Genomic DNA, 56,540 nt, shown 5'->3' on the forward strand with positions numbered 1-56,540 from the left:
CTGGCTGCACGCAGAAAAGCCGGACAGCTTCGCCGCACTGTGTCGTCGTTTTCTTGCCGACTAGGCCTTATGGCCTTGCCTGCGGCGCGGTTGCCAGTTTAGCCGGTGGCGGGGGTCTGGTAAGGTGACGAAATTGCATCTGACAGGAACAGGCATCATCTATGAAGTGGCTTCTGGGAGCGTTGCTGATCGGTTTTCTGGTGTTGGGCAGTTTTCTGTTGTCGCCTTCGCCCATAAACAGCCAGTCCTGGAAAGCTCCGTCCCCACAGCCACTGACCGGTGAGCTGGCCCCGAACGAACGCCTGCGGTTGGCAGATCTTCTGGCCAGGGGAGAAGTCTATGGCCCGGAAGATACTACCGTGGATGAAGAGGGCGTGCTCTACACCGGCACTCAGGACGGATGGATTGTCAGGGTCTGGCCGGACGGACGGGTCGAGAAATGGCTGGAAACCGGGGGACGGCCGCTGGGAATGGTATTTGACCGCCAGGGCAATCTCATTGTGGCGGATTCCTGGAAGGGGCTGTTATCCATCGCCCCGGACAAGTCCGTCACCCTGCTGACGCGGGAAGCGGAGGGCCTACCCTTCCGCTTTACCGACGATGTGGATATTGCCCCGGACGGCAGGATCTATTTCACCGACGCCAGCTCCCGTTTCCGTCAGCCGGATTACGTGCTGGACCTGCTGGAAATGCGTCCTCACGGGCGTCTTCTGCGCTATGACCCGCGCACGCAAAAAACCGAGGTGCTGCTGAGCAACCTGCATTTTGCCAACGGGGTGGCGGTGTCGCCGGATGGTGAGTACGTGCTGGTCAACGAAACCTGGAAGTACCGCATCCTCAAGTACTGGATAGGCGGCCGGGCCCCCGGCCAGGCCGAGGTGTTCGCCGATAATCTGCCGGGTTTTCCCGACAACCTGGCGGTCGACAGTGAAGGCCGCTACTGGGTAGCCTTTCCCACCCTGAGAAACCCGCAGGTTGACGCCATGCACCGGCAGCCCTGGCTCAAGGACCTGTTGGCCAAGCTGCCCGACTATTTTCTGCCAGAGCCCCAGGAGTACGGGCTGGTTGTGGCAATGGACGAACAGGGCGGGGTGATTACCAGCCTTCACGACACCCGCGGTACCCATTTGCAGGAGATAACCTCGGTTAATCCCCACGATGGTTACCTCTACTTTGGTTCACTTCACAATGACCGCATTGGCCGGTTAGCGTTATCGGCCATTCCGGGCCTGGGAGACAGCAACGATGAGTGATGGCAATCCGGTGAGCTGGGATCTTCCCGAACCCTTCACCATGACCATTGACGTGCGTGATGAGGATACCGACAGGTTGGGCCATGCCAATAACGTGGTGTATGTGCGCTGGCTGGAGGAGATCAGCTGGCAGCATATCGAGAGCCTGGGAATGACCTGGGAATTGCATGAAAAAACCGGCAAGGCCATGGCCATCACCCGCACAGAAATTGATTACCTGGCGGCCGCCAACGCCGGCGATCGTCTAGTGTTGGGTACCTGGCTGACCGGGTTTGACGGTCGCTTTCGCTCAGCGCGCCAGTTCCAGCTGGTACGGGAATCTGACGGCAAGACCCTGGTACGGGCGGTATCCACCCACGCCTGCGTCAGTCTGAAAAGCCAGCGGCCCTCGCGCATGCCTGCTGAATACGCTGACATTCTCGGCGGCGCCATGGTGCCGGGTGGTCGCGGCTTTGATGCCAGCTTTAATTCCACACCGTGAAGTTTCTGCTAGTCTGAACAAATGATTCTGTCCTGTCCCTGAAGCTGTCTGGAGAACATCATGGAAAACACCGTTGATCCCAATGCTGGCAACGCCATGCGCCGAGTCGTCTATGACCGCTTTGGCGATGCCGACGTCCTCCGGGTTGAATCCTCCGCAATCCCGGAGCCGGGTGCCGAGGAAGTGCTGTTCAGGCTGGCCGGTGCCGGCCTGAATCCCATCGACTGGAAAACCCGCAAAGGGCTGGGATTCGTCGCCCGGCAGATTGAAGACCGCCTGCCCTGGACCCCGGGCTTTGACGCCGCCGGCGAAGTGGTTGCCGTAGGCCAGGATGTCACCACCCTGGCGCCCGGTGACCGGGTAATGGGCATGGTAGGGTTTCCTGCCGGCGGCGGGGGCTACTCTGAGTATGCCGTTGCCCGTGCCGACGAGCTGGCCGTTGTGCCGGAAGAGCTGGACCTGGTAACCGCTGGCGCCTTGCCCCTGGCCGCGCTGACCGCCTGGCAGGCGCTGTTCGAAGTGGCGGAACTGGAAGCGGGCCAGAAAGTACTGATTCACGCCGGCGCCGGCGGAGTGGGGCATTTTGCGGTCCAGTTTGCACTGGAACGGGGTGCCCATGTCATCGCGACTGCATCAGCAAGCAACCGCGATTTCCTGGCCGCCTTCGGTGTGCATGAGGTGATTGATTACCACACCACCGATGTGGTGGACGAATGCTACGGTCTGGACGTGGTGCTGGACCTGGTGGGTGGCGAGGCTGGCAAGCGTTCCCTGCATACCCTTAGCGAGCATGGCGTGCTGGTGACCATTCCCACGGTAACGGCCGACGAGATCATTACGGCAGCGGAAGCGCTGGGGCTAAGGGCCCACGGCATGACCGTCCGCCCTGATGTCTTTCACCTTGATGAGATCGCCGAACTGATCGAGGACGGCGACGTGCGGGTTCACATTGACGAGACCTTCACGCTGGATCAGGTGGCCGATGCGCACCGCATGCTGGAGGGCGGACACGTCAGGGGCAAACTGGTGCTCGACTGCCGTAGTCGCTGACTCCCTCACGCCAACCCAGGCCAACCCCCTCAGGCCGGAGCCGGTTCCGGGGTTTCTCCGGTATCCCGCTCCTTGCGCTCCTTTCTTGCCTGGGGCGGTACCAGGCTGACCAGGGTCCAGTCTTTCTCGGGCTTGATGGCATCCATGCTTTTCACAGGCGTGATGTGCCCACGAGTGTCCAGCACAAACAGCACCATGGCCTGGCGGTCGTATTTCTCCAGAAAGTCGTCAAAGGTGAACTCGTCACTGAGCTGGGTGGTTTTCACCGAATACCCCTGGCTGGCCAGGCTGGCGAGCTTGGCGTAACTCACTCCGCCAAACAGGCCCCGGGTCATCTGGATTTTCTCGGCGGTCTGGTGCCTGGCTTTCTGGTCCTGGTCGCCCTCGGCCAGTGTCAACACCGAGCCCTTTCCGAACCAGTCCAGGAAGTGATAGGTGGCCAGTGAATTCATATGCTTGTACGGGGATATCACCAGCAGGTTGCCAATGCCGGTCAGGTCAAGATGGGTAGACGCATGCTCGGATACCGGGTTGCCGAAGTACACCTGCAGGTCTTCCATTCGAGCCTGCTTGACGTTTTCCCAGTTGGTATCGGCCAGAATGACCGGCACCTCCAGTTTTTTCAGTGCCAGGCCGATTTTCCGAGCCACCGGGTTGGCGCCCAGGATCAGGAAGCCGTAGGCGGCTGGTTCGGCCACCCCCAGCAGCTTGGCCAGCGGCCGCGCGGTGAGGCTCTGCAGGGTGACGGTGGCAATGATCAGCATGAAGATTAGGGGTACCAGGGCACCGGCACTCTCGTAGCCCAGCTCCTGTAACTGGAACGCGAACAGGGCGGATACCGCCGCGGCCACGATGCCCCTGGGGGCAATCCAGCTCAGAAACAGCTTGTCGCGCCAGTTGAGACTGGTGCCGATAGCCGACAGAAAAATGCTCACCGGGCGCGCCACCAGCATCAGCAGCGCAAGCACGACCACCAGGCCCCAGCCCAATTGGGCAATGGCGGCAAACTCGACCCGTGCGGCGAGGATGATGAACAGGGCCGAGATCAGCAGCACACTCAGGGATTCCTTGAATTCCAGAATGGCGTCGATGGGAACCTGCTTCATGTTGGCCATCCAGATGCCCATCACGGTCACCGTCAGCAGGCCCGATTCGTGGGCCATTTCATTGGACAGGGCATAGACGCCGAGCATGAAGGTCAGGGTGCCGGCGTTATGCAGGTACTGGGGTAACAGGTGCTTGCGCAGGGCAATGCCATTGAGCCAGCCTGCCGCGGCGCCAAGCAGGAAGCCCACCGCCAGGGTTTTGCCGAAGATGTACATGGAATGGCCGAAGACATTGCCCTGGCCCCAGGACACGATGCCCTCGAATACCAGAACCGCCAGCAGGGCGCCCACCGGGTCGATGATAATGCCTTCCCAGCGCAGGATGTTGGCGAGCTTGGCGTCCGGCCGCACGGATCGCAGCAGAGGAGCGATAACCGTTGGTCCGGTGACGATGGAAATGGCACCGAACAGCAGCGCCACCTCCCAGGACACATCCAGGATCCAGCGTGCGGCCAGGGTGCCGATAAAACAGGTGACAACAGAGCCGACGGGAATCAGATTGCGAACCATCTTGCCGTGGCCACGGATTTCTTCGTACCGGAGCGTCAGGCTGCCCTCGAACAGGATGATGGCCACTGCCAGGGAAATGACCGGGAACAGCAGGTCTCCGAACACCTGCTCCGGATTCAGAAAGCCGAGCAGCGGGCCTACCGCGATACCGCCGGCCAGCAGGAACAGGATGGCCGGCATGCGAACCCGCCAGGCGAGCCACTGGCAGAACAGGGAAAGCACACCAATGCAGGCAAGTAGAAAAACGGTGCTGACGGTCATAATGGCTTCAGTTCCATTGAGTCATGGGTTAGTTCTGTTGGTCGGCAGGGGAGGTTACTGAGGTGTCGGATTCCGCCTTGCGTGCGAGCCTGGCAAGTAGCCGGGCTGCTGCAAAAAAACCGAAACTGGCGGTCACCGGGCTGGCGGCGCCAAATCCTGAGGCGCAATCCAGCCTCACCGGGCCTTCGGTGGCCGGTTTCTGGAGGCAAACCTCACCGTCCCCAGCAGGATACGTGAGCTGTTCAAGCGAGTACACGGCTTCGATTCCAAAGCGGCGTTTGGGATTGCGTGAGAAACCATACTCCCGTCGCAGCAGATTACGAACCTTGGCCAGGAGTGGATCCTGCGTGGTCTTGCTGAGGTCGCTGACGCGGATCTGGGTCGGGTCCATCTGGCCGCCGGCACCGCCAGCACAAATCAGCGGAATCTTCCGCCGCTGGCAGTGAGCAATCAGCGCAGCCTTGGCTTTGACACTGTCGATGGCGTCAACCACCCCTGACATCTCCGGGGTGATCAGTTCACTGACGTTTTTGGTGTTCAGGAACCCGAAGTGGACCCGGATATCGGCTTCCGGGTTGATCCCCCGCAGGCGTTCCGCCATGGCGTCGGTTTTGGTACGGCCATACTGGCCTGTCAGAGCGTGGAGCTGACGGTTGGTATTGGAAACGCAGATGTCGTCCATGTCGATCAGCGTCAGCGCGCCGATACCGGAGCGGGCCAGGGCCTCGGCGGCCCAGGAACCGACACCGCCGAGGCCGACAATGGCAATGTGGGCGTGACGGAAACGCTCCAGGGCCCTGCGGCCATACAGCCGCTCAATGCCGCCGAAGCGGAAGTGGAAATCGTCACCCGTCATACTGCATCTCCGCCCAAAAGCCACGATTGTAACCCAGCCCTGCCGGCTGTCTCTAATCGGGGTAAGTCAGGGTGTCGGGAAACGGCGATTGCCAGGCATAAAAAAGGCCACGCAAGAGCGTGGCCTGTAAGCAAGTGCCCAACCCGACGGGGGGTGGGCCGGACTAGTTCAGAGACACTAATCAACGTATTCAGTATCGTTTATAAGCGTGCTGTCCGGAAGGTCAGTGTTTGACAAATGTCAGTCATTTCCGGCCATAGTTTCGGGGTTGGCCTGAAAAGCCGCTCACGCTGCCCAGTGATCGTCCTCGAAGGCCATGAGCGACTCCTTTCCGCTCTCGATGTCCTGCTGTAGCCACTGGATCTCCGGCAGTAGCTTCTCGAAGTAAAAGCGGGCCGAGACCAGTTTGCCTTCCAGGAGCGGTTTGTTGCCTTCGCCGGCAGCCAGTTGCGCCCGCGCCACGCCTGCCATGCGGGACCACAGGTAGGCGATGACGGTCAGTGCCATCAGGCGCAGGTAAGGCGTTGCGGCCGCTCCGGCCTGCTCCGGGTCCCTGGGAGCATGGCTAGCGATCCACATCGTGGCCGACTCCAGCGACTTGATGGCACCCTTCAGCTCCTCCCGGTGAGGCGCTTCCGGGTTTTCCTTGAGGTAGCCGGTCAGTTCCGCAAAAAGGGTACGTACCAGCTGGCCGCCCTTGAGGCTGAGCTTGCGGCCCACCAGGTCCATTGCCTGGATGCCATTGGTGCCTTCGTAGATGCGGGCGATACGACCATCCCGTACCAGTTGCTCCAGTGGCCAGTCCGTGGTGAAGCCGGAACCGCCCAGCACCTGCAGGCCGGTGTTGGCGTTGTTGAAGCCTTCGTCCGTGAGGAAAGCCTTCACCACCGGAGTGAGCAGCTGAACCAGGTCATCCGCCGATTCTCGAATCGATTCATCGCCATGGGCCACCGACAGGTCCAGCTTGTGGCCGGTAAACAGGGCCAGGGCACGCATGCCTTCATTAAGCACCTTCTGGCGCATCAGCATGCGGCGCACATCCGGGTGCACGATGATCGGGTCCGCCGGGCCGTCCGGGTTCCTGGGGCCACTCAGGGAACGGCTCTGCAGACGCTCGCGGGCAAAGCCCAGGCTTTCCTGGTAGGCCATCTCGGCCAGACCCAGGCCCTGCATACCCACCATCAGGCGGGCTTCGTTCATCATGGTGAACATGGCGCGCATGCCGTCGTTGGGCTCGCCCACCAGCCAGCCCTTGGCACCCTCAAAGTTCATCACGCAGGTGGCAGAACCCTTGATGCCCATCTTGTGTTCCAGGCCACCGCAGAAGGCGGGGTTGCGCTCGCCGGAATCCGGCAGCACCTTGGGCACCACGAACAGGGAGATACCTTTGGTGGTGTCCGGCGCGCCGGGGAGCTTGGCCAGTACCAGATGCACAATATTGTCCACCAGATCATGTTCGCCACCGGTGATCCAGATCTTGGTGCCTTCGATCGCGTAGGAGCCATCATCATTGGGTGTGGCACGGGTACGGATCAGCCCCAGGTCAGTACCGCACTGGGGCTCGGTCAGGCACATGGTACCGGTCCACTGGCCGGAAATCAGTTTCTCCAGGTAGGTGTCTTTCAGTTCGTCGGAACCGTGGGCATAGAGGGCGCTGATGGCACCGTGGGTCAGGCCAGGGTACATGCCGAGGGACAGGTTGGTGGAACACACCATCTCATCCACCACGAACTTCAGGGTATGGGGCAGGCCCTGACCGCCGTATTGCAGCGGTGCGTCCAGTGCCGTCCAGCCGCCCTCGACGAATTTGGTGTAGGCCTCACGGAAGCCATCCGGAGTAGTAACGTCATGGGTTTCCGGGTTGTACTGGCAACCCTGGCGGTCACCGACCTGATTGGTGGGCTGGATCACTTCCGCTGCCAGTTTTCCGGCCTCGTCGATGACTGCCGAAATCAGGTCAGGGGTGGCGTCTGCGTACTTTTCCAGTTCATGGAGCTTGTCAGCGCCAAGGACATCAAACAGCAAAAAGCGAAGGTCATTCGCCGGGGCCTGGTATTGCATGGAAGTCTCTCCTCAATGCAGCAAGTGGTGTCAACGCTTGTATTCATACGCCCGTTTTAATCTTCGGTTCACTGCAGCGACCGGTCTGAAGGCGGAAATATTCGTATTTATCCGATGGTTTCACTTGATAGCCGGAATGCTGGCGAGGAGTTGCTATGAAGCAGGTGTTGATTGCCGGAATATCCGGCGCTATTGGCCACGCCCTGGCCGAACGACTGTTGGAACGGGATTCCCGGGTTTCGGTTGTGGGGCTGTGCCGCAATCCATCATCGGTTGCTTTCAGCGACGAGCAGTCAGACCGGATCTCACTGATTCCGTGGGACGCAGCTGAAAAAGACAGTGCCCGGACAGCAGCAGAAAAACTCAAGGAGGTTGTGCCGGAAGAGGCGGGACTGGACACCTTGATCTATGCCGCGGGAATACTGCATGGCCCGGGGGTGACTCCGGAAAAGCGACTGGAGGATCTGGATGCAGAGGCTTTCGCCCATGCTTTTTCGGTGAACGCCACCGGTTTTGCCATGCTGGTTCAGGCCATCTCTCCCTGGCTACGTCATCGGCGCTTCAAACGTATAGTGGCGGTTTCTGCCAGGGTCGGTTCCATAACCGATAATGGGTTTGGTGGCTGGTATGCCTACCGAAGCTCCAAGGCGGCGCTCAATATGTTGGTGCGCAATCTGTCCATTGAATTGCCCAGGAAATACCGCCCGCTGGCCTGTGTAGCAGTGCATCCGGGAACCACATTGTCGCCACTGAGCAGGCCTTTTGCCCGTTCACTGGCGCAGCTACAGGTCCACGAGCCGGGAGAAACGGCGGAAAACATCCTGAATGTGGCAGAGGGTTTAACAGAGAACGATAACGGAACCTTCCTGAGTTGGGATGGTTCCGCTATTCCATGGTGACGGGGAAAGCGTTGAGACGGCGAACCGTCTCAACGTATAAAAGGGTTCAACAACCGGGTGAAAGTGCCGGTGAGTTTGACCGGCGCACTCAATACCGACAGCGTAATGCAATCTTCACAGCCAACGGCGACAGGCTTGTGTTCATCTTCCTGGTTGAGAACGACAAAGTCCCACTGGTTGAACACACCTTTCTGGTCTGCAAAGGCTCCCTGGAGGACGATGGTGGTTTCGTTGCCGCGGTGGGTGTGAACCGGGGCCTTGCCGCCAGCGGCCAGCTTCTGCAGTACAACCTGCTCGCTCTGGCCCGGGAACCGTTCGCTGATGTCCAGTACGCTGACATCGCCCAGTTGACGCTTCCAGGGCAGGTCGTTCAGGTTATCGCCCAACAGTTTCTGGAGCGGGCTCATGCGTTTGGCCTGCGTCTGGATGTACTTTTCGGTCATGTCCGGCTCACTGTCGATACGCGACAGGATGGAGTCAAACATGTCCGATGACACACCCACCTGGGGCTGACTTTCCATCATCACCGCGCCCAGGCTGTCGAGCGTATCAGCGCGGCTGCGGCAGTGAGGGCACTGATCCAGATGAAGGCGAATGCACAACGCGTGGGGCTCGCTGAGGTTGCCCGCGCTGTATTCCATCAGAGTTAACGTGTCTGGGTGATGCCGTGTCATACGTTCTGGTCCTGCAATATCACTTTCAGTTTGTTCAATGCCAGGCGAACCCGGCTTTTTACGGTACCCAACGGTATATTAAGCTCGTCGGCCACCATCTGGTGTGACTTGCTTTCCATGTAAACCTTGGCAATAACGGTGATCTGTTCTTCCGGGAGTTGGCTGAGAGATTCTCTCACCCGGCGCTCGGACATCAGGCGATGCAGCGATGTAACCGGCTCATCATCGTTTTCGCCGGGAATCTGCCACAGATCTTCGGTCTCGACCGGCATCTCTGCGCTGGTGCGCTTCATCTTGCGCAGCATGTCGATGCGCTGATTACGGGCGATGGTGAAGATCCAGGTGGATGCGGCAGCCTTGCGCCAGTCATAGAGACACGAACGACGCCAGATGGACACGAACACTTCCTGGACCAGCTCTTCGGCATGACTCGCCAGGCCGTTAGCCATGGCGTAGTACTTGATCTGCGGGCCAAAATGCTCGAACAGGGCATGATAGGCCTGACGGTCCTGGTTCTTGCCCACCTTCTCGAGCATCTGGCTCCAGGGGTCCTTGCGGCCCTCGGCCCGTGCCGGCTTCTGATCCAGTGTGGTCACCGGACGCTCCTTGACAGTCGCATGATTAGAAATTGTTCTGTTCATCATTCTATGCACTCGCCCCGAGTTTGTCAGTCAGGATATGTACGGGGCGGGCAGGTAGCCGGATCAGCCCGGGTCTGTTTTTCGTGAATTATTTTTCATTGGCGGAGTCCGTTATTCCTCCAGGTATGTGTAGCCCTCAAGACCGCTGCCAAACTCTTCCAGCAGGCTGGCCTGTTCGTCATCCGGCAGCCCGCTGGCGGCAAACTTCTGCTGATAGGCCCTCAGCAGGGCAGCGGGTTCAAAGTTAACGTACTGCAGTACCCTGGCCACGGTATCGCCGTGGATCGGCTCGCTCACGGTGTGGCCGCCGCCGGCGTTGCGTCGCACGTCCACCGAATGAGTGTCACCGAACAGGTTGTGCATATCGCCGAGGATTTCCTGGTAGGCCCCGGTCATGAAAAAGCCCATCAGCATGGGTTCCTCCGGCGTCTCTTCCGGTAGCGGGAAGGTGGTTTCGATACCCTGGCCGTCCACGTAGCGGTCGATGCGCCCGTCGGAGTCACAGGTGATGTCCTGAATAACCGCGCGCCGGGTCAGGGGGCGATTGAGCCCGTTGATGGGCATGATCGGGAAAATCTGGTCGATGCCCCACACATCCGGCAGCGACTGGAACAGTGAGAAGTTCACAAACAGCTTCTCCGCCAGTTTCTCATTGAGCTCATCAATGATCTCCCGGTGCGCGCGATTATCGGAGTTCAGCTGGTTCCGGAGTGCCCGGCAACAGGTGGTGTAGAGCGTTTCTGCCCTGGCGCGATCGGCCAATGACAACAGGCCATGAGCAAACTGCGTGTGGACGTCCGCCATGGCATGGAGTACGTCGTGGTAAATCTCCGCCAGTGAGCGGGGGGAGCGTGCATCCTGAAGGCTCTCCAGATCCCGCCACAGGTCCTGAAGCGGCGCCGGAGCGTCACTGACCGGCTGCTCTGGCCTGCGCTTGTCGGGCACCTCGCGGTCAATCACGTTGGTGACCAGCACCGAATGGTGAGCCGTCAACGCCCGGCCCGATTCGCTGATCAGGTTGGGGTGGGGGATGCCAGCCCGGTCGCACTCCGACTGCAGTATATGGACCACGTTGTAGGCATACTCCTGCACGCTGTAGTTCATGGAGCAACTGCTGCGGGACCGGGTGCCTTCATAATCCACACCAAGGCCCCCGCCGATATCCACTGTGCCAACCGGCGCACCCATCTGGCGCAATTCGCTGTAGAAGCGCGCGCATTCCCGCAGCCCGGTCTGGATGTCGCGGATATTGGCAATCTGCGAACCCAGGTGGAAATGCAGCAACTGCAGGGATCCCAAAGCTCCGGCTCCGCGCAGTGTTTCAACCACATCCAGCACCTGGCTGGCGGAAAGACCGAATTTCGACTTTTCCCCGCCGGTATTCTGCCAGTTCCCCTTTCCGATGGTGGCCAGTCGTGCACGAACACCAATCAACGGTGTCACTCCGAGACGGCGGGCCTGCTCCAGAATCAGCGGCAGCTCGGACTGCTTCTCCACCACGATAAACACCCGGTGCCCCAGCTTTTGTCCGATCAGCGCCAGACGGATATATTCACGGTCCTTGTACCCGTTGCAGACGATGACCGACCCGGGCTGCTGAGATAACGCCAGAACCGCCATCAGTTCCGGCTTGCTACCCGCTTCAAGACCGATCTGGTTATCCCTGGCAGCGGGTTCAGCACATAGCAGTTCCTCGACCACTCGCCGCTGCTGGTTCACCTTGATGGGATAGACGGCCGTGTAAGCGCCCTGGTAGCCCTGTTCCTCAGCCACTTTGTTGAAGGCACCGCACAGCTTGTTGACCCGGTCGTGGAGGATGTCGGTGAAACGGATCAGCACCGGCAACTGCACCCCGTTGCTGACCAGTGAGCGGGTAAGGTCGGGCAGGTTGATGTCCTCACCACTATGGCCCCGGTCCGGCCGGATCAGCACCTCACCGCGGGCATTCACATCGATATAACCATCACTCCAGTGGGCGATGTTGTACACCTCGTGGGCGGCACTGCCGGTTGGTTCACTCATGGGGCTGTCCTGTGCTGAATCCGGAGCCGGCACGGTGCCGGCTTATGGCCGTCATTGTATGGATTCCACCGGCCTGCTGAAAGAACCGCGCGGGAAAAACCATGACCCGGCGCGATGATAGTCCTTTAGGTGTGGCAACTCCCCACCTACAATACCCTCAATACGAACAGGCTCGACAAGTAACTCCGGAGACACGAAATGACTGCACTGAACGACGGCTGGTTTACCGAGGTATTCCAGGACCAGGGAACCGCATTTTCCCTGCAGGTAAAGAAGAAGCTGCACGAAGAACAGACCGAATTCCAGAAGCTGGAAATCTGGGAAACGGAAACCTTCGGCAACTTGATGGTGCTGGACGGCTGCGTGATGCTGACCAGCCGTGACAATTTCCTCTATCACGAAATGATGACCCATCCGGCCCTGTTCACTCACAAGGACCCGAAGAAGGTCGTTATTGTCGGCGGTGGTGACTGCGGCACTCTTAAAGAAGTCCTTAAACACCCGGGTGTGGAAGAAGCCTGGCAGGTGGAAATCGACGAGCGCGTCACCCGCCTTTCGGAACAGTACTTCCCCGAACTGTGCGAATCCAACACCGACCCCCGCGCCAACTTCTTCTTCGGCGACGGCATCCAGTGGGTTCGTGACGCCGTGCCTGAAAGCCTCGATGTCATCATCATCGACAGCACCGATCCTGTTGGACCTGCCGAGGGCCTGTTTGCGCTGGACTTCTACCGCGACTGCATGATTGCGCTGCGTGAGGGCGGCATCATCGTCCAGCAGAGCGAGTCGCCGCTGCTGCACACCAACACCATCATCAAGACTATCCACGACGACATGAAAAAGGCCGGGTTTGACCATGTGCGCACCCTGCCTTTTCCGCAGCCGGTTTATCCTACCGGGTGGTGGAGTTGCACTATGGCGGGGAAGGAAAAGCCGGTGGTTTACTTCCGTGAGGAAGATGCCGATCAGCGGCCGTTTGTGACTCGTTATTACAACGCTGATATCCATCGGGGGGCGCTGGCTTTGCCGCAGTTTATGGTGGATGTGTTGGAGGATGAGGTGATGTCGAGCGAACGATAAGAGTTGGCGGAGGAGGTGGGAGGGGGGCCTTTCCGGGCTCGACAAAAACATGGATGTTTTTGTCGAGCGTACAGGGACGTATTCACAGCGTATCCCGGAAAGGCCCCCTCCCACCTCCGGCATGCTCTCAGGTCTGCGCGTCGGATTACGCTTTGCTAATCCGACCTACTAAGTCAAAAAAAGGGCGCCCGCAGGCGCCCCTCTTTTGATCCGGTGTCAGCCGATGTTACTTGCTGCTGACGAACTCCGGATAGGCTTCCATGCCACACTCTGACAGATCCACACCTTCGTACTCTTCCTCCTCGGTAACCCGGATACCCATGACCGCCTTGAGGATGCCCCAGACAATCAGGCTGGTGCCGAAGACCCAGACGAAGATGGTAAGCAATCCGACCAGCTGACCCATAAAGGTCGCATCCGCGTCGGACAGCAGCACCGCGAAGATACCCCAGATGCCAACCACACCATGCACCGAGATGGCACCGACCGGATCATCGATACGCATCTTGTCGAGAGTGACAATCGAAAACACCACAACGATGCCGCCGATAGCGCCGATGATGGTCGCCAGCAGGGGTGAAGGATCAGCAGGCTCGGCCGTGATGGCTACCAGACCAGCCAGGGCACCGTTCAGGGCCATGGTCAGGTCAGCCTTGCCGAACATGATGCGGGCGAGGATCAGTGCGCCGATCAGGCCGCCGGCTGCAGCTGCGTTGGTGTTCAGGAACACGTTGGCAACCTCGTTGGCCACACCGATACCACCCAGCTTCAGGGTAGAGCCGCCGTTAAAGCCGAACCAGCCCATCCACAGGATAAAGGTACCGAGAGTTGCCAGCGGCAGGTTTGCGCCCGGGAATGCATTGATCTGACCCTTTGACCCGTATTTGCCTTTACGGGGGCCCAGCAGCAGAACACCAGCCAGGGCAGCAGCAGCACCAGCCATGTGCACGATACCGGAGCCGGCGTAATCGCTGTAGCTGAGCTCGTAGATGCCGAAAACAGCATCGCCGTTCCAGGTCCAGGAACCCTGCATCGGGTAGATGAAACCACACATAACAACGGCAAACGCGAGGAAGGCCCAGAGTTTCATGCGCTCAGCGACGGCACCGGAAACGATGGACATGGCTGTGGCAACAAAAACCACCTGGAAGAAGAAGTCCGAAGCGCCTGCGTATTCACCCATCTCGCCGAAACCGGCTTCATTGGAAGCTGCGAGGACTCCGGCAATGGCCGCGTCGTCCATTTGCGCGACAGTGGTAACGCCACTGAGGAAGAGTCCGCCATCGTACATGATGTCGTAGCCGACGATCAGATACATGGTACAGGCTACTGCAAACAGGGAGACGTTCTTGGTCAGGATTTCAGTGGTGTTCTTGGCACGCACCAGGCCTGCCTCGAGCATCGAGAAACCCGCGGCCATCCACATGACCAGGGCACCGCAAATGAGGAAGTAAAAGGTATCCAGCGCATACTGGAGTTCAAAGATATAATTAAGATTGCTTTCCATGTGAAGCCCTCCGCACGAGGCTTTTCAAGTTATAAGTTTTTTGCGTTGGCTGTCTGGTTGATCAGGCTGTAATCAGACCGCTTCTTCGCCGGTTTCCCCGGTCCGTATCCGGATAGCCTGTTCCAGTTCGGTCACGAAAATTTTGCCGTCGCCGATTTTTCCGGTGTTGGCGGCCTTGGTGATGGATTCGATGACCTGGTCCAGCAGGTTGTCGCCGATAGCAACTTCAACCTTGACCTTGGGCAGAAAGTCCACCACGTATTCTGCGCCACGGTAGAGTTCGGTATGGCCCTTCTGGCGACCGAAGCCTTTGACTTCAGTGACCGTTACGCCTTGTACGCCAATCTCGGATAGTGCCTCACGGACATCATCCAACTTGAAAGGCTTGATGATCGCTGTCACAAGTTTCATTGCTTTCTCCTTGGTAAAGCCGTCTCAACGCCTGGAACTCTTCGGTCCGTTGTTGAGGTCGGGATGCTGCCACCTCGCACACCAATTGTGCGGATTGCGTACAAGGCTTTTAGCATCGTGTGTGCCAACGCAAAAAATAACAATAATATCAGCATCTTGAGTATATGCTGATCCAAAATGGATCGTCAGGCTGCACCATTTCGGGGCTGACCTGTCGGAAGCGAACCATAATGATGCACAAGTCAGGTGCAATCATTAAAAGCTGCCTCAGCGGCATTATACTGCCGATAGGGTACAGTATGGCAGGGCAGGCAATGTGTTACACTTCCGACCTTCGTACCGGTGCCAGTTCCGGGCGGGTTCTGGAGAGTTCAACAGAACTCAAAGTGTTCAAGCCAGCGAGGTGATTTGTGAAAGGTCCACAGGATTTCTTTACCCAGCTTCAGGGTCAGTTCGGCCAGTTTGTTCCCGATATGGCCCGTGCCGCCCGTGAGGACTTCGAAGCCCAGGCCCGGGCGACGGTAATGACCGTGCTGTCGCGCCTTGAGCTGGTAACCCGTGACGAATTTGATGCCCAGCAGGCGGTCCTGATGAAAACCCGTGAAAAGGTCGAGGCGCTGGAAAAGCGTGTGGCCGAGCTGGAGCAGCAGTCCCCGAAGAGCTGACAGGCAGGAAGCCCGTCAGGCGGCTGAGCCGCCAATACCCATAACCATGGAAGGTTGTCATGTTTGCCGTCGTCCATACCCGCGCCAGCATTGGCGTATCCGCGCCATCCGTTACTGTTGAAGTCCACCTGTCCGGCGGCCTGCCGGCACTTTCCATTGTCGGGCTGCCGGAAACCGGAGTTCGTGAAAGCAGGGAGCGTGTCCGCAGCGCGTTGCTCAATGCCGGCTTCGACTTTCCCGCCCGCAGAATCACAATCAATCTGGCTCCCGCTGATTTGCCCAAGGAAGGTGGCCGCTTCGACCTCCCCATTGCCCTGGGCATCCTCGCCGCTTCCGGACAGATTCCGGCGGAAAGCCTTGCGACATACGAGTGTGTGGGCGAGTTGTCCCTTGATGGTGCGCTGCGCCCCCTGAAGGGCGTGCTCCCTGCCGTGTTGGCAGCCCGTAAAGAAGGGCGCCAGCTGCTGATTCCCCAGGCCAATGCCGCCGAAGCCGCGCTTGCCAGCCAGGACGACGTGTTGCCAGCAGCCCATCTGCTGACGGTGTGTGAGCACCTGTGTGATCGGGCCCGTATTTCCCCGGTTCCGGCTGCTGTGGCAGAGCAGAGTGCCAGGCCCGGTCCGGACCTGGCCGATGTGCGTGGCCAGAACGTGCCGCGCAGGGCGCTGGAGATAGCGGCGGCGGGTGGCCATAACCTGCTGATGTTTGGCCCGCCGGGTACCGGAAAGAGCATGCTCGCCAGCCGTCTGCCCGGCATTCTGCCCCCCTTGACCACGGAGTCCGCCCTGGAGGTGGCCAGTATCCACTCGGTGGCCGGATTGCCGGTTCAGGACGAGGACTGGTGCCGGCCACCTTACCGGTCACCGCATCATACCGCCTCATCCGTTGCCATGGTGGGTGGGGGCAGTAGTCCGCGGCCTGGTGAAATCTCACTGGCTCACCGTGGCGTATTGTTTCTGGACGAACTGCCGGAGTTTGGGCGCCGGGTGCTGGAAGTACTGAGAGAACCCATGGAGTCCGGCGAGATTGCCATCAGCCGTGCCGCGAGGCAGGTGACTTTTCCCGCCCGGTTTCAGGTGGTGGCGGCCATGAACCCGTGCCCCTGCGGCTACCTGGGGCATCCCTCGATCGAGTGCCAGTGTACGCCACAACAGGTGCTCCGTTATCGGGCAAAGATTTCCGGCCCGTTGCTGGACCGCTTTGACCTGCATGTGGAAGTTCCGGTGCAAAGTGGTGAGGTGCTGATGCAGCGTGAAGGGGAGGGGGAGTCGAGCGCCGTTGTGCGTGAGCGTGTCAACCTGGCCCGGCAACGGCAGGTTCAACGGGGTGCGGTCAATAGCGCCCTGGGCGGCAGTGAGCTACACAACTACTGCCGGGTGGACCAGGCTGGTGAAACCATGTTGTCCGCGGCGATGGAGCGCCTGGGCCTGTCTGCCCGGGCCTTGCACCGCATTCTTCGGGTGGCGCGAACCCTCGCTGACCTGGAAGGTCAGGAGCGTATCGGCAATGGTCACCTGGTGGAGGCTCTGGGCTATCGCAAGCTGGACCGGCAGCAAACCAGGAATGCGCAGGTCTCGCTATAAAGGGTCGGGCTGAACAGGGGCTGACGGGCACAAATACCTGGCTGTATAGTGGCGTCTGCAGCAAGTCACTCTGGTAAACTGTCGATATAACCCATTGAAGATGCACCGCGAAAGGGCGGTTGAGGACGTCAGATGACCGATCACGATGATGTTTCCGGCGATTCACCTGTTACCACACGCCGTGGCGTGCGCAGTTTCGTGCTGCGCCAGGGGCGAATGACCGAAGGCCAGAAAAAGGCCTACGAGCGCAGCTGGCCCAAGTACGGCCTGACCCGTGAGCAGGGCATGATCGACCCGCGCCAGGTGTTTGGCCGGGACAATATGCTGAATCTTGAGATCGGATTTGGCATGGGCAAATCCCTCGCCGATATGGCGGAAGCGGCACCGGAGCAGGACTTTATCGGTGTCGAGGTGCATCTTCCGGGTGTGGGTGCCCTGTTGAAGGAGATTGAAGACAGGGGGCTGGAGAACGTCCGGATTTACGCTATTGATGCCAACGACGTGATTGACCTGTGCCTGCCCGATGCCGCCCTGGACCGGGTGATGGTGTTTTTCCCGGATCCCTGGCACAAGAAGCGGCATCACAAGCGCCGGCTGATCCAGCATGATTTCGTTCAACGCCTGCGCCACAAGCTCCGGGTGGGCGGTATCCTGCACCTGGCGACGGACTGGGAGAACTACGCGGAATACATGATGGAAATCATGAGTGAGTCGGAAGGCTTCGCCAACACCCAAGAGCCGGGCCAGTATTCCCCTCGTCCCGAGGATCGTCCGGTGACCAAGTTCGAGAAGCGCGGTGAAAACCTGGGGCACGGGGTCCGTGACCTGGTGTTCTACCGCACAAACTAGAAGCCTGGTTCCGGCGGCGTTATCCGTGGGCCAGCGGATGGCGCCTGGCAGCCCGGATGATCACCAGCCCTGCGGCACCCAGCATGAGCCCGGTAAACTTGATCAGCGCGCACACGGTTGCCGACAGGCTGAGCATATCCGTGGGCGGGTCCATGTTGTTCAGCAGCAGAATATTTTCCGCCATATCACCGGTGCCGGCAGCCACGAACAGCGCTTTGACCCAGCGCGCCACGTTGCGCTCCCGAACGCCCGGTCGGTCCCGGGTCAGGTGATTGGTCAGAAGAATCAGAGTGAACAGGTAAGCCGGGACGAACAGGAAATCCAGCCACAGGGAAACATGGGCCCATACCAGGCCACCCTCGCGCCAGCTCCGGATGATGGCCATGGACTGGTCTGCCGTCGCTGCCATCTGGAAGCTGACGATGCCCTGGGGCGCCGAGCCAGTCCGCAGCGGCTGGTTGACGAACACCAGAATAAGCAGCAGAACCGCTGTTGCCAACAGGCTCAGGTTGAGTCTTCGGGGGAGCAGGGTCAGAAGACGCGGCAATGACATCAGAGAAAGCGCTCCAGCACGCTGTTCAGGTATCGCTGTCCGAGTTCTGTCGTCTGTATTCGTCCCGGTTCCAGCAGATTTTCCGTTCTTAATTCCTGAAGTTTTACCGCAACTGTGCTCATTGGTAAACCTGTACGTTCTGTGAACAGGTATTCCGGTACTCCGGACGTCAGGCGCAAGGCGTTCATCAGAAATTCCAGAGGCCGCTCGTCAGGCTCGACCACCTGGCTGCCGGCGGTTCGGCTGCCAATCCGGTTCAGGTAGGCCTCGGGTTGCCGTGTTTTCCAGAATCGCCTTATTTCACCGTTGCGCAGGGTGATTTTGCCGTGGGCTCCGGCACCAAGGGCCAGGTAGTCCCCAAACATCCAGTAATTCAGGTTATGGCGGGACGCCATCCCCGCCCGACTCCAGGCTGACACTTCATAATCTGCGAAACCCTGTTGGTGCAGATAATCCGAGCCCTGGCGATAGATTTCCCACAGGTGGTCCTCGTCCGGCAGTGGCGGGGGGCGGCTGAAGAATTCAGTATTGGGTTCCAGGGTCAACTGGTACCAGGACAGGTGAGGAGGCTCCCACGCCAGGGCCGTTTCCAGGTCGGTAATGGCCTGCTCCGGTGTCTGACCTGGCAATCCATGCATCAGGTCGAGGTTGAAATTGTCGAAGCCGGAGTTACGGGCCGCCTCAATGGCTTTGTGAGCGGCCTTGTCGTCGTGGATACGCCCCAGGTCTTTCAGGCGCTGCGCATTGAAACTCTGAATGCCGATGGACAGGCGGTTGATTCCTGCTGCCCGAAAGCCATGGAACCGGCTTTGCTCAACCGTTCCCGGGTTGGCCTCCAGGGTAATTTCGACATCATCGTCGAAGCGGAGGTGTTCGCGTAGCTGGCGGAACAGGCTTTCATAGAAATCCGGTGACATCAGTGACGGCGTGCCACCGCCGATGAACACCGTCTGGATGCTGCGGCCCTGCACCAGTGCCAGGTCGCTGGCGAGATCCTCCATGATGGCCTTCAGGTAGCGGTCTTCGGGGATGTCGCCGGTCAGTGCGTGAGAGTTGAAATCACAATAGGGGCACTTTTTCACGCACCAGGGAACGTGAATGTACAGGCTCAGTGGGGGCAGTGCGCTGTTCCGCCAGGCATCCGGCAGCTCCATGGTCACTCTGCCCCGGCGCCCAGCTGTTCCAGGAGCTGGGCCAGTGCCCGTCCACGATGACTTATCCGGCCTTTGACCTCACGGGACAGTTCCGCGGCACTGGTTCCTGTTTCCGGTACCAGAAATACCGGGTCATAACCAAAACCGCCTCCCCCTCTGGGTTGGTCCAGTATCTTCCCTGGCCAGCGGCCATGGCAGATGACCGGCGTTGGATCATCGGCATGACGCAGGTAGACCAGTACGCAGTGGAACTGGGCGGTTCGTCGCTCTTCAGGGATTCCTTCCAGGGCCGACAACAGTGCACGAACGTTATCGTCGTCACTGGCAGACTCGCCCGCATAGCGCGCCGAGCGAACACCCGGCTGGCCACCGAGTGCGTCAACCGCAAGCCCGGAATCGTCCGCCAGGGCGGGTAAGCCGGTGACACGGGCCGCATGCCTTGCTTTGAGGATGGCATTTTCCACAAAGGTGTCTGCCGGCTCTTCCGCCTCGCCGACCCCCAGCGCCCCCTGGGCGACAGGCGTCAGTCCCAGGGGTTTGAGCAGCTCAGCCAGTTCGGCAATCTTGCCTTTGTTATTGCTGGCAATAACCAGTCGGTCCGTGGTTTCAGTCATCAGTCATTGAACAGCGTATGGGCGAAACGAATGGGAAGATCCTCTGTACTGCCAGTGGGCCTTGCGGTTATGTGGAAGGTCATCAGCTCAGCGTTGCTGTATTGGTATTCCGCGATGAAGTAGACGGCATTACCTTCCTGTATGCGGCGAAACCCCAGAAATTTCACCTGCTGCACGTCATTCAGCACCTTGCCTTCCACTTGCCCTGACACCGGCTCAAGACCGCCATTTTCGGTTTCCCGCATTATGGAAATGTTAACGATTCCAATGCTTTTGCTGCGGTTCAGGTTGTTCTCACGGGCGACCTCGGGTGCCAGGAAGGTGCTGGGGAAAACGCTCCAGTGCACCTGGAATTCTCCGAAATCCTTTGAGCCGGCGTGGCTCTGGGTAGAGAACAGAAGCAGGCATGCCAGTGACAGTATGGCAAACCAGTGGGCGTGAATTATTCTGGTCATGAATCCTCCCGAGTTATCCGGTATATGGCAATCTGTCCCAACATGTTGGGCCACAGGCGGCTGAGCCAGCGATCCTGATGCTCACCATCCACCACCGTACGGGTCAGGATGCGGAAGCCTTTGCGGTAACACAAGGCCTCGAAGTCCTTGAAGGTGCACAAATGGATGTTGGGGGTGTTATACCATTTATACGGCAGAGTTTCGGATTCGGGCATACGGCCCCGACGCATCAGGTACCAGCGCAGTCTCCAGTAGGCGAAGTTGGGGAAGGTTACAATGCCCTCGCGACCGACCCGCATCATCTCATCAAGCACCATGTCCGGGCGGCGAACGGCCTGCAGCGCCTGGGTCATGAGCACGGTGTCGAAGGTGTGATCCTCGAAGTTTCCAAGCCCCTGGGTATCCAGATTCTGTTCGATGACCGATACACCACGGCCCATGCAGGTGGTGATGTGGTCCTGATTGATTTCCAGCCCGAAGCCGGTGGCCCGTTTCTCCCGCTGCAGGTAGTCCAGCAGGGTGCCGTCGCCGCAACCCAGGTCAAGCACGTGGCTTCCCGGTTTGATCCATTGCTCGATGATTTTCAGGTCTGGTCTCATGCCCCTGCCTCCCTCGCTACACGGTCCATGTACGCCTCGAAGATGGCGGTGTATCTGGGGGTGGGTATCAGGAAGGCATCATGGCCCCAGGGTGCGTCTATTTCCGCGTAACTGACCTTGCAGCGGGCAGAGATCATGGCGTTCACCAGTTCTTCCGACCTTGCCGGGGTAAATCGCCAGTCAGTGCTGAACGACAGTACCAGGAATTCGCAGCAGGCGCCGCGCAGGGCTTTTGCCAGATCGTTGTCGTGTTCGTAGGCGGGGTCGAAATAGTCCAGTGCCTTGGTCATCAGCAGATAGGTGTTGGCGTCGAAAGACTCCGAGAACCGCTCGCCCTGGTAGCGCAGGTAGCTTTCCACCTGAAATTCGGCGTCGTAGCCGAACTTGTAGGCCTGGTCCCGCAACTCACGGCCGAACTTCTCCCCCATGGATGCGTCGGACAGGTAGGTAATGTGGCCCACCATCCGTGCCAGCATCAGCCCCCGCCGGGGCAGGGTGTTGTACTCGTAGTAGCGACCGTCGTGAAATTCCCGGTCTGAAGTGATGGCCTGCCTCGCCACCTCGTTGAAGGCAATGTTCTGGGCGCTGAGGCGCGGGGTAGACGCAATGACTACGGCGTGCCGCAGCCGGTCAGGATAATCCAGGCTCCACTGCAGGGCCTGCATGCCGCCCAGGGACCCACCAACCACCGCGGCCCAGCACTCGATACCCAGCCGGTCGGCCAGCAGGGCCTGGCTGTGCACCCAGTCGCGAACGGTGATAACGGGAAAATCGGGCCCATAGGGTTGACCGGTCTGTGGATTGGTGCTGCCGGGCCCGGTACTGCCATGGCAGCCGCCCAGGTTGTTCAGGCTGACAACGAAAAAACGGTTGGTGTCGATGGGCTTGCCGGGGCCTATGCAACTGTCCCACCAGCCGGGCTTGCGGTCTTCCTTGCTATGGTAGCCGGCCGCGTGGTGATGGCCGCTGAGGGCATGACAGATAAGCACCGCGTTACTGGCATCGGCGTTGAGTTCGCCATAGGTCTCGATCACCAGGTCGTAACTTTCCAGTGTCCGGTTGCACGCCAGGGTAATCGGCGTATCGAAGTGCAGTGTCTGAGGGGTAACTATCCCTACAGAATCCGTTGGCAAGGGATCGTGCATTGGCGCGACAGGTTCCTGATTCGGTCCGGTTTATCTGCAACAAGATTGAGGCAATGGCCGCGCAGGAGAGCCCGGGAAGACGGTGGGCTCGATGGAATGGCCGGCTGATTGCCAGCCAAGCAGTTTAAAGGCCGGCCCGCGCGGCTGCAACCGCCGTTTCCGGCGCTGTTCAGACAGCGCCGGAAATGTTGACCACCTTCTGCTGGATCATCGTTGGTGCCGGTTTGCGGATCTGCCGTTGCATGGCGTCGGCCAGTTCCAGCTGCCGTTTCAGGTCGGTAATGGTGTTCTGCAGTCGTTCCCGTTCGGCGCGGCTGTCGCGATCACTGCGCACCATGTCCCGCAACCGTCGGATCTGGTGTTCCAGCAACTGTTTCTGCTCCATGGAATACTGCATGATGGGCAAGAGTGCTTCCGCGGGCCAGCGCTCTACATCCGCTCTTACACGTTGGTGAAGGGTGCGGGCTTCCTCAACGATGACATTGAAAAAACGGCGCACCAGCAGAGACTGTTCCGTCAGCAGGTTTTTCGGGCTGATTCGGAACCGTTTGGCCTTCTTGCGTAACTCCCGTACTGCAATCACGTGGCGCCCCGCCCGCAGGGGGATCGGCTCCAGGTGGCGGGCCCGGGTGTCTTCGTTGTAGCGGCGATAGATGGCGCCCACCATCTTTTCCGCCAGGTGGCCTTCGCTGAGGAGATTGGTCAGGTCGCTTTCCAGCAATTCGAAAAAATGGTCCATGCTGTGGTTCATGCCAGCGGTGGTCCAGCTTTTCGACATCTTCTGGCGGACTTTGTCAGCGTGAGCCTCGAATCGGTCCGCACTGACCAGGCCCTTGAGCATGTCGCCCTGGGAGTCCATCAACCGCCGGCTTGACCGCAGCGTGATCAGCTTCTTGTAATAGAAATCGTAATCCCGCTGGGCGCGGTCGGCCAGGCGGCGTAACGCGTCCTTGTCCATGGTGACACCGGAGCAGGCTTCCAGTTCTTCCTCAAGTGCGTCGAGCCGGGTCTGCATGGCAGCCTGGCTGTTCTGCAGCATGCCCAGCAGATCGTTGATCAGGCTCTGGGTGATCAGCTGTTCCTTGTGCATCAGGATGCGCTGGATAATCAGCTGCTCCAGCTGGCCAAGATTCGAACGCTCTAGCAGTTCTTCGTTGCCTTTCACCCGTGCCAGCAGACCCTGCTTGGCAGAAAGCGGAATGACGTCCTGTTGGCGCATGCCAAGGTGGTCTGCCGTGTACCCCCGCACCCGCTCAATGGCTTCATGGGTATGCTTCTCACCCTGGAGGTCGTCCCAGAGCACATCAATTTTGTTCAGCACCGCAAAGCGTCCGGCACGGTGATCTGCATGCTCGGTATCGATGTGCTCCTTCCAGATGGTCATGTCACTGGCGGTAACGCCGGTGTCGGCACTGAGCAGGAAGATGATGGCGTGGGCACGGGGCAGCATGCTGATGGTCAGTTCCGGCTCGGAGCCCAGTGCGTTGAGGCCCGGCGTGTCCAGGATTCTCAACCCCCGCTCGAACAACGGATGGCGGATGCTGATCTGGGCATTGCGCCAGGCCGGAACCAGTACGTTCCCGGGCCGGTTGCGGTCATGCTCCAGCATGTCTTCATCAAAACCGAGGCCACGAGCCTCCTGGGGGCTGACACTCTTGACCCGCGCCACTTCTGCCAGTACTTCCCGCATGATTTCCGGGTCGCGCTCGTCCAGGTCATGTTTGACCCAGCGTTCCGGCTGTTTGCGCAGTTGCTGCAGGGAAAGTTCGCCGGTGCGGGTTTCGATGGGAAGCAGAAGCAGATAATTGCTGTTGGAGGTACGATCGAAAAACAGCTCGGTCGGGCACATGGTGGTGCGGCCGGCCTGGGAGGGCAGCATGCGCTGACCGTATTCCGAGAAGAAGAGGGCGTTGATCAGTTCGGTTTTACCGCGGGAATACTCTCCCACAAAGGCAATTGTGAGCTCGTCTTCGATCAGTAATTCCAGCCCGTGGCGGATGCGGTTGCTGACATCATCCGAAAACAGATTGTTGTCCTGAAGCCACAAACGATAACGGCCGATCTGTCTGATCAGCTCTTTTTTCCAGCCGTGGTAGGCCTCAACCTGCTGCGACAGGGTACCTTGCTTGTTCATCGGACCATCCTTCTGCTCGACTTCCGGGCGACTGCGTTGGCTATTGGTTGGATAAAGCTGCGTCGAAAATATAGTTAATGTTACCGCACCTGCCGGGCAATTCTGCGAGGCCGGTCACGGGTATGTACAGCAGAACGACGGATTATGCATAAAAAATGCAGCTGATTCAGTGAGATGGATCAGCTGCACGGGAAGGTTGCTTTATTGTCCGTATGTGTAACGGATTGTGTTTTTGGGAGGCAGTCTACATTCCGACAATGGATCCCATGCCGGCGGCAATCTTCATGTGATCGATCACGACTGAAATCACATTGAGGATCAGGAAGACGATAATGGGTGACAGATCCAGCCCACCAAGAGAGGGCATCACGCTACGCACGGGCCGCATTACTGGCTCGGTGATCTGTGCCACCAGCTGGATGGCAGGGTGGTTGCTTTGCGGGGCGATCCAGCTCACTACCACAACGGCGATGACGGACCAGAAGTAGATTTTCACGATCAGGTCCAGCACATTGAGTATCGACCAGCTCAGCAGGGTCAGCGGGTTGATGGCCGGGATGCTGCCGTTGAGGGCAAACAGGATCAGGAAAAAGGTGATGGCCTGGATGATGACGGCCAGTACCAGGGCGGCACCGTCGATACCACCCCATCCGGGGATGAATCGGCGCAGGGGCCGCAGCAACGGATTGGTGGCCTTCACCGCGAACTGGGTGATCGGGTTGTAGAAATCGGCCCTTGCCAGCTGCAGCAGGAAACGCAGCAGCACAATCGTCAGGTAAAATGTTGAGGCAATGAGCAGAATGGTGATCAGAATGTCAGCCAGCATGAAGCCGTGTCTCCCGTTATCGGTTACTGTTTCTTGGCAAGTTCTTTGGCCATTTCCCCGGAGCGCTTATAGGCTGCGGAATAGGCTTTTTTCACCAGGTCCCTGAGGCCGCCCTCTTCAAAGGTATGGATGGCCTGTTCCGTGGTGCCGCCGGGGGACATGACATTGCGCTTGAGCTGGCCGGGGTCGAGTTCGCTACGTCCGGCCATTTCGGCAGCACCGGCCATGGTCTGGATGGCCAGGGCGCGGGCGGTTTCGCTGGCGATGCCCGCGTCGGTTGCGGCTTCTTCAAGGGCTTCCAGCATCAGGAAGAAATAGGCGGGGCCACTTCCCGATAGTGCGGTCACTGCATGGAGGAGCGACTCCTCGTCGACCCATAGCGCGGAGCCTATGCTGCTGAAGACCGACTCCACCATGCCTTTTTGCTTGTCCTTTACCTGGTCATTGGCGTAGAGGCCGGCAGCCCCCTTGCCCACCAGCGAGGGTGTATTCGGCATCACCCGCACCAGCGGCAGACCGCCGCCGAGCCATTCGTCCAGAGTGGAAGCTTCCAGCCCGGCCGCGATGGAGACCATCAGCGGGCGGGTATTCTGGACCACCGGGGCGATATCTGAACAGACATCTGCCATGACCTGTGGCTTGACCGCAAGAACCACCATGTCCGCCTGCTGGGCGCAGTAGCGGTTGTCGGTAGTCACGCTGACGCCAAACTGCTTGCGGATGGACTGAAGGTGATTGTCATCGGGGGCGCTGACCCAGATATTGGCGGCCTGGAAGCCGCTGTCCAGCATGCCACCTATAATGGCACTGGCCATGTTGCCGGCGCCGATAAACGAAATCGTTGGTGATGTGCTCAAGGTTCACTCCGCCTTTGGATCAGTAGTGGTCAATTGTCGATCTGCTGGTGATGATAACAGGAACTGGGCCTGGCAGCCTCCGCTTACCGGGGGCCGAACAGGGCGGTTCCAACCCTCACCCAGGTAGAGCCCTCTTCAATGGCCATTTCCAGGTCGTCTGACATGCCCATGGAAAGGGTGTCCAGAGGGCCGGAGCCCGGTGCTTCCTGCCGGAGTTTTTTCAGTGCGTTGGCCAGTTTGCGGAAGCTGGATCGCAACGCGGCTTCGGGCTGGTCCGGGTCAGGAATCGCCATCAGGCCCCGGAGCGAGAGATTGGGCATCTCCTCAATGGCGTCTGCCAACTCCGTGAGATCCTCCAGCGAACAGCCGGATTTGGACGCTTCGTTATTGATGTTCACCTGCAGGCAGACATTCAGCGGCGGCAGGGCGCTGTCGCGCTGCTCATCCAGCCGGTGGGCAATCTTGAGCCGGTCGACGCTGTGAACCCAGTCAAAGGCTTCCGCAATCTGGCGGGTCTTGTTGGACTGGATCGGGCCTATGAAATGCCACTCGATCGCGTCCAGATCAGCCAGGGCCTCCATCTTGTCCAGAGCTTCCTGGACATAGCTTTCACCAAAGGCACGTTGGCCAGCGTCGAAGGCGGTTCGAAGGTCCTCCGCAGGCCGTTTTTTGCTCACAGCCAGCAGGCGCACCGAGTTCGCCTTGCGTCCGGACTTCAATGTTGCTTTTTGTATGCGTCGGGTTACGGTCCCGATGTTGTCTGCTATGCTGCTCATTGTGCGAATCCGCCGACTCCGGTCAGTCACTGATACGGTGACACGTTACCCGCAGGTCACTGAAATGCCAAGTGAAGCTGTTCGGGTCCTGCTGACTGAAGCCAGCGCATACCGGGATAAAAGCAAAAAAGCCTTCCGAGGACCCCTATGGATATTACTGAACTGCTTGCCTTTTCGGCCAAACAGGGCGCATCAGATTTGCACCTGTCGGCCGGCCTTCCTCCGATGATCCGTGTTGATGGCGATGTTCGTCGTATCAACCTTCCGCCCATGGAGCATAAAGAAGTCCACGGGCTGATCTACGACATCATGAACGACAAGCAGCGCAAGGACTACGAAGAATTTCTGGAAACCGACTTTTCCTTTGAGGTTCCGGGGGTTGCCCGCTTCCGTGTCAACGCGTTCAACCAGAACCGGGGGGCCGGCGCTGTTTTCCGGACCATCCCGTCAAAAGTGCTGACCATGGAAGACCTGGGCATGGGCCAGGTGTTCAAAGACATCTCATCAGTGCCCCGTGGTCTGGTACTTGTTACCGGTCCTACGGGTTCCGGTAAGTCCACCACGCTGGCGGCGATGATCGACTACATCAACGACAGCCGCTATGAGCACATCCTCACCATTGAGGATCCCATCGAATTTGTGCACGAATCCAAGAAATGCCTGCTCAACCAGCGGGAAGTGCATCGTGACACCCTGGGCTTCAACGAAGCCCTGCGCTCGGCACTGCGGGAAGACCCCGACATCATTCTGGTGGGCGAGCTGCGGGACCTGGAAACCATTCGTCTGGCACTGACGGCGGCGGAAACCGGCCACCTGGTATTCGGCACCCTGCACACCACCTCGGCGGCAAAAACCATTGACCGCGTGGTAGACGTATTCCCGGCGGAAGAGAAGTCCATGGTCCGTTCCATGCTGTCGGAGTCGTTGCAGGCGGTTATCTCCCAGACCCTGATGAAGAAGATGGGTGGCGGCCGGATTGCCGCCCACGAGATCATGATTGGTACCTCGGCGATCCGTAACCTGATCCGCGAGGACAAGATTGCGCAGATGTACTCGGCAATCCAGACCGGTGGCTCCCTGGGCATGACGACCCTGGACCAGTGCCTGGAAAAACTGTTGAAGAAAGGTCTCATTTCCCGCGAAGCGGCACGAATGAAGGCGAAAATGCCGGATAATTTCTAGAAGCTTCGGAGGAGGCGCGAGGCGGGCAGGCCTTCCGGGACACGCTGTAAATACGTCCCTGTACGCTTGACAAAAACATCCCTGTTTTTGACAGTCCCGGAAGGCCTGCCCGCCTCGCTCCCGCAAACTCCGGGTGCACCAAGAACATGAACAGTAGGTGACAACATGGAATTCGAAAAACTGCTTCGTTTGATGGTGGAAAAGGGCGGCTCTGACCTTTTTATAACAGCTGGCGTACCCCCTTCCATGAAGGTCAACGGCAAGGTGCTTCCAGTCACCAAGAACGCCCTGACGCCGGAGCAGACCCGTGAGTTTGTTTACGGTTCGATGAGCGACAAGCAGCGGGCCGAGTTCGAGGAAAGTCACGAATGTAACTTTGCCATCAGTGCCCGGGGTATCGGCCGTTTCCGTGTCAGCGCCTTCTTCCAGCGTAACCTCTGCGGCATGGTGCTGCGGCGGATTGAGGTGAAGATCCCGCAGATTGATGACCTCGCGCTGCCTGAGGTGATCAAGGAACTGGCCATGACCAAGCGTGGCCTGATCATGTTCGTGGGCGCCACCGGTACTGGTAAGTCCACTTCGCTGGCAGCCATGCTGGGGCACCGTAACCGCAACAGCCGGGGCCATATCATTTCGATTGAGGACCCGATTGAATTCGTTCACCAGCATCAGGGCTGTATCGTCACCCAGCGCGAAGTGGGCATCGATACGGAAAGCTTTGAAGTGGCGCTCAAAAACACCCTACGCCAGGCGCCGGACGTTATTCTGATTGGTGAGGTGCGAACCCGTCAGACCATGGAATACTCGGTACAGTTTGCTGAAACCGGGCACCTGTGCCTGGCCACCCTGCACGCCAACAACGCCAATCAGGCGCTGGACCGGATTATCCAGTTTTTCCCGCCGGAGCAGCACAACCAGATCTGGATGGACCTGTCCCTGAACCTCAAGGCCATTGTCGCCCAGCAGTTGATTCCGACACCGGACGGACAGGGCCGCAAAGCCGTCATCGAGGTGTTGATCAACACGCCCCTGGTTGCTGACATGATCCGTAAGGGCGAGGTGCACAAGCTCAAGGAACTGATGTCCAAGTCCAACGAAACCGGCATGCGCACCTTCGATCAGGCGCTTTACACGCTTTATGCCGAGGGTTCCATTACTTACGAAGACGCGCTGGCCCATGCCGACTCCGCGAACGACCTGCGCCTGATGATCAAGCTTGGTACGGATTCCCAAGGCGCAGACAAGCTGGCCTCGAGTGTCGACAAGCTGTCGATTCAGGACGATTGATCGATATGTCGCCAAATTAGACTTTAGTATGAAACGATTAGGCCCCTGAACCAGTAGGGATGGTAATTGAGGCCGTCAGTTCACCCTGCGTATACTCCGTGGTAACGCTACACGGAGGACTTATGCGTAACAAAAAAGCCAACCTTTACTCTGCTATCCGTTTTGCCACACTCGCCGCCGCTGCCGCTCCGGCCAGCGTACTGGCTGGCGGCTTTTCGCTGAATGAGCAAAGCGCCAGTGCCATGGGCGTTGCCAACGCCGGAACGGCCGCCAACCCGGAGAATGCCACCACGGTGTTCTTTAACCCGGCCGGTATGAGCCAGCTGTCTGGCACCAATATGTCATTTGGTGCTGCGGTGCTGGATATCGACGCGGAACTCAAAGAAGGCACCGGCAGTGCTGTTCGTGACGATGGCCGCCCTGTTACCGGCGGAAACGGTGGTGACATCGCCGATCCGGCTGCCCTCCCGAACTTTTATATGACCCACGAAGTCAACAGCTGGCTGGACGTGGGGTTTGGGCTGCACGCACCCTACGGTCTCGCCGCTGACTATGAGGATGATTTCAAGGGCCGCTTTTTCGCTGACGAGACCGAGCTGACCGCCATCGCATTCAGCCCCTCCATTGCCGTCAATGATGGTAATGGTTTGTCCCTGGGAGCGGGCATCAACATTATTTATGCCGAGGGCAAACTGACCAAGTTTCAGGATTACAGCGGTACGGAAGCCCGTTTCGGGCTGCCACCGGGAACCCTGGATGATGGGTATGCGGATGTTGAGGGCGACGACGTTGCGCTCACCTTTGCCTTCGGAATGCTATGGGAGCTTTCCGAGCGAACCCAGTTTGGCATCTCTGCACAGACCGGAGCCGAGCTGGATCTCGATGGTGAGGCGGAAATCCGCGATTTCCCGCAGGGCAGTCTGGGGGCTGGTGGTCTCACCTTCAGTCAGTCCACAGTGACTGAAAAGGCGACGGTTCCCCTGGAAATTCCGGAAAGTATCACCTTCGGCGCTCGCCACCGTATCACCGACACAGTGACACTCCTGGCCGGCGCAACCTGGGCGAAGTGGAGCCGCTTTGAGGCTCTGGATATCGTCAGCCGTGAAGATAACGGCCCGGTGTCTTCCCGGACAGGGCCGGGGCTGGGCGATGATCGACTGATTGCCCACGTGTCTGAGAACTGGAAAGATACCTGGCAGGCGAATGTCGGTGCTATCTGGCAAGCCACTCCGGAGTGGGCGTTCAAGGCCGGCTATGCCTGGGATGAGTCGCCGGTGAACGATGATTTCCGCACCGCGCGAATTCCTTCCGGTGACCGTGACTGGCTGACGCTGGGCGCGCAGTATGCAGACGCCCGTTCTGGCTGGACGGTTGACGTTGCAGCCGGTGTGTTGCTGTTTGACGACCAGGACGTCGATGAGCGGAATTACGACGTTAATGACGAGCCGATGCCCGGAGCAGCACGCTATCAGGGCACCTATGAACTCGACGCCTGGAGTGCCGGCGTCCAGGTCAGCAAATCGTTCTGATCACGGCTTCAAGTGGCTGACCGACACCGGTCAGCCGACCACCTGGCCTCGATAGATCCTCTTGGATCGCTGTGGCCGAGGCGCTTCTTCTTCCGCGATGGCCTGTCCACGGTAGGTTTTCTTGCTTCCTTCCTCATCGTCTGCCGGTTCGGCACTTCTGAGTTGTGGAACCTTCTCAGTCAGTGTGGCCCAAGTGCGGGTCAGTTGGCTGGAGCGGGTTTTACGGGCGTAGTCAGCCAGCTGCTGTTCCAGGTGCTCTTCCGTGAGATGCAGTTTGACCCCGAATTCAGTGTGAATCAGGCGCCGGCATTGGTGTACGAGCTTCAGCAGGCCAGGGTCCAGTAGCCAGCTTCTTTGAGATGCCAGAAATGTCATGGTAACGGCCTCGGGAAAGATGTGTCACAACCTGGCTCCTGCCTGATCAGGCAGAAGCCGACAATCTCAATACCTTGCGAATTCCATGCCGTCTGATGAAAAGGCGTGGTTACGCGATTCAGCGCGCAACCGATGATCTCAAACGGGGCGTTTTGGTGAGCTGTTGCCCCAAAACGGACCCCGGAAGGATGGACTAGTGCGCTTCGTCCCAGTTATTGCCGACGCCAGCTTCAACCAGCAAGGGAACATCCAGCCTGGCAGCAGCGGACATGCGCTTTTCCAGGCCTTCGCGGATCTTGTCCACCGCCGACTCCCGCACTTCCAGAATCAGTTCGTCGTGAACCTGCAGGATCATCCGCGCGTCATCCCCGTGGTTGGCCAGCAGCCAGTCTTCCACGCTGACCATTGCCCGCTTGATGATGTCCGCCGCAGTTCCCTGCATGGGAGCGTTGATGGCAGTGCGCTCTGCGGCCTGTTGCATCTGTTTGTTGCGGGCGTTGATCTCCGGCAGGTAAAGGCGCCGTCCGTAGAGGGTTTCGACGAATCCGTCGTCATGGGCCTGCTTGCGGATGTTGTCCATGTACCTGAGCACCCCGGGATAGCGCTCGAAATACCGGTCGATGTATTCCTGGGCCTGGTTGCGGCCCACATCCAGCTGGCGGGCAAGGCCAAAGGCCGACATGCCGTAAATGAGCCCGAAATTGATGGCCTTGGCGCTGCGGCGCTGATCGGCGGAGACCTCGTCCACGGCAACGCCAAACACTTCCGCGGCGGTTGCCCGGTGGATATCCTCACCCTTCTCGAAGGCCGTCAGCAGGCCCTTGTCGCCAGACAGGTGCGCCATGATCCTTAGTTCAATCTGGGAGTAGTCCGCGGCCATCAGTTTGTAGCCGTCCGGCGCTACGAACGCCTGGCGAATGCGGCGCCCCTGTTCGCTGCGGATCGGGATGTTCTGCAGGTTGGGCTCTGACGATGACAGCCGGCCGGTGGCCGTCACCGCCTGATGGTAAGAGGTATGAATCCGGCCGGTACGATGATGGATCAGCTCCGGCAGGGTGTCGGTGTAAGTGGATTTGAGCTTGCTCAGGCTGCGATGCTCCAGGATCAGCCGGGGCAGGGCGTGTTCGTGGGCCAGTTCCTGAAGCACCGGTTCTGCTGTGGAGGGGGCGCCTTTCGGGGTTTTCTTCACCACCGGCAGCCCCATCTTGTCGTAGAAGATGGTTTGCAGTTGCTTGGGGGAGCCCAGGTTGAAGGTTTCGCCGGCTTCGTCGTGGGCTTCCTTTTCCAGCTCCGCCATACGTTCCGCCAGTTCCTGGCTGTGCTGGCGAAGGGTGCTGGCGCTGATCATGGCGCCCCGTTGCTCCATCCGCGACAATACCGGCACCAACGGCAGGTCGATGTTTTCATACACCTCCCGCAGGCGACCGGTTTTTTCCAGTTGCGGTCGCAACACCTGGTGCAGGCGCAGGGTGATGTCGGCGTCTTCGGCGGCGTAAGGGCCTGCCTGTTCCAGGTCAATCTGGTTGAAGGTCAGCTGTTTGGCACCCTTGCCGGCAATGGACTCGAACGTGATGGTCTGCTCGCCCAGATATTGCATGGCCAGCGAGTCCATGTCATGGCGCGAACCTACCGAGTTGAGCACGTAGGACTCCAGCATGGTGTCTTCCGCAATACCTTCCAGACTGATGCCATGGTTGGCCAGAACGTTCTTGTCGTACTTGAGGTTCTGGCCGAGTTTGGGTTTTTTCGGGTCTTCCAGCAGCGGTTTCAGCTGCTCCAGTACTGTGTCACGGTCCAGTTGTTCCGGAGCGCCCATGTAATCGTGGCCCAGGGGAACATAGGCAGCTTCGCCTGCCTCGATAGCAAAGGATACACCAACGATTTCTGCGTCCATGTAGCGCAGGCTGGTGGTTTCGGTGTCGAAGGCAAACAGGGAAGCCTTGTTTAGGCGCTCAATCCAGTCGTCCAGCTCTGTCTGGTCAGTGATGACCGAGTACTTCTTTTCTTTCTTGGCAGCCTGGTTACTGCTGCCAGCGGTATTGCCGGTATCCTTGTTGGTGGAGGAGCCGTTATCACCATTTTCCAGTTCCGCAATCCAGGAGCGGAGCTCGTACTCCCGGAAAAGCTCAAGCAGCTTATCGTCGTCCTGGGTTCTCAGTTCGAGATCTTCCAGCCCGAATTCCAGATCCACATCGGTCTTGATGGTTGCCAGTTCGCGGCTCAGGGGCAGGGTATCCTTGGCCTCCCGCAGGTACTCGCCAATCTTGCCCTTGACCTCGTCCGCGTGCTCGATGATTTCGTCCAGGCTGTCCCAGGTCTGCAACCACTTGACGGCGGTTTTCGGGCCGCATTTATTAACACCGGGAATGTTGTCCACCTTGTCACCCACCAACGCCAGGTAATCCACGATCTGTTCCGGGGCAATGCCGAACTTTTCCACCACGCCTTCACGGTCCATGCGGGTATCCGTCATGGTGTTGATCAGGGTGACGTGGTCGCTCACCAGTTGTGCCATGTCCTTGTCGCCGGTGGAGACCACGACATCGATGCCTTTGCTGGTGGCCTCGTCTGCCAGGGTGCCGATCACGTCATCGGCCTCGACGCCACTGACGATCAGCAGCGGCAGACCCATGGCGCGAACCATGTCGTGGATAGGCTGGATCTGCACGGCCAGGTCGTCAGGCATGGGCGGGCGGGTGGCCTTGTAGTCCTCGTACAGGTCGTTGCGGAAGGTTTTCCCCTTGGCGTCAAACACCACCACCATTTTCGAGCCGGGAAAATCCTGTTCCAGCTTCCGGATCATGCTGATGACACCCTTGATGGCTCCGGTGGGGTGTCCCTTGCTGGTCATCAGGGGAGGCAGGGCGTGATAGGCGCGGAAAAGGTACGACGACCCGTCGACAAGAACCACGGGCGGAGTCTGTTGTTGTGTCATATCAAAACGGATCCGGATTCTGATTGAAGCGTTGAATGGCTTGTGCAACTCTGACAATACGGAGGCATTGGTTCGCAGTGTCAGGGCGGCTTTTGGCGTCCTTAAACAGAATGGAAGAGTAACATGAAAATGAAACGTATCGCCTGCTCGGGTCTTGTGTTGGGTGTGTTGTGGGGGCCTGTGATGGCACAGGAAAGCATGGACGACAGCGATGTTGTTCAGACGCCTCGGGAACCTCTGGTGGTATCCGAGTACCAGCCATCTGCCGATGGCCCTCAGATTGTTATCCGCCCGGGTGACAATGAAGTGTTCTATGAGTACCGGGTGAACGGCCAGCTGATGGAGATCAAGGTCGTACCGGAGGTAGGGCCGGAGTACTACCTGGTACCTGCAGACGGTGGTGGTTGGATCCGCGAGAATGAAACCGACATGCTGGTACCCAGCTGGGTTATTTTCAGCTGGTAACGGTTCAGATCAGGTCAACAAAGACTGTGTCAGAGCGCCGGCTTTCGAGGCCGTTGTCATCAAGCGTGGTGATGCTGAACTCGTAAGCTCCGGGAGGAAAATCCTCCAGCGGGTATTCGGTAGCAGCACTGCCGGGTAGGCGAATGACGTCATAACCTTTTTCGTGGCGCAGCCGGTAGTATATGCGATAGCCGCTTATATCGCTTGAATAGAGGCGGGAGCCATCTTCCCTGGTCAGTGGAGCATCCCAGCGTAATATGGGGGGTGTGATCAAGGTTTTTTCGCCCGTAGGTCGGGAATCCTCTCCCGATTGCCCCAGCGTGTCGCGAAAAGAAGTGATGGCGTTATCAAGGCGTTTCGCCGACACCTCATTGGCCTGGCTGGATGCCGCACGCGATGCGCCGGAGTCCTCCTGGCAGCCAGCCAGTCCCAGGAGGATCAGTACGAGTACTAATAATTTCCAGGGCCGCACCTGGCCAGCAGTCCCTTGGGTGAGTGTCTTTCCTTGCATGGTGTCTCTCGCGGTCTGATTGCCGGCGCAAATTATGCCCAAGTTGAAAAAACCATCAAGGAAGTAGTCGGCATATCGAAATAACGAATGGCCTCGGGATTAGTATGAACATTCTAATTTTAAACCGTAGTGTTACCCATGTAATCACAAGTCGGCACAGATTCACTGGCCGCGATGATGCAACTTTTTAACACTATGCATCCACAATCTAAGGAGATTCATCATGGGTAAACTCAAGAGCTATCAGGAACAACTGCAGGAAATCGTAGAGAAGGGCATCAATGCCGCAGAAGAGCAGCAGAAGAAGCTGTCTTCCAAGCCTTTCGAATACGCTGAAAAGCTGGAGTCAGAAGCACGCGAGTACAGCGTAAAGAACCTGCGTACCCGTTACTACGGCTACAGTGAAAGCCTGTTTGACCAGCTGCGTAGTCTGAACAGCCGTGTTGGCAGCTTCGCGGCCGATCTGGTTGCCAAGCTGGAAAAAGAAGCGGCTGAAGGCGCAGATTCCGTTGCCGACGCAGCGGACGAAGTGACCAGCGTTGCCCAGTCAACCAAGGCCACTGCCCAGGCCAAGAAGCCGGCTGCACGCAAAACCACAGCCCGCAAGAGCAATAGCACCAGCACGGCCAAGGATACTTCCGCTACTGCCTGATTGGCAGCTGGAAGGTTGGTAAATAAAAAGGTCACCCGCTGAGGTGACCTTTTTTGTGTTCGTGTTCCATTTGTCGCCTGGCGGCTATTTTTCTGCCTCGTCAGGATCCAGCGGTACAGTTCTTTCCTTGCCGGTTATTTCCTCCAGCCGTTCGATATCTTTCTCAAACTGTTCCCGCAAGGCCTTGATGTCGGCGTTTTGTGAGCTGATTTCCCGTTCGATATCCCGAATCTGTGCCTCCAGTCGCCGGAGTTTTTCAAGTGTTGATTCCGGAATGTCGCGGCCCGAGCGTTCGAGGTCTGCTGCCCGACTTTGCTCGCTGTCCAGCTGGCTGTCGATGACGGAAATATTGCCTCTTTTGAGCTGGTTCAGCCCCTCCAGTTCGCGGATTTTTCTGTGCATTGCACGCACAGCTTCATCCGGATGGCTGAAGCGCTCCAGAAGCTTGCGGTCCAGCTCTCGCTGCCGTGCCTGCTCGGCCTTGCGCTGCTCTTCCGCTTGCCTGGCGGCAATTTCCTCTTCCGTGGGCTCGGGGTCAATCGTTTCAATAACGCGACCGTTTTTGCTGAGAATATCGTAGCCCCGTTTTGTGGCTTCCTGGGGAATGGTGTTGCTGATGACAACCTGGCCGTTTTCATCCGTGTAACGGTACATCCTGGCTTCTGCAATTGTGGCAACAGTCAGTGCGGCCACGGCAGATACAGCGATTGAAAACCTGGTCAGACGGTTCATGATGAAGGACTGGCGCTCCGGTAAAAACGAGTTGTGTCGTCGTGAAGCATAACAAAAGCTGGGCGATAAACCATGCCCGGTTTCAGACGCCGTACTCATCCCGGTAGGCAGCAACCCTTTGGGCGTGCTCGTCGAATCCCGGCCTGTTCTTCAGGTAATCAAGTACTTGGCCGAGCGTGATAATGCTGACAACCGGAATGTCGAATTCCTTTTTGACTTCCTGTATGGCCGAAAGTTCGCCCCCACCTCGCTCCTGGCGATCAAGTGCAATCAAAACCCCAGCTGGTTCTGCTCCAGCGCTGCGAATAATCTCTATGGATTCGCGAATGGCGGTGCCGGCAGTGATAACATCGTCAACAATCAGCACATTGCCCTGCAGGGGGGCGCCGACGATGTTTCCGCCTTCGCCGTGCTCCTTTTTTTCCTTGCGGTTGAAAGCAAAAGGCTTGTTGGTTCCTTCCGAGGCCAGCGCCATGGCTGTCACTGTTGCCAACGGTATGCCCTTATAGGCAGGCCCGAAAATAATGTCATAATTCAGCCCGCTGCGTTGCAGTGCAGCGGCATAAGCCTTGCTTAACTCAAGCAGGTCCTCTCCGGTATTGAACAGCCCGGCATTGAAAAAGTAGGGGCTGGTGCGGCCGGATTTTAGCGTAAACTCGCCGAAACGAAGAACATTACGGCGAATGGCAAATTCAATGAATTGTTGCTGATAGTCGTGCATGACAGGGCTTCTGGCGGGTGTGGATCTTTAATTAACGCGTAAAACCGGTATCATACACACAAACCGAATCAGGGAACACGTATGCGGGTAGTAACGATCAGCGTCAACGGTCTAGCTCAGGCGGTTGAAAAAGGTTTCTTTGAATGGCTGGCCAGGCAGGACGCTGACGTGGTCTGCGTTCAGGACCACCGCATGCGGGCCTACGAGATCGAGGACTACAACCTGATCCCGGAGGGCTACGAGGCCTACTTCATTGATGGCGAACGCAACGAGGACGGCGGTGTTGGCATCTATACCCGCCACTTTCCCAAAGCCATCATGTACGGTTTTGCCAATGAGCAGGCCGACCGCGAGGGCCGTTTTATCCAGGCCGATTTTGACAAGGTGTCCGTTGCCTGTGTGCTCTCCCCCTGTGCCCTGGGCCGGGAAGAGGAACTGATTGGCGACGACGACCTGACCGTGCTGGATCACAAGGACGATTTCATGGAAGCCTTCGGCATCCATATGCAGAAAACCCTGCGCAAGCGCCGTCAGTTCATCTTCTGCGCAAACCTGCAGACCGCCCATCACGTGACCGACGCCAGCCCGCTGTACCACACGCTGGATTTCTCCGGTTTTCTGCCCCACGAACGGGCATGGCTGGATCGCCTGTTTGATGAAATGGGCTGTGTTGATGCATTCCGCGATATCAACAAACAAAGCAGCCAGTTCACCTGGTGGCCCGAGCAGGCCGAAGGTTCCCGCAAGAACGCCGGAATCCGCGTGGATTATCAGCTACTGACCCCAGGAATCCGCAAGACCATCCGCGATGGCTGGATTGACGACAGCACCCGCTTCTCCGATCACGCGCCGGTGATCATGGATTACGACATAGAGATTGGATTGTAAATTTCCGAGTAAGCGGTCTCGGTGAGATGGTAACCGCTGAACGTAGGTCGGATTAGGCGAAAGCCGTAATCCGACAAACCAGCTTCCAGAAAACTACGCCTCCAAAGCCGCCTTCTGAGCCTCAAACAACTGAGAAATCCCCAGCTTGGCCAATTTCAGCATGCCATCGAGCTCTTCCTGCTCAAACGGTGCACCCTCGGCCGTCCCCTGAATCTCAATGAAACCTCCCTGATCCGTCATGATCACATTCATGTCGGTCTCGGCTTCGGAGTCTTCCGGGTAATCCAGATCCAGCACTGGCGTACCCTTGTACACACCGACTGAGAAAGCCGCAATCATCTGCTTCAGAGGCGACTTCTTCAGCCGACCTTCTTTCACCAGATGGTTCAGCGCGTCTACAAGTGCCACACAGCCCCCGGTGATAGCAGCTGTGCGGGTGCCACCATCAGCCTGGATAACGTCGCAGTCGATAGTAATCGAGTGTTCGCCCAGGGCGCTCAGGTCGACGGCGGCGCGCAGGGAGCGGCCGATGAGACGCTGAATTTCCACGGTACGTCCACCCTGTTTGCCACGGGCGGCTTCGCGGCCCATGCGGCTGCCGGTAGAGCGCGGCAGCATGCCGTACTCGGCGGTGATCCAGCCCTTGCCTTCGCCCCGCAGAAACGGTGGGACCTTGTTTTCGATAGAGGCGGTGCAGATCACCTTGGTGTCGCCGAATTCCACCAGCACGGAACCTTCGGCGTGGCGGGTGTAGTGGCGTGTAATGCGAATATCTCGGGATTGTTCCGGCGTTCTTCCGCTCGGTCTCATAGTCGTTCCTGGTATCAGTAGTGAGTGTCCAGGACATCAGTCCTGGTCGATTGCAATGTCGAAAGATTGCGGAGTATAACACGCAGCCAGAGACGTCTGTTCGATGTTCGGGCAGTCACCCTGCTAGACTGAAGATACTGCTTCTTTCCAAACGCGGAGTCACCATGATCAGAAGTATGACGGCTTTTGCCCGCCAGGATACCCAGGAGAACTGGGGAACGCTCACCTGCGAGATTCGCACGGTCAATCACCGTTACCTGGAGCCGTCTTTCCGACTGCCCGAGGCACTTCGGGAACTGGAAAACAGTTTTCGCGAACAGCTGCGCAAACAACTGCGACGGGGCAAGGTGGATGTGGCCATTCGCCTGCAGACAACGGAAGCTGCGTCTCAGGGGTTCGAGATCGATGAGGATGTGGCCCATGCGGTGAATGAGGCGGCCAATCACATCAACAAGATGCTGGATAATCCGGCCCACATCAGTGCCCTGGATATCCTCAGGTGGCCCGGTGTGCTGGCCTCCACCGAGCAGGATTACGGTCCTGCCCGCAAGGCAGCGGGGGAGTTGTTTGAGCGTACGGTGAGTGAATTGGTGACAGTCAGGGAACGTGAAGGGGAACGTCTGCGCCCTTTGTTTGAAGACCGGTTGGCCACCATGGGCAAACTGGTCGCTGAGGTGCGGGAACGCATGCCGGAGCTGATTCGCGCCCAGGAAGAGCACCTGAAAAACCGCTTTGAGCAGGCAAAGGTCGAGATTGACCCTGACCGAATTGCCCAGGAAATGGTCATGCTGGCCCAGAAAAGTGACGTGGCCGAAGAGCTTGACCGGCTGGACGCCCATATCACCGAAGTGTCAGAGACGCTTCAGGGCGATGATGCCATCGGCCGTCGGCTGGACTTTCTGATGCAGGAGCTGAACCGTGAGGCCAACACCCTCAGTAGCAAAAGTATCGATGCCCGGGTGACCAGGGCTGCCGTTGACCTGAAGGTGCTCATTGAGCAGATGCGGGAGCAGGTACAGAACCTGGAGTAGAGTGGCTGTGGCCAATAGCGGTTTGTTGGCCACACCTTTAGGTAATCCGTACAGAATGCCTGGCATGTGCTACCTTGACGATAACAAAAACATGTTCCTGGTAGCCGCCAGGTACATACAAAAAAACAGGCCACGCGTTGTGCTGTACTGAAGTAACTGCCCATGACAAAGCTTTGTCGCTGCCTACTGGTGATTTTTTTCTTCGGCCCTCTTTACGGGGCCGCCTCTGAGCTTGATCGGCTCACCTTCATAACAGAGCATTACCCACCCTACAATTACCTGGACGAGAGAGAGCTGAAGGGTTCATCCGTTGGAATCCTGGAGGCCATGCTGCAACACGCTGGAAGCACTACGGAAACCACGGATATCCGGGTGCTGCCGTGGGCCAGAGGCTATGACACCACCCTACTGACACCGGATGCCGTGCTGTTTTCCACCACCCGTACCAGTGCCCGCGAAGACCTGTTTCAGTGGGTGGGGCCCCTGGCAGCCGGACGCGTGGTGCTGCTGGCCAGGAAAGACAGCAATATCTCGATCCAGAACCAGGAGGCCCTGCAAAACGGTAACGTAAGTATGGTGGTTATAGGGGAGGACATAGGTGCCCAGAAATTGCTGGAATCCGGTGTTAATGCCGCCCGCATGCACACGGCTGTGAATAACGAGAGTGCGATGAACATGCTGGTCGCCAACCGGGTCAACCTGTGGGCCTATGGTGAAGATGTGGCGCACTGGCTGTTGAGGAAGCATGGGCATGATCCGGACGATTTCGAGACCGTCTATGTGCTGTCCCAGGACCCGCTCTACTTTGCCATCAACCGTGATACCGATCCTGCCGTTGTAGAGCGGTTGCAGCAGATACTTGATGACCTTCGCGTCCGGGGCAAGATACCGCCAATTGAATGAGGAGGGAGGCATGCACCGCCTGATTTGTCGACAGGAATTGAAGTTCCTGTTTTTTCCATGCCTTGCCTTATGGGTGTGGGGGCATGCCCAGGCGGCTGGGCCCATCACCTTCTACACAGAAGAATACCCGCCTTATAATTTTATCAATGACCAGGGCAAGATGGACGGCATTTCCACCAGGCTGTTGCAGGAAGCGCTGACCGCAATAGATCACCCCGTGAACTTCCTGCTGGTGCCCTGGGCGAGGGCCTTCAGCGAGGCGAGGCTGCGGCCCGGGAACTGCATGTACTCCACCGCTCGCACCGCCGAGCGAGAGGCTATGTTCCACTGGGTGGGGCCGCTGGTAGAGACAGAGTGGGCGGCCTTCGCCCTGCCGGGTCGCAGTATCGGGGCGACCAGTCTGGAGGAATTGAAGGGCCTTAGGGTTGGTAGTTTCCATGAGGATGCCATCAGTATTTATGTGGCAAACCAGGGCGTTGAGATTATCAATGCCTCCCGGGACAGTGAAAACCTCAAACGACTGACGTCGGGCCTTATTGATGTCTGGGTGACCGGCCCAGACGTGGCCGAGGTGGTGGCGGGCAGCGCCGGGGTTCGGCTTGAAAGGCTGTTTACCTTTCGGCGCAGCGCGATCTACCTTGCCTGCCACAAATCCATTCCAGCCCGTTTCCTGGAACAACTGCAAACCCGGGTGGACCGACTGAAAGAGGAGGGTCGTTACCACCAGATACGGCAGCAGGTTCTGGGGAACGGTGAATGAAACCGGAAGAAAAAGGCGCAAAAGTCACCCGCTGGCACAGTATCACCACCCGCCAAGCCCTGGTAACGTTCGTCATCGCCTTGCTGCTGAGTGCGGGCACCGGGGTCTTTCAGCTGGTGTCGGACGCACAGGTGGTGCGAGCGGAAACCCGGGAAGATATGGAGCGGTTGCTGAACCTGGTTGAAGCGTCTGCCGCGGAAGCTGCCTTCCAGCTCAACCCGGATCTGGCCAACCAGGTGGTTGAAGGCCTCTACAATTACCGCAGTGTCCGTTATGTTTCCCTGCGGGATGACTTCGGTCGGGTGTTGATGGAGAAGGGCGAGGCGTCCAGCGAGCAGGCAGGGATACTCTTGCAGGCATTGTTCGGTGACGTCACCCACTTTCAGAAGTCACTGGATTATTCCGTGTCCCGGACCCCCGAGCCGCTGCCGGTTGGTGAACTTCGGCTGGTACTCTCCACCGCTTCGATTGGCGAGTCTTATGTACAGCGTGGGCGACGTCTGTTCCTGCTGGGCATTGTTGAGGCATTGAGCATTGCCGTGCTGGTGGTACTGGTTTTCCACTTCCTGATCACCCGGCCCCTGCTAAGTATCTATCGCGCCATTGCCGCTGTGAGCCTGAAGCAGCCGGGGAGATGGCCCAGACCCGATACCCCGCATTCCCGCCGCGATGAGCTGGGGCGCCTGGTGCGGGAGCTGGACAATCTTATGCAGGCCTTCCAGAAGGGGCTGGACCAGCGGGACGCGCTGCATCAGATATCCACCATTGACGGCCTGACCGGCATTCCGAACCGGCGTTTTTTCGATGACTTCCTGGAAAAATGCTGGTACCAGGCGGCAGACCAGGACCAGCCCCTGTCGTTGATTTTCATTGATATCGACTACTTCAAGCCCTTCAACGACAACTACGGCCATGCCGTAGGGGACGATTGTCTGCGCTCGGTGGCCGGGGCGTTGAGCGGCGCTTTGACCCGCCCCACGGATATTGTGGCGCGCTATGGCGGGGAGGAGTTTGTCTGTGTGCTTCCCGGTACGGACCTCGACGGCGCGAGGGCCGTCGCACAGAGAATACGCCACGACGTCAATGCACTGGCCATTCCCCACAGCCATTCGGAAGCGGCACCTTATGTCACCGTCAGTATGGGTGTCGCCAGTGCCGTGCCGGGCCACAATGAGGTGGATATGATCCGCTTGCTGGAAATTGCAGACCACCGCCTTTACCTGGCAAAAGATCAGGGGCGCAACCGCTGTGTCTGGCATGACTGAAGCTACGCCGGATCAACGTACCTTCCCTCGTGGACGGGTGCGATAGGCGACCAAACGCCGTATAATCGCAGGCCTTGTTGCTGCAGTCGTGGTGTTTGACGCTACGCTGCTGCTGTAAACCAGTCGGGGTTTGGAGTTTTTGCACCATGAATCAGGCAGCTGAGCAGGGTACGCTGTATGTTATTTCCGCACCGTCAGGGGCGGGAAAAACCAGCCTGGTGGCGGCCATGCTCGAACAGGACGCGCAGCTGTGCGTGTCCGTCTCCCATACCACTCGCCCCATGCGTCCTGGGGAGCATGATGGTATTAACTACCATTTTGTCAGCCGTGATGACTTCGAGGCGATGATTGGCCGCGGCGATTTCCTGGAACACGCGGATGTTTTCGGGAATTACTACGGTACATCCCAGGTCTGGGTAAAACAGACACTGGCCGGAGGGAAGGATGTAATCCTGGAAATTGACTGGCAGGGTGCAGAGCAGGTACGCCATCTGATGCCGGACTGCGTCAGTATTTTTATCGTGCCGCCGTCACCGGAGGCCCTGAGGAAGCGTCTGAACGGACGTGGAACGGATGCGTCGGAGGTGGTGGAGCGGCGTCTGAACGAAGCGGCGGACGAGTGCAGCCACGCGGTGGAGTTCGAGTACCTGGTGGTTAACGACGATTTCGACATCGCGCTGGACGACCTGCTGTCGATCGTTCGCTGCCACCGCCTGCGCATGCAGGCTCAGCAGCTCAGGTATTCCGGATTGCTGACCAGGTTGTCCGAGCGTCGTTGAGTATGGGTTTTAGCTGTATACAAATTGAGCCCGTGAGATTACACTACGCGGTCTGCTGAAATCAGTCATTATTGCTATTGTCGGGGAAGTTATGGCACGAGTTACCGTTGAAGATTGCCTTGAACACGTTGATAACCGGTTCCAGCTGGTTATGCTGGCCACCAAGCGCGCCCGCCAGATCGCAACCAAGGGCTTCGAGCCGATGGTTCCTGAAGAGAACGATAAGCCAACGGTTATTGCCCTGCGCGAAATCGCCGCTGGCATGGTTTCCCGTGATCTCCTCACCGAGGATGATGACGAGTAAAGGTGCGAGACGGGAATATTTTCTGTTAACCCGTCGAAAGCATTGAAATCTGGTCTTGCGGTTTTATAGTGTACCTATAGGCATTACCGGACGTACGTCGGAAGGACCCGAATGCATGCATTCGGGTTTTTTTATCCCTGAAATTCAGTATCTCCATGGAGGCGCGGTGTCGGCAGAGGCAACGGTTGATGTGCTGGCCAGTGAGCTCAGCACCTATCTCGATACCAATCGCATCAATCAGGTGCGAAGAGCCTACTATTATGCCGAACAAGCCCATGAAGGGCAGATGCGCAAAAGCGGTGACCGCTATATTACCCACCCCCTGGCGGTTGCCCATATCCTTGCCGGCCTGAAGCTGGATCACCAGAGCCTGATGGCCGCCATGCTCCACGATGTCATCGAGGACACCGGCATTCCCAAGGATGCGCTGGCGGAGCAGTTTGGTGAAGACGTGGCAGAACTCGTGGACGGTGTCAGCAAACTGACCCAGATCGAATTTCGTACCCGTGCCGAGGCCCAGGCCGAGAACTTCCAGAAAATGACCCTGGCCATGGCACGAGACATCCGCGTGATACTGGTCAAGCTGGCGGACCGCCTGCACAACATGCGCACCCTCGGCCCCATGCCCTATGAAAAACGCCAGCGCATTGCCAACGAAACCCTCGATATCTACGCGCCCATTGCCAACCGACTGGGCATGCATTCGATCTGTACCGAGCTGGAAGACCTGGGGTTTGCGTCGCTGTATCCGATGCGCTCGAAGTACATTTCCAAGGCGGTCGCAAAACTGCGGGGCAGTCACCGGGAAATTATTGATGATATCCGGGGCAAACTGCAGGAGAAGCTGGAAGAGCGCAGCTTGCCGGGGCGGATACTGGGCCGGGAAAAACACCTGAACAGCATCTACAACAAGATGAAGTTCAAACAGAAATCCTTCCATGAAATCATGGATGTTTACGCCTTCCGGATCATTACCGACACCGAAGACGACTGTTACCGCATCCTTGGCGCCGTGCACAGCCTCTACAAGCCGCTGCCGGGCCGTTTCAAGGACTACATTGCCATGCCCAAGGCCAATGGTTACCAGTCCCTGCATACCACCCTGTTCGGCATGCATGTGAATATCGAAATCCAGATCCGCACCGAGGAGATGGAGCACATTGCCAACAATGGTATAGCGGCTCACTGGATGTACAAGAACGAGCCCTCCAACGTTACCAGCGTTAACCAGTTGCGGGTGGATCGTTGGGTGAAGGGCCTGATGGAAATGCGTGAACGGGCGGACGATTCCCTGGAATTCATCGAGCACGTGAAGGTGGATCTGTTCCCGGATGAGATCTATGTGTTCACGCCCAAGGGCAAGATCATGGAGTTGCCCAGTGGTGCCACACCGGTGGATTTTGCCTATGCCATCCATACCGACATTGGTAATGCCTGTGTCGCCTGCCGTATCAATCGCACTCTGGGGTCACTGAGCCAGCCGCTGCAAAGCGGCCAGACCGTGGAAATCATTACCGCTCCGGGGGCACGGCCGAATCCGGCCTGGCTCAGTTTCGTAGTCACTGGCAAGGCCCGCAGCAGTATTCGCCACGTGCTCAAGAACCAGAAGCGGGCCGAATCCCTGGATCTGGGCAAAACCCTGCTCAAGAAGTCTCTCAAAGGCTTTGGAACCAGCCTGTCGAAGATCAGTGAGCATCAGGTTCAGGCTGTGGTCAGTCACAACCAGGTAGACAGCTTCGACGATCTGGTCAGTGATATTGGCCTGGGGAACCGCATGGCCTACCTGGTTGCCCGGCAACTGGTCAGCGGCAGCGCTGAAGGTGAAGCGTCGGATACCGCTCTGGCACCGGTTATGGACAATGCTGACAACAGTCCTGTCACCATCCGTGGAACCGAGGGCCTTTTGGTTCGCTTTGCCAGCTGTTGCAAGCCCATCCCGGGGGACCCGGTGGTGGGCGCCATGGATTCCGGAAAGGGCATGGTCATCCACTCGGATACCTGCTCCAGGTTACCCGAAGACGATGAGGGCCGGTCGCGCCTGACCCACCTGAAGTGGGCCAAGGACATTGCCAACGAGTTCTCGGTGGAACTTCGGGTGGAGCTGGAGCGCCAGCGCGGGGTCATTGCCGAGCTTGCCAACGCAGTAGCCATGGCGGACGGCAATATCGAGCGCATTAACGTGGAAGAGCAGAACGCCAGGCTGGGCATTGTCAGTCTGGTGGTGCATGTCAACGGCCGCAAGCACCTGGCCAGGGTAATGCGGCGGATCAGGAATATTCGCGCGGTTACCCATATAAACCGGGTGAGGCACTGAGGCGGCCACTGATCGACAGGCCCGAGACGCGACTTTCAGCGTGTTGACAGGCTGGCTGTCCAGGGGTGAGGATTGGCGTTTTGAAACAGAGAGTCCCAAGGTCATGACCAATAAATCCGTAATCCAGACCGAAAATGCACCGCAGGCTATCGGTACCTATTCTCAGGCCGTCAAGGCCGGAGACACTGTCTACATCTCCGGACAGATCCCGCTGGTGCCAGAGACCATGGAGGTGGCCGCAGGCGACTTTGCCGCCAAGACCCGCCAGGTGTTCGAAAACCTGAAGGCTGTTTGTGAGGCCAGCGGTGGTGAGCTCAAGGACATCGTCAAGGTCAATATCTATATGACCGATCTGAGCAACTTCGCTACGGTGAACGAGATTATGGCCACCTATTTCCAGGAGCCCTATCCGGCCCGAGCCGCCGTAGGCGTGGCGGCCCTGCCCAAGGGCGTTCCGGTGGAAATGGAAGCGGTGATGGTGCTGAGCTGATATCGGCCCGGTGCATTGATGAGGCGGCCTCTTACGGGCCGCCTTTTTCATTTCTGCTGTGCGATCATTTCCCGGTAACCCTCCCGAAAATCCGGATAGCGGAAACGGAATCCCGATTCCAGCAAACGCTTGTTACTGCAACGCTTGCTGCCTGCGCGCCCACCCTTGCGAGCATCAGGCTCAGGGGCCGCACAGGGCACCTGTTCCCGCACCCAGGCCACAACCTCGTCCAGCCTGACCGGTTCGCAGTCACTGGCGAGATAGCACGGGTCCAGAGGCTCTCCTGCCAGCGCCCGGTTCACCAGGTGGCAAACCGCGGCCACGGCATCGGCTTCGTGAATCCGGTTACTGAACGGGGCAGGGGACGCGGGGTCCATGCGGCCGTTCATAACGGCCTCCAGAAATTGTTGCCGTGTCGGCCCGTAAATACCACTGAACCGTATAGCCGTTGCAGGGTGGCCGCTGTTCAGGGCGGTCTGCTCGCCTGCCAGGACCATCTGGCCGCTGAACCTGGCAGGGTCTGTGGGGCTGGTCTCGTCAACCCAGGAATCGTCATTCTGGGAATAGACACTGCTGCTGCTGACGAAAAAGAGACGCGTCAGCCGCTGTGAGCCGAGGGCGGCGACAAGATTTTCAAGGCCACGGACGTAGGCGTTACGGTAGCCCTCTTCATCGTAACTGGAGGGCGTCAGGCAATAGATCACGATATCGAGACTTTCCGGCAGTATCGCTTCAACCTGTTTCCGCTCCAGCAGGTCGGCGCCGAGGGCATGAACCCCTTGCGGAATCCGGGCCGGATTGCGCCGCAAACCGAAGACCTCAGCCTCCTGGGACAGCGTTTCTGCAATCGCTCCACCGAGTTTGCCGCAACCGGCGACCAGTATGCGTGGCGCTTGCTTGTGTTCAGTGATTGCCATAGGCAATATCAATCCTTATGCTTTGGCTAATAAATTAACAGGGCGGTTTATCGCGCCCTGGCTGGACGACATCTGACCGGAGCCCACCATGACTCTCACCGAGTTAAGATACGTTGTTACCCTCGCACGGGAAAGGCATTTTGGCCGTGCAGCCGAGCGCTGTCATGTCAGCCAGCCTACCCTGAGTGTGGCGGTCAAGAAGCTGGAAGACGAACTGGGTATCCCGCTGTTTGAACGCAGCAAGAACAGTATCCGTGTCACCGAAACCGGCAAACGGATTATCGAGCAGGCGCAGCGGGTACTGGACCAGGTGGGTGTCATCCGCGATATGGCGCAGGATGGCAAGAACCAGCTCAATGCACCACTGAAGGTCGGGGCCATCTACACCATCGGGCCCTACCTGTTCCCGCACCTGTTACCTGAGTTGCGCCGTGCCGCGCCGGATATGCCCCTGTACATCGAGGAAAACTACACAGCTACCCTGCGTCAGAAGCTGCGCCAGTCTGAACTGGATGCCATTATCATCGCACTGCCGTTTGAAGAGCCTGAAGTGGTGACCCTGCCGCTTTATGACGAGCCTTTCGTGGTGCTTCTGCCCGGTGGCCATCCGCTCACCGAGCGGGAGAGCCTGACGGCGGAGGAACTGGCCAAGGAGCAGTTGCTGTTGCTCGGCCCGGGCCACTGTTTCCGTGACCAGGTGCTGGAGTCCTGCCCGCCGCTGGTTGATGCGGTTACCCGTAACCCCAATGCCAAGGCGCCCTCACTGGTGACCGAGGGCAGTTCTCTGGAAACCATTCGTCACATGGTGGCGTCCGGCCTTGGGATCACGGTATTGCCGCTTTCCGCCGCGACTGCCATGCAGTACGACGAAAGCATTCTGGCGGTTCGGCCTTTCGCAGCACCGGTGCCTTTCCGAACGGTCGCACTGGCCTGGCGGGTGACGTTCCCCCGTCCCAAGGCGATTGATGTTCTGTCGCTGGCAGCCAGCCAGTGCCGGGTGATCGAAAAAGCGAAAATCGACACCCCGGCTGCTGCCGCAACTGCCTGAGCCAGGATATGACGTCACTGGAAGACATCCCGGTTACCACCCTGAAGGGCGTCGGCGGCGCCCTGGCGGAAAAGCTGGCGAAACTGGGCATCCAGTCGCTTCAGGACCTGCTGTTTCATCTACCCCACCGATACGAGGATCGCACCCGTATTATCCCCATGGGCAACCTTCGCATCGGCGATGTTGGCGTGGTGGAAGGCGAGGTGATGAAGGCCGACCTGGTGATGGGGCGGCGCCGCAGCCTGCAGGTAACCCTGAAAGACAGCAGCGGTTTCCTGGTCATGCGGTTTTTTCATTTCAACGCCGCCCAGAAGAGCCAGCTTACGGAGGGCGCGCGGGTTCGTTGCTTCGGGGAGGTGCGGCCGGGCAGGGCCGGTTACGAGTTCTATCACCCCGAGTACCAGGTGAATCCACCTCCCATGCCGGCCCGGGGCGAGGCAACACTGACACCGGTCTATCCCCTCACTGAAGGTATTCAGCAACCCCGGGTACGAAGCCTTTGCCAGCAGGCGCTGGGCTACCTGAAACGCTACCCGATTCGCGAGTGGCTTCCGGCACAGCTGCTGGCCAGTTATCAGTTGCCCGGTATAACCGAGGCGGTAGAACTGGTGCACTCCCCGCCGGCCAGTGCGCCGGTTCATTTGCTGGTGGAGGGGCGCCACCCGGCCCAGCAGCGGCTGGTGATGGAGGAGTTACTGGCCCACCAGCTCAGCCTGCTGCAGGTTCGCCAGCAGGTTCAGGCCCGGGAGGCTCTGCCGTTGCTTCCTGCGGGTGATCTGCCCGAGCGGTTTCTCGATCTTCTGCCCTTCAGCCTCACCGGCGCCCAGCGCCATGTTATGAGCGAAATCCGCCAGGATCTGAGCCAGACGGTCCCCATGTTGCGGCTGGTCCAGGGGGATGTCGGGTCCGGGAAAACCGTGGTAGCCGCACTGGCCGCGCTTCAGGCGATCGGTGCCGGCGCCCAGGTGGCACTGATGGCGCCCACCGAAATACTGGCAGAGCAGCATTATCAGAACTTTCACGGCTGGCTTGAGCCCCTGGGTATCCGTGTGGCGTGGTTGTCCGGGAAGATCAAGGGCAAGGCCCGCAAGGAAACCCTGGAGGAGATCGGCAGTGGCAATGCCTCAGTGGTTATTGGCACTCACGCCCTGTTTCAGGAAGACGTTGCCTTCAGCCGGCTGGCGCTGGTCATTGTAGACGAGCAGCATCGTTTCGGGGTGCATCAGCGCCTGGCTTTGCGAGAGAAGGGGGTTGGTGGCACCATGGCACCACACCAACTGATCATGACGGCAACTCCGATTCCGCGCACCCTGGCCATGAGTGCCTACGCGGACCTGGATACGTCGGTGATTGACGAGCTGCCCCCTGGCCGCAAACCCATTGAAACCATCGCTATCCCCGACAGCCGCCGTGATGATGTGACCGATCGTGTCCGCAAAGCCTGCCGGGAGGGCCGGCAGGCGTATTGGGTATGCACATTGATTGAGGAATCCGAGGCGTTGCAATGCCAGGCGGCGGAAGTGACCGCCCAGGAGCTGGCGCAACGCCTGCCGGATCTGAAGCTGGGGCTAGTTCATGGGCGCCTGAAAGCTGCGGAAAAGGCGGCGGTGATGGAACAGTTCAAGAACGGTGAGCTGGATCTCCTGGTCGCCACCACGGTGATCGAGGTGGGTGTCGATGTGCCCAATGCCTCGTTGATTATTATCGAAAACCCGGAGCGATTGGGGCTGGCCCAGTTACATCAGCTGCGGGGCCGGGTTGGCAGGGGCGAAGAGGCCAGCTTCTGTGTTTTGATGTACCACCCGCCCTTGTCGCTGAACGGCAAGGCTCGTTTGCAGGCTCTGCGGGAAAGCCAGGATGGCTTCGTCATCGCCGAGAAAGATCTGGAAATAAGAGGCCCGGGCGAGGTGCTGGGCACCCGCCAGACCGGTATGATGCAGTTCCGCCTGGCGGATTTCGAGCGTGACAAGGGCTGGATCGAACCCGTACGGGAAATGGCTCCGGGCCTGATGAAACAGCCGGCCCTGGTGAATGGCCTGATTCGCCGCTGGCTGGGTCAGCGAATTCGCTACGGCGACGTATAAAAACGGTGCCCGGGCTCGCGTCATAAGCGCGCAGAAACTAGGCTGAAGTCAACGTCGGGTTGTTGTTTGTACCCTATACTGGACGATAACCAGTGTGCCCTGAACGGTACCGTCAACTTTTGGAGAGACTTATGGAGCTACCTGTCGTAGTCCGGCAGGCACTGGGTGATTCAGCGGCCGGTGTTTCCCTGCGTGATGTGAGTCAGGCGCGGGACGATGAGCTGTTGCGTATGGTGCTGCTCAGCGACGAACTGGGAAACCTTCAGGCCATCTGTCGTCAGGGCGATATGCTTGATATCAATGCCCTGAATAAAGAGCTCGGCCGCGACCTGAGGGTGATGAAGCGGCGCGAACAGGTCCGGGTACGGGAACGCTCCGGCCTCACGGAACTGCCGGCGCTGCCCTCCCTGACGGGCTGGCCCACCGTGGTAGATGCCAGGGTTGACGAGCAGGCTCAGGTTGCCCTGGTGCTGGGTGAGAAGAACCTGTGCATGGTTGTGCCCGGCGATGAGTTCAAAGCGATTACCGCCGCTGCCGAGCGGCGGGAATTTTCGGTGACGCCGGACTCCATCTCCGTCAACCTGGATAGCCCCGAACGTGACCGGGACCAGTTGCATACCGCCATCCGGCGATTTACCACTCTGCGCATCCAGCAGCGCCTTGAAGATACCCTGGAGCTGCCTCCGCTGCCCGAAACCGCACAACGGATCATTCATCTGCGGGTCAATCCCAATGCTGTCATGGGCGATCTGGTGGATGTTGTGGAGAGTGATCCCAGCCTGGCGGCCCAGGTGGTCAGTTGGGCATCGTCATCGTTCTACGCGGCAGCCGGGCAGGTGCGGTCGGTGCACGATGCCGTGTCGCGGATTCTGGGATTCGATCTGGTCATGAACCTGGCCATGGGCCTCTCCCTCGGTCGCGCCCTGAAACAGCCCCAGGATCATCCCGAAGGTTACGTCGACTACTGGCAGCAGGCCATCTGGCAAGCCCAGTCTGCCGGTGTTCTGGCCAGCATGATGCCCCGTGGCGAGCGCCCGGTGTTTGGCCTGGCATACCTTTCAGGGCTGCTGCATAACTTTGGCTACCTGGTTCTGGCCCAGGTGTTCCCGCCTCACTTCAAGCTGGTTTGCCGGGCACTGGAAACCAATCCCCATATGGATTCATCGCTGATCGAGCATTATCTGCTGGGTGTTACCCGGGAGCAGATTGCGGCGGAACTGATGCAGAACTGGGGAATGCCGGGCGAAGTCTGCCTGGCGATTCGCAACCAGAAAAACCCTGGCTATGAGGGCCCCCATGCAGTTTACGGAAAACTGTTATGGCTGGGACGACAATTGTTGACCCGCCGTGGTGTGGCTCTCGGCGCAGGAGAGGAAGTTACTGCGGAATTTTACCAGTCGCTGGGACTGGATCCACAAAAGGTTGAGGACCAGTTTGACGAACTTGTCCATAACAAGGACAGCATCATGGCCATGGCCGGGATGATGAACCAGTAACCACAAAAAAGCCGGCCCGAAGGCCGGCAAGCTCACCCGCTTGTTGCAGATCAAACCAAACGTGTTCAGGAGAAAACAATCAGAGACGCTGCAGGGTCAGTAATGGCAGCGCTCTGATTTAAACTTAGCCAATCCGAAGGGAAATAAAAGCCCGCCGGGCCTGGGTTTGGTGAGTGAACGAGGCGTCATGTACTTGTAACATGTGAAGAGATTGATTTATAAAGCTAATCAAGTCTCTAGGGGTGAAGATTATTTACAAAAAGTTACAAAAATGAATCCGGCGGTGACCCACTACGGGCCGGAAACCGGCGTGGGCCTGAACTAAAAAGGATGGCGGCGGATGGCCGTCGCCGCGCGTCGAATGGCATCGGCGTGTTTTTCTTCAACAGCCAGTCTTTCACGGTCCATCTTTTCTACGAATCTGGTTTCTGTTTCCTGGCGCGTCCGGTGCGTAGGCATATGCTGGATCAGGTCATGCACTTCCTGAAAAATCCGGAAAGGCGGCTGCTCGAGCAGCTCCGGGGCCACATGCTCCAGCAGTCCCTTGATGCGTAGGCAGGCCTCAGAGTATTCCATCTGGTCCTCTTCCACTGCCATTGCCAGAACCCGGATACTTTCCACCATGCTTTCCCGGCGTTCCTTCTGAAACGCTTCGGTTTTGGCCTGTCGTTTTTTGCCCTCCTGCAGCGTACGGGACTGGCGAAGGATAAACGCCACCAGTAAAGCGATAGCCAGCAGGCCGGTGATAATCAGCGTCCATTGAAGCCACGGGGGCATAGGTTTCTCCGTTCAGGGGTTCAGGCCAGTTTGCGCGGGCGCTCCGAGCGCCATACTTTAACATTTACCGTCTGTCCGTTAAGTACGGATGTACCAACCAGCGGATCTGTTTGCTCGTCGCTGATGACGTCATTAATGCTGGCCCCGGCGTGTGCAACGGCGACCGACTGCCGGGTACCTTCACGATGGTGGCCCCAGCCATGGGGCACCGAGACCACACCTGCCATGATGTCGTCAGTAATTTCCACAGGCAATACAATCTTGCCGGCAGGCGAAGCAACCTCGGCCGAATCACCGGCCTGAAGCCCGCAACGGGAGGCGTCCTGAGGGTGCATCATCAGGGTACAGCGCTCTTTGCCTTTTACCAACCGCTGGCTATTGTGCATCCAGGAATTGTTGCTGCGAACGTGCCGGCGCCCGATCAATAACAGTCCGTCCGCCGGTGGGGCAGGCAGCAGGGCGTGCAGGCGGTCCAGATCCTGCAGGTAGCGGCGCGGCGCCAGGTTGACCTTGCCATCACGGGTAAACAGCCGACCAGGCATACAGGGGCGCAGCGGGCCCAGGTCTACCCCGTTGGGCAGCTGTTTCAGAGCATTGATCGAAAGCCCCTTGGGCAGATCCTGCCAGTGCCGGTTCAGCGGACTGAGTTTCGCAAGGCCGCGCAGAGGGTGGCGCTCCGGGAGAATGTCCATGACCAGGTCAATAGCCGGTTGTACCAGGCCACGGACACGGCCAATGTCGGCGCCGTAGGGTCCGGCACGCAGCATCATGTCGAGTATCGGGTCTGGCCCGATCTGCTTGAACGCACGCCAGCCCATTTCCGCTCGCACCTGCAGCCGACCGCCTTTGCGTTTTTTCTCCAGACGATGGGCAAGTTCCAGCAGTATCTGCCAGTCGTGGCGGGTATCCTTGCCGGCATCGAACAGGGCGGGGCTGTACTTGGCGGTGTTACGGACGGCGAACATGCTGAAAATGAGGTCGTAGTGACTGCGTTCAAGACCTGCGGTTGGCGGCAGTATGACATCTGCATGGCGGGTGGTTTCGTTGAGGTAGTAATCCACCGATACCATAAAATCCAGCCCGCTGAAGGCCTCATCAAGACGGGCACCGTTAGGGCTGGAGAGTACCGGGTTACCAGCCACGGTTACGAACGCACGGATCTGGCCTTCGCCGGGAGTCAGTATTTCGTCTGCCATGGTGCTGGAGGGGTATTCACCGCCAAACTCGGGCAATTTCTTCACCCGGCTGAACCGCTTGGCAAAATGCCCGCTCTGGCCGGCCATGCCGCCGAGGGCAACAAGATCGATCGCCGGCTGGGTGAACATCACGCCCCCGGTGCTGTCGAGTTTGCCCGTGAGAATGTTCAGTACATAGGCGAGCCAGGTGGCGACGCCGCCAAAGGCCTGGGTGCTGGTGCCCATGCGGGTGTAAAGGGCGGCCCTTTGTGTAGTGGCGAGCTGGCGGGCCAGGTTACGGATGTCCGCCGCTGGCATGCCGGTCTGCTCAGTTACCGCTTCCGGCGTGAAGCCCAGGGAAGCCAGCCGAATCAGATCTACATCTTTGGTAAAGGGTTCCGCATGGCCGAGGTTGACCAGGTTCTCTTCGAACAGGGTGTGCACCATCGCCATCAACAACAGGGCGTCGGTACCGGGCCGGATAAAGTGAAATTCGTCGGCGAGCTTGCCGGTTTCAGTGCGGCGCGGATCCACCACCACCATTTTACCACCGCGGCTTTTCAAGGCCTTCAGCCGGCCGCGGAAGTCCGGAACCGTCATCAGGCTGCCATTGGAAGCCATGGGATTGGCACCGATGCAGATAAACAGATCGGTCCGGTCTATATCCGGGATGGGAAACAGGATCTGGTGCCCGAACATTTCGAGGCTGGCCAGCATATGAGGCAACTGGTCGTTGGAGGTAGCGGAAAAGCGGTTCTGGGTGCCCAATGCCCGCAGGAACGGCATGGTTGCCACCAGCGAGCCGTGGTTGTGAACGTTGGGATTGCCCAGGTAGGCGCCAATGCTGTTGCGGCCGTGTTCCTTGCGCACGCGGTGCAGGCGGTCTGCCACCAGGTCAAAGGCGTCGTCCCAATCCATTTCCTGCCAGCCGTCGGCCGTTTTGCGTACCGGTTTGCGTAACCGTTCAGGGTCTTCGTGAAGGTCCTGCAGCGCTACCGCCTTGGGGCAGATATGGCCATGGCTTAACGGGTCGTCCTCGTCGCCCTTGATGGAGGCGATATGGCCATCCTTTACCTCGATCGCAACGCCACACATGGCTTCACACAGGTGGCAGGTACGAAAGTGGGTGCCGTTTTCCATGGGTCTCTCTCCAAACTGGTTTTTATTGTCTTGCTCTGAGCATGGCCAAACGGGGACGGTGTTCCGAAACACGCTGTGAATACGTCCCTGTACGCTCGGGCTCCGCCATCCCTGGCTCCGCACGGTTTCGGAACACCGTCCCCGCTTGGCCCCGGACTTGGGAGTTAGTTTCAACAGGCAACCAGATTAGCAGGAAATTCAGGCGAGGGGAAAACCGGTTTTTGGCTTTACCGGCCATAAAAAAGGCCAGCCCGAAGGCTGGCGATAAGTAGCGGAGCCTGAAGTTAGTACTCTGCTGGAATTTCTTTTATGGGGTTGGATATGAAGTTGAGATACAAGCCGTGATATGGAATTTCCAGCGGCAGCTTCACTGCTGACCCATCTCCGTTGCTGAACTCATCACAGGAATCGGTGCCAGTTCCAGTGAAGATGCCGCCAAGGCAGCTTACCAGGCCGAGGAAGGTCGTGGTTGCATCGCTACTGCCCGCAACCACAACGTTTATCGCAGGATTTTGCTCATTGATATTTCTTTGCTCGATTTGCATTCGGCCGTCATCGAAGAAGCGAATATCTCCCTCAAGCTCCAGGGTAAAAGGATAGCTGAACAGGTTGTGTGCCAGCAGATCCAGTTCCCCTAGTGGAAGATGGAGGTTCGGCGCATCGAGCATCAGGCGGGCTGTGGTTTCAAATTGCGGTTGTCCATCATCGCCCTCGGAAATATAGCCCTCAATCAGCCCCAGCGGGTTGTCTTCTGTTTTCTCTTGATACCGCATTCTCAATACCTGCGGGCCAGTAGAAGACTCGGAGGGGCTGCCGGCGAGGTTATAGAATACGGTTGCCGGTGAGGTAACAAGTAATGTGGGATAAAGCAGAACTTTAACCCTTCCAGTTTTTTCTCCGGTTTCCGGATCAATCTCAGGCCCAACAACTTCAGTGTTCAGTCCGTAG

54 protein-coding genes (2 of these 54 cut by a window edge) are annotated in these 56,540 nt (G+C 58.5%); 26 read left to right on the plus strand and 28 right to left on the minus strand.

The window, feature by feature from the left end:
• The 4 genes from FDP08_RS15800 to FDP08_RS15815 form a co-directional block, all read left to right on the plus strand.
• Positions 1-64 carry the end of an alpha/beta fold hydrolase gene (locus FDP08_RS15800; RefSeq protein WP_137437077.1) on the plus strand. The gene continues 728 nt to the left of window position 1, outside the view, so 64 of the gene's 792 nt are visible here — the last part of the coding sequence; the start codon falls outside the window, past its left edge; its stop codon occupies positions 62-64.
• Between the two features lie 97 nt (positions 65-161).
• Positions 162-1,253: an SMP-30/gluconolactonase/LRE family protein gene (locus FDP08_RS15805; protein ID WP_137437078.1), complete on the plus strand. Its 1,092-nt coding sequence runs from the start codon at positions 162-164 to the stop codon at positions 1,251-1,253.
• A complete protein-coding gene (locus FDP08_RS15810) occupies positions 1,246-1,734 on the plus strand; it encodes an acyl-CoA thioesterase (protein WP_137437079.1) in 489 nt (162 codons plus the stop codon). Before FDP08_RS15805 ends, FDP08_RS15810 begins: the two co-directional genes overlap by 8 nt.
• Positions 1,735-1,794: 60 nt before the next feature.
• Positions 1,795-2,784, plus strand: a complete 990-nt coding sequence (locus tag FDP08_RS15815) for an NADP-dependent oxidoreductase (RefSeq protein WP_137437080.1) — start codon at positions 1,795-1,797, stop codon at positions 2,782-2,784.
• 29 nt (positions 2,785-2,813) lie between these two features.
• On the opposite strand, the gene FDP08_RS15820 is transcribed toward FDP08_RS15815, so the two are convergent.
• The 3 genes from FDP08_RS15820 to FDP08_RS15830 form a co-directional block, all read right to left on the minus strand.
• Complete coding sequence (locus FDP08_RS15820; RefSeq protein WP_137437081.1) at positions 2,814-4,661, minus strand: cation:proton antiporter; 1,848 nt, start codon at positions 4,659-4,661, stop codon at positions 2,814-2,816.
• A 28-nt stretch (positions 4,662-4,689) separates the two neighbouring features.
• A complete protein-coding gene (tcdA, locus tag FDP08_RS15825; RefSeq protein ID WP_137437082.1) occupies positions 4,690-5,517 on the minus strand; it encodes a tRNA cyclic N6-threonylcarbamoyladenosine(37) synthase TcdA in 828 nt (275 codons plus the stop codon).
• 285 nt (positions 5,518-5,802) lie between these two features.
• Complete coding sequence (locus FDP08_RS15830) at positions 5,803-7,578, minus strand: acyl-CoA dehydrogenase C-terminal domain-containing protein (protein WP_137437083.1); 1,776 nt, start codon at positions 7,576-7,578, stop codon at positions 5,803-5,805.
• 155 nt (positions 7,579-7,733) lie between these two features.
• Between FDP08_RS15830 and FDP08_RS15835 the strand changes: the two genes are divergently transcribed.
• The gene (locus FDP08_RS15835; RefSeq protein ID WP_137437084.1) at positions 7,734-8,477 is read left to right on the plus strand and encodes an SDR family oxidoreductase; all 744 of its coding nucleotides are present in this window, start codon (positions 7,734-7,736) and stop codon (positions 8,475-8,477) included.
• Between the two features lie 29 nt (positions 8,478-8,506).
• Here the strand turns inward: FDP08_RS15835 and FDP08_RS15840 are convergent, their stop codons facing one another.
• The 3 genes from FDP08_RS15840 to speA form a co-directional block, all read right to left on the minus strand.
• The gene (locus FDP08_RS15840; RefSeq protein ID WP_137437085.1) at positions 8,507-9,151 is read right to left on the minus strand and encodes a ChrR family anti-sigma-E factor; all 645 of its coding nucleotides are present in this window, start codon (positions 9,149-9,151) and stop codon (positions 8,507-8,509) included.
• On the minus strand, positions 9,148-9,747 hold the full coding sequence (locus tag FDP08_RS15845; RefSeq protein ID WP_137437086.1) for a sigma-70 family RNA polymerase sigma factor: 600 nt from the start codon (positions 9,745-9,747) through the stop codon (positions 9,148-9,150). The genes FDP08_RS15840 and FDP08_RS15845 overlap by 4 nt, the downstream gene beginning before the upstream one ends.
• A gap of 156 nt (positions 9,748-9,903) precedes the next feature.
• On the minus strand, positions 9,904-11,814 hold the full coding sequence (speA, locus tag FDP08_RS15850; protein WP_137437087.1) for a biosynthetic arginine decarboxylase: 1,911 nt from the start codon (positions 11,812-11,814) through the stop codon (positions 9,904-9,906).
• Between the two features lie 198 nt (positions 11,815-12,012).
• Between speA and speE the strand changes: the two genes are divergently transcribed.
• Entirely contained in the window at positions 12,013-12,894 is an 882-nt protein-coding gene (gene speE, locus FDP08_RS15855) for a polyamine aminopropyltransferase (protein ID WP_137437088.1), read from the plus strand.
• Between the two features lie 226 nt (positions 12,895-13,120).
• On the opposite strand, the gene FDP08_RS15860 is transcribed toward speE, so the two are convergent.
• On the minus strand, positions 13,121-14,401 hold the full coding sequence (locus FDP08_RS15860; RefSeq protein ID WP_137437089.1) for an ammonium transporter: 1,281 nt from the start codon (positions 14,399-14,401) through the stop codon (positions 13,121-13,123).
• A 72-nt stretch (positions 14,402-14,473) separates the two neighbouring features.
• Positions 14,474-14,812: a P-II family nitrogen regulator gene (gene glnK, locus FDP08_RS15865; protein ID WP_004578958.1), complete on the minus strand. Its 339-nt coding sequence runs from the start codon at positions 14,810-14,812 to the stop codon at positions 14,474-14,476.
• 410 nt (positions 14,813-15,222) lie between these two features.
• Between glnK and FDP08_RS15870 the strand changes: the two genes are divergently transcribed.
• The 3 genes from FDP08_RS15870 to trmB all read left to right on the plus strand — a co-directional run bounded on the left by FDP08_RS15870 (position 15,223) and on the right by trmB (position 17,909).
• The gene (locus FDP08_RS15870; protein ID WP_137437090.1) at positions 15,223-15,477 is read left to right on the plus strand and encodes an accessory factor UbiK family protein; all 255 of its coding nucleotides are present in this window, start codon (positions 15,223-15,225) and stop codon (positions 15,475-15,477) included.
• Positions 15,478-15,536: 59 nt separating this feature from the next.
• Positions 15,537-17,060, plus strand: coding sequence for a YifB family Mg chelatase-like AAA ATPase (locus FDP08_RS15875; RefSeq protein WP_137437091.1), 1,524 nt, complete (start codon positions 15,537-15,539; stop codon positions 17,058-17,060).
• A 132-nt stretch (positions 17,061-17,192) separates the two neighbouring features.
• Entirely contained in the window at positions 17,193-17,909 is a 717-nt protein-coding gene (gene trmB, locus FDP08_RS15880; RefSeq protein ID WP_137437092.1) for a tRNA (guanosine(46)-N7)-methyltransferase TrmB, read from the plus strand.
• Positions 17,910-17,928: 19 nt separating this feature from the next.
• Here the strand turns inward: trmB and FDP08_RS15885 are convergent, their stop codons facing one another.
• The 10 genes from FDP08_RS15885 to FDP08_RS15930 form a co-directional block, all read right to left on the minus strand.
• A complete protein-coding gene (locus FDP08_RS15885) occupies positions 17,929-18,462 on the minus strand; it encodes a hypothetical protein (RefSeq protein ID WP_137437093.1) in 534 nt (177 codons plus the stop codon).
• Positions 18,462-19,616 (minus strand): radical SAM family heme chaperone HemW, encoded by a 1,155-nt coding sequence (gene hemW, locus FDP08_RS15890; RefSeq protein ID WP_137437094.1) that lies wholly within the window; start codon positions 19,614-19,616, stop codon positions 18,462-18,464. Before hemW ends, FDP08_RS15885 begins: the two co-directional genes overlap by 1 nt.
• A gap of 2 nt (positions 19,617-19,618) precedes the next feature.
• Positions 19,619-20,230 carry an RdgB/HAM1 family non-canonical purine NTP pyrophosphatase gene (rdgB, locus tag FDP08_RS15895; RefSeq protein ID WP_137437095.1) on the minus strand — a complete coding sequence of 204 codons (612 nt, stop codon included), beginning with the start codon at positions 20,228-20,230 and terminating at the stop codon, positions 19,619-19,621.
• Positions 20,230-20,685, minus strand: coding sequence for a DUF4426 domain-containing protein (locus FDP08_RS15900; protein WP_137437096.1), 456 nt, complete (start codon positions 20,683-20,685; stop codon positions 20,230-20,232). Before FDP08_RS15900 ends, rdgB begins: the two co-directional genes overlap by 1 nt.
• Positions 20,682-21,284: a methionine biosynthesis protein MetW gene (gene metW, locus FDP08_RS15905; RefSeq protein ID WP_137437097.1), complete on the minus strand. Its 603-nt coding sequence runs from the start codon at positions 21,282-21,284 to the stop codon at positions 20,682-20,684. The genes FDP08_RS15900 and metW overlap by 4 nt, the downstream gene beginning before the upstream one ends.
• The gene (gene metX, locus FDP08_RS15910) at positions 21,281-22,429 is read right to left on the minus strand and encodes a homoserine O-succinyltransferase MetX (RefSeq protein WP_137437098.1); all 1,149 of its coding nucleotides are present in this window, start codon (positions 22,427-22,429) and stop codon (positions 21,281-21,283) included. Before metX ends, metW begins: the two co-directional genes overlap by 4 nt.
• Positions 22,430-22,598: 169 nt before the next feature.
• Entirely contained in the window at positions 22,599-24,563 is a 1,965-nt protein-coding gene (locus FDP08_RS15915; protein WP_137437099.1) for a dynamin family protein, read from the minus strand.
• Between the two features lie 244 nt (positions 24,564-24,807).
• Positions 24,808-25,389: a YggT family protein gene (locus FDP08_RS15920; protein ID WP_137437100.1), complete on the minus strand. Its 582-nt coding sequence runs from the start codon at positions 25,387-25,389 to the stop codon at positions 24,808-24,810.
• Positions 25,390-25,412: 23 nt separating this feature from the next.
• The gene (proC, locus tag FDP08_RS15925; RefSeq protein WP_137437101.1) at positions 25,413-26,246 is read right to left on the minus strand and encodes a pyrroline-5-carboxylate reductase; all 834 of its coding nucleotides are present in this window, start codon (positions 26,244-26,246) and stop codon (positions 25,413-25,415) included.
• Positions 26,247-26,329: 83 nt separating this feature from the next.
• Entirely contained in the window at positions 26,330-27,022 is a 693-nt protein-coding gene (locus FDP08_RS15930; protein WP_137437102.1) for a YggS family pyridoxal phosphate-dependent enzyme, read from the minus strand.
• A gap of 147 nt (positions 27,023-27,169) precedes the next feature.
• Here FDP08_RS15930 and FDP08_RS15935 point away from each other — a divergent pair, with 147 nt between their 5' ends.
• The 3 genes from FDP08_RS15935 (at position 27,170) to FDP08_RS15945 (ending at position 31,020) form a co-directional block, all read left to right on the plus strand.
• Positions 27,170-28,204: a type IV pilus twitching motility protein PilT gene (locus tag FDP08_RS15935; RefSeq protein ID WP_137437103.1), complete on the plus strand. Its 1,035-nt coding sequence runs from the start codon at positions 27,170-27,172 to the stop codon at positions 28,202-28,204.
• 165 nt (positions 28,205-28,369) lie between these two features.
• Positions 28,370-29,491, plus strand: coding sequence for a PilT/PilU family type 4a pilus ATPase (locus FDP08_RS15940; RefSeq protein ID WP_137437104.1), 1,122 nt, complete (start codon positions 28,370-28,372; stop codon positions 29,489-29,491).
• Between the two features lie 122 nt (positions 29,492-29,613).
• Positions 29,614-31,020: an OmpP1/FadL family transporter gene (locus FDP08_RS15945; protein WP_137437105.1), complete on the plus strand. Its 1,407-nt coding sequence runs from the start codon at positions 29,614-29,616 to the stop codon at positions 31,018-31,020.
• Between the two features lie 30 nt (positions 31,021-31,050).
• Here the strand turns inward: FDP08_RS15945 and FDP08_RS15950 are convergent, their stop codons facing one another.
• Together FDP08_RS15950 and polA are read right to left on the minus strand one after the other, a co-directional pair.
• On the minus strand, positions 31,051-31,395 hold the full coding sequence (locus FDP08_RS15950; protein ID WP_137437106.1) for a hypothetical protein: 345 nt from the start codon (positions 31,393-31,395) through the stop codon (positions 31,051-31,053).
• A 193-nt stretch (positions 31,396-31,588) separates the two neighbouring features.
• Positions 31,589-34,330, minus strand: coding sequence for a DNA polymerase I (gene polA / locus FDP08_RS15955; RefSeq protein ID WP_137437107.1), 2,742 nt, complete (start codon positions 34,328-34,330; stop codon positions 31,589-31,591).
• A 129-nt stretch (positions 34,331-34,459) separates the two neighbouring features.
• Here polA and FDP08_RS15960 point away from each other — a divergent pair, with 129 nt between their 5' ends.
• Positions 34,460-34,795, plus strand: a complete 336-nt coding sequence (locus FDP08_RS15960; RefSeq protein ID WP_137437359.1) for a DUF2782 domain-containing protein — start codon at positions 34,460-34,462, stop codon at positions 34,793-34,795.
• Between the two features lie 4 nt (positions 34,796-34,799).
• Here FDP08_RS15960 and FDP08_RS15965 read toward each other — a convergent pair whose 3' ends face one another.
• Entirely contained in the window at positions 34,800-35,306 is a 507-nt protein-coding gene (locus tag FDP08_RS15965; RefSeq protein ID WP_137437108.1) for a fibronectin type III domain-containing protein, read from the minus strand.
• Between the two features lie 223 nt (positions 35,307-35,529).
• Here FDP08_RS15965 and FDP08_RS15970 point away from each other — a divergent pair, with 223 nt between their 5' ends.
• Entirely contained in the window at positions 35,530-35,958 is a 429-nt protein-coding gene (locus FDP08_RS15970; protein WP_137437109.1) for a hypothetical protein, read from the plus strand.
• Positions 35,959-36,042: 84 nt separating this feature from the next.
• On the opposite strand, the gene FDP08_RS15975 is transcribed toward FDP08_RS15970, so the two are convergent.
• On the minus strand, positions 36,043-36,690 hold the full coding sequence (locus FDP08_RS15975; protein WP_170979045.1) for a DUF4124 domain-containing protein: 648 nt from the start codon (positions 36,688-36,690) through the stop codon (positions 36,043-36,045).
• Between the two features lie 82 nt (positions 36,691-36,772).
• Complete coding sequence (gene pyrE, locus FDP08_RS15980; RefSeq protein WP_137437110.1) at positions 36,773-37,411, minus strand: orotate phosphoribosyltransferase; 639 nt, start codon at positions 37,409-37,411, stop codon at positions 36,773-36,775.
• Positions 37,412-37,492: 81 nt separating this feature from the next.
• Here pyrE and FDP08_RS15985 point away from each other — a divergent pair, with 81 nt between their 5' ends.
• Positions 37,493-38,299: an exodeoxyribonuclease III gene (locus FDP08_RS15985; RefSeq protein ID WP_137437111.1), complete on the plus strand. Its 807-nt coding sequence runs from the start codon at positions 37,493-37,495 to the stop codon at positions 38,297-38,299.
• A 93-nt stretch (positions 38,300-38,392) separates the two neighbouring features.
• On the opposite strand, the gene rph is transcribed toward FDP08_RS15985, so the two are convergent.
• Positions 38,393-39,109: a ribonuclease PH gene (rph, locus tag FDP08_RS15990; protein WP_137437112.1), complete on the minus strand. Its 717-nt coding sequence runs from the start codon at positions 39,107-39,109 to the stop codon at positions 38,393-38,395.
• A 164-nt stretch (positions 39,110-39,273) separates the two neighbouring features.
• On the opposite strand from rph, the gene FDP08_RS15995 reads away from it, so the two are divergent.
• The 8 genes from FDP08_RS15995 (at position 39,274) to FDP08_RS16030 (ending at position 46,955) form a co-directional block, all read left to right on the plus strand.
• Positions 39,274-40,140 carry a YicC/YloC family endoribonuclease gene (locus FDP08_RS15995; RefSeq protein ID WP_137437113.1) on the plus strand — a complete coding sequence of 289 codons (867 nt, stop codon included), beginning with the start codon at positions 39,274-39,276 and terminating at the stop codon, positions 40,138-40,140.
• 162 nt (positions 40,141-40,302) lie between these two features.
• Entirely contained in the window at positions 40,303-41,043 is a 741-nt protein-coding gene (locus FDP08_RS16000; protein WP_137437114.1) for a substrate-binding periplasmic protein, read from the plus strand.
• A 10-nt stretch (positions 41,044-41,053) separates the two neighbouring features.
• On the plus strand, positions 41,054-41,803 hold the full coding sequence (locus FDP08_RS16005; RefSeq protein ID WP_170979046.1) for a substrate-binding periplasmic protein: 750 nt from the start codon (positions 41,054-41,056) through the stop codon (positions 41,801-41,803).
• Positions 41,800-43,068, plus strand: a complete 1,269-nt coding sequence (locus tag FDP08_RS16010) for a GGDEF domain-containing protein (RefSeq protein WP_137437116.1) — start codon at positions 41,800-41,802, stop codon at positions 43,066-43,068. Before FDP08_RS16005 ends, FDP08_RS16010 begins: the two co-directional genes overlap by 4 nt.
• 146 nt (positions 43,069-43,214) lie before the next feature.
• Positions 43,215-43,847, plus strand: coding sequence for a guanylate kinase (gmk, locus tag FDP08_RS16015; RefSeq protein WP_137437117.1), 633 nt, complete (start codon positions 43,215-43,217; stop codon positions 43,845-43,847).
• A 91-nt stretch (positions 43,848-43,938) separates the two neighbouring features.
• Positions 43,939-44,151 (plus strand): DNA-directed RNA polymerase subunit omega, encoded by a 213-nt coding sequence (gene rpoZ / locus FDP08_RS16020; protein WP_137437118.1) that lies wholly within the window; start codon positions 43,939-43,941, stop codon positions 44,149-44,151.
• Positions 44,152-44,317: 166 nt separating this feature from the next.
• A complete protein-coding gene (locus FDP08_RS16025; RefSeq protein ID WP_137437361.1) occupies positions 44,318-46,465 on the plus strand; it encodes a RelA/SpoT family protein in 2,148 nt (715 codons plus the stop codon).
• A 103-nt stretch (positions 46,466-46,568) separates the two neighbouring features.
• Positions 46,569-46,955: a RidA family protein gene (locus tag FDP08_RS16030; RefSeq protein WP_137437119.1), complete on the plus strand. Its 387-nt coding sequence runs from the start codon at positions 46,569-46,571 to the stop codon at positions 46,953-46,955.
• 47 nt (positions 46,956-47,002) lie between these two features.
• Here FDP08_RS16030 and FDP08_RS16035 read toward each other — a convergent pair whose 3' ends face one another.
• Positions 47,003-47,872: an NAD-dependent epimerase/dehydratase family protein gene (locus FDP08_RS16035; RefSeq protein ID WP_137437120.1), complete on the minus strand. Its 870-nt coding sequence runs from the start codon at positions 47,870-47,872 to the stop codon at positions 47,003-47,005.
• Positions 47,873-47,960: 88 nt separating this feature from the next.
• Here FDP08_RS16035 and FDP08_RS16040 point away from each other — a divergent pair, with 88 nt between their 5' ends.
• The 3 genes from FDP08_RS16040 (at position 47,961) to FDP08_RS16050 (ending at position 52,500) form a co-directional block, all read left to right on the plus strand.
• On the plus strand, positions 47,961-48,920 hold the full coding sequence (locus FDP08_RS16040) for a hydrogen peroxide-inducible genes activator (RefSeq protein WP_137437121.1): 960 nt from the start codon (positions 47,961-47,963) through the stop codon (positions 48,918-48,920).
• 8 nt (positions 48,921-48,928) lie between these two features.
• Positions 48,929-51,004: an ATP-dependent DNA helicase RecG gene (gene recG, locus FDP08_RS16045; RefSeq protein WP_137437122.1), complete on the plus strand. Its 2,076-nt coding sequence runs from the start codon at positions 48,929-48,931 to the stop codon at positions 51,002-51,004.
• 131 nt (positions 51,005-51,135) lie between these two features.
• Entirely contained in the window at positions 51,136-52,500 is a 1,365-nt protein-coding gene (locus tag FDP08_RS16050; RefSeq protein WP_137437123.1) for an HDOD domain-containing protein, read from the plus strand.
• A gap of 321 nt (positions 52,501-52,821) precedes the next feature.
• Here FDP08_RS16050 and FDP08_RS16055 read toward each other — a convergent pair whose 3' ends face one another.
• The 3 genes from FDP08_RS16055 to FDP08_RS16065 form a co-directional block, all read right to left on the minus strand.
• Complete coding sequence (locus FDP08_RS16055; RefSeq protein ID WP_137437124.1) at positions 52,822-53,277, minus strand: DUF2489 domain-containing protein; 456 nt, start codon at positions 53,275-53,277, stop codon at positions 52,822-52,824.
• Between the two features lie 20 nt (positions 53,278-53,297).
• On the minus strand, positions 53,298-55,592 hold the full coding sequence (locus FDP08_RS16060) for a molybdopterin-dependent oxidoreductase (RefSeq protein ID WP_137437125.1): 2,295 nt from the start codon (positions 55,590-55,592) through the stop codon (positions 53,298-53,300).
• A gap of 284 nt (positions 55,593-55,876) precedes the next feature.
• A protein-coding gene (locus FDP08_RS16065; protein WP_137437126.1) for an Ig-like domain-containing domain crosses the window boundary here: on the minus strand, positions 55,877-56,540 show its final stretch. Its footprint extends 2,660 nt past the window's final position; 664 of the gene's 3,324 nt are visible here — the last part of the coding sequence; its start codon lies off the right edge, out of view; its stop codon occupies positions 55,877-55,879.

Source organism: Marinobacter panjinensis (assembly GCF_005298175.1).
Taxonomy (GTDB): Bacteria; Pseudomonadota; Gammaproteobacteria; order Pseudomonadales; family Oleiphilaceae; genus Marinobacter; species Marinobacter panjinensis.

What these genes read in the sequence shown, in the direction of transcription:
- FDP08_RS15920 (WP_137437100.1), bottom strand. Translation starts at nt 25,389, where the DNA reads ATGCTGGCTGACATTCTGATCACCATTCTGCTCATTGCCTCAACATTT.
- gmk (WP_137437117.1), top strand. Translation starts at nt 43,215, where the DNA reads ATGAATCAGGCAGCTGAGCAGGGTACGCTGTATGTTATTTCCGCACCG.
- FDP08_RS15820 (WP_137437081.1), bottom strand. Translation starts at nt 4,661, where the DNA reads ATGACCGTCAGCACCGTTTTTCTACTTGCCTGCATTGGTGTGCTTTCC.
- recG (WP_137437122.1), top strand. Translation starts at nt 48,929, where the DNA reads ATGACGTCACTGGAAGACATCCCGGTTACCACCCTGAAGGGCGTCGGC.
- FDP08_RS15810 (WP_137437079.1), top strand. Translation starts at nt 1,246, where the DNA reads ATGAGTGATGGCAATCCGGTGAGCTGGGATCTTCCCGAACCCTTCACC.
- FDP08_RS15940 (WP_137437104.1), top strand. Translation starts at nt 28,370, where the DNA reads ATGGAATTCGAAAAACTGCTTCGTTTGATGGTGGAAAAGGGCGGCTCT.
- FDP08_RS15945 (WP_137437105.1), top strand. Translation starts at nt 29,614, where the DNA reads ATGCGTAACAAAAAAGCCAACCTTTACTCTGCTATCCGTTTTGCCACA.
- FDP08_RS15975 (WP_170979045.1), bottom strand. Translation starts at nt 36,690, where the DNA reads ATGAACCGTCTGACCAGGTTTTCAATCGCTGTATCTGCCGTGGCCGCA.
- FDP08_RS15950 (WP_137437106.1), bottom strand. Translation starts at nt 31,395, where the DNA reads ATGACATTTCTGGCATCTCAAAGAAGCTGGCTACTGGACCCTGGCCTG.
- FDP08_RS15835 (WP_137437084.1), top strand. Translation starts at nt 7,734, where the DNA reads ATGAAGCAGGTGTTGATTGCCGGAATATCCGGCGCTATTGGCCACGCC.
- FDP08_RS16010 (WP_137437116.1), top strand. Translation starts at nt 41,800, where the DNA reads ATGAAACCGGAAGAAAAAGGCGCAAAAGTCACCCGCTGGCACAGTATC.
- FDP08_RS16040 (WP_137437121.1), top strand. Translation starts at nt 47,961, where the DNA reads ATGACTCTCACCGAGTTAAGATACGTTGTTACCCTCGCACGGGAAAGG.
- trmB (WP_137437092.1), top strand. Translation starts at nt 17,193, where the DNA reads ATGACCGATCACGATGATGTTTCCGGCGATTCACCTGTTACCACACGC.
- hemW (WP_137437094.1), bottom strand. Translation starts at nt 19,616, where the DNA reads ATGGAGCTGCCGGATGCCTGGCGGAACAGCGCACTGCCCCCACTGAGC.
- FDP08_RS15900 (WP_137437096.1), bottom strand. Translation starts at nt 20,685, where the DNA reads ATGACCAGAATAATTCACGCCCACTGGTTTGCCATACTGTCACTGGCA.
- speA (WP_137437087.1), bottom strand. Translation starts at nt 11,814, where the DNA reads ATGAGTGAACCAACCGGCAGTGCCGCCCACGAGGTGTACAACATCGCC.
- FDP08_RS15830 (WP_137437083.1), bottom strand. Translation starts at nt 7,578, where the DNA reads ATGCAATACCAGGCCCCGGCGAATGACCTTCGCTTTTTGCTGTTTGAT.
- FDP08_RS16030 (WP_137437119.1), top strand. Translation starts at nt 46,569, where the DNA reads ATGACCAATAAATCCGTAATCCAGACCGAAAATGCACCGCAGGCTATC.
- FDP08_RS15965 (WP_137437108.1), bottom strand. Translation starts at nt 35,306, where the DNA reads ATGCAAGGAAAGACACTCACCCAAGGGACTGCTGGCCAGGTGCGGCCC.
- FDP08_RS16000 (WP_137437114.1), top strand. Translation starts at nt 40,303, where the DNA reads ATGACAAAGCTTTGTCGCTGCCTACTGGTGATTTTTTTCTTCGGCCCT.
- FDP08_RS15805 (WP_137437078.1), top strand. Translation starts at nt 162, where the DNA reads ATGAAGTGGCTTCTGGGAGCGTTGCTGATCGGTTTTCTGGTGTTGGGC.
- FDP08_RS15815 (WP_137437080.1), top strand. Translation starts at nt 1,795, where the DNA reads ATGGAAAACACCGTTGATCCCAATGCTGGCAACGCCATGCGCCGAGTC.
- FDP08_RS16050 (WP_137437123.1), top strand. Translation starts at nt 51,136, where the DNA reads ATGGAGCTACCTGTCGTAGTCCGGCAGGCACTGGGTGATTCAGCGGCC.
- FDP08_RS15985 (WP_137437111.1), top strand. Translation starts at nt 37,493, where the DNA reads ATGCGGGTAGTAACGATCAGCGTCAACGGTCTAGCTCAGGCGGTTGAA.
- FDP08_RS15970 (WP_137437109.1), top strand. Translation starts at nt 35,530, where the DNA reads ATGGGTAAACTCAAGAGCTATCAGGAACAACTGCAGGAAATCGTAGAG.
- FDP08_RS15915 (WP_137437099.1), bottom strand. Translation starts at nt 24,563, where the DNA reads ATGAACAAGCAAGGTACCCTGTCGCAGCAGGTTGAGGCCTACCACGGC.
- polA (WP_137437107.1), bottom strand. Translation starts at nt 34,330, where the DNA reads ATGACACAACAACAGACTCCGCCCGTGGTTCTTGTCGACGGGTCGTCG.
- FDP08_RS16055 (WP_137437124.1), bottom strand. Translation starts at nt 53,277, where the DNA reads ATGCCCCCGTGGCTTCAATGGACGCTGATTATCACCGGCCTGCTGGCT.
- FDP08_RS15935 (WP_137437103.1), top strand. Translation starts at nt 27,170, where the DNA reads ATGGATATTACTGAACTGCTTGCCTTTTCGGCCAAACAGGGCGCATCA.
- FDP08_RS15930 (WP_137437102.1), bottom strand. Translation starts at nt 27,022, where the DNA reads ATGAGCAGCATAGCAGACAACATCGGGACCGTAACCCGACGCATACAA.
- FDP08_RS16005 (WP_170979046.1), top strand. Translation starts at nt 41,054, where the DNA reads ATGCACCGCCTGATTTGTCGACAGGAATTGAAGTTCCTGTTTTTTCCA.
- pyrE (WP_137437110.1), bottom strand. Translation starts at nt 37,411, where the DNA reads ATGCACGACTATCAGCAACAATTCATTGAATTTGCCATTCGCCGTAAT.
- metW (WP_137437097.1), bottom strand. Translation starts at nt 21,284, where the DNA reads ATGAGACCAGACCTGAAAATCATCGAGCAATGGATCAAACCGGGAAGC.
- FDP08_RS15995 (WP_137437113.1), top strand. Translation starts at nt 39,274, where the DNA reads ATGATCAGAAGTATGACGGCTTTTGCCCGCCAGGATACCCAGGAGAAC.
- tcdA (WP_137437082.1), bottom strand. Translation starts at nt 5,517, where the DNA reads ATGACGGGTGACGATTTCCACTTCCGCTTCGGCGGCATTGAGCGGCTG.
- FDP08_RS15960 (WP_137437359.1), top strand. Translation starts at nt 34,460, where the DNA reads ATGAAACGTATCGCCTGCTCGGGTCTTGTGTTGGGTGTGTTGTGGGGG.
- rph (WP_137437112.1), bottom strand. Translation starts at nt 39,109, where the DNA reads ATGAGACCGAGCGGAAGAACGCCGGAACAATCCCGAGATATTCGCATT.
- FDP08_RS16035 (WP_137437120.1), bottom strand. Translation starts at nt 47,872, where the DNA reads ATGGCAATCACTGAACACAAGCAAGCGCCACGCATACTGGTCGCCGGT.
- rpoZ (WP_137437118.1), top strand. Translation starts at nt 43,939, where the DNA reads ATGGCACGAGTTACCGTTGAAGATTGCCTTGAACACGTTGATAACCGG.
- FDP08_RS15860 (WP_137437089.1), bottom strand. Translation starts at nt 14,401, where the DNA reads ATGGAAAGCAATCTTAATTATATCTTTGAACTCCAGTATGCGCTGGAT.
- FDP08_RS15875 (WP_137437091.1), top strand. Translation starts at nt 15,537, where the DNA reads ATGTTTGCCGTCGTCCATACCCGCGCCAGCATTGGCGTATCCGCGCCA.
- FDP08_RS16060 (WP_137437125.1), bottom strand. Translation starts at nt 55,592, where the DNA reads ATGGAAAACGGCACCCACTTTCGTACCTGCCACCTGTGTGAAGCCATG.
- glnK (WP_004578958.1), bottom strand. Translation starts at nt 14,812, where the DNA reads ATGAAACTTGTGACAGCGATCATCAAGCCTTTCAAGTTGGATGATGTC.
- FDP08_RS15885 (WP_137437093.1), bottom strand. Translation starts at nt 18,462, where the DNA reads ATGTCATTGCCGCGTCTTCTGACCCTGCTCCCCCGAAGACTCAACCTG.
- FDP08_RS15840 (WP_137437085.1), bottom strand. Translation starts at nt 9,151, where the DNA reads ATGACACGGCATCACCCAGACACGTTAACTCTGATGGAATACAGCGCG.
- speE (WP_137437088.1), top strand. Translation starts at nt 12,013, where the DNA reads ATGACTGCACTGAACGACGGCTGGTTTACCGAGGTATTCCAGGACCAG.
- rdgB (WP_137437095.1), bottom strand. Translation starts at nt 20,230, where the DNA reads ATGACTGAAACCACGGACCGACTGGTTATTGCCAGCAATAACAAAGGC.
- metX (WP_137437098.1), bottom strand. Translation starts at nt 22,429, where the DNA reads ATGCACGATCCCTTGCCAACGGATTCTGTAGGGATAGTTACCCCTCAG.